A 57,319-nucleotide genomic window follows, 5' to 3' on the forward strand; every position below is an offset into this window, starting at 1 on the left:
CCGGCGCTGCCACTCGTAGCCGCCGGAAGGGAGGGGCAAAGTAAATGGGACAGAAGATCAATCCCCATGGCTTCCGCCTCGGTATCACCACCGACTGGAAGTCGCGTTGGTACGCGGACAAGCAGTACGCGGACTACGTGAAGGAAGACGTCGCGATCCGCAAGCTCCTCGCCACCGGCATGGAGCGGGCCGGCATCTCGAAGGTCGAGATCGAGCGCACCCGTGACCGCGTGCGTGTGGACATCCACACCGCGCGCCCGGGCATCGTGATCGGCCGTCGTGGCGCCGAGGCCGACCGCATTCGCGCCGAGCTGGAGAAGCTCACCAAGAAGCAGGTTCAGCTGAACATCCTCGAGGTCAAGAACCCCGAGTCGGACGCTCAGCTGGTTGCTCAGGGTGTTGCCGAGCAGCTGTCCAACCGTGTGGCGTTCCGTCGCGCGATGCGCAAGGCCATCCAGTCGGCCATGCGTTCGCCGAACGTCAAGGGCATCCGTGTGCAGTGCTCGGGCCGCCTCGGTGGCGCCGAAATGTCGCGCTCGGAGTTCTACCGTGAGGGTCGGGTGCCGCTGCACACGCTGCGCGCCGACATCGATTACGGCCTGTACGAGGCGAAGACCACCTTCGGCCGCATCGGCGTGAAGGTCTGGATCTACAAGGGCGACATCGTCGGCGGCAAGCGCGAGGTCACCGCTGTGGCCCCGTCCGGCCGTGACCGTGACGACCGCCCGCGCCGCGAGCGGCCGAGCCGTCCGCGTCGTAGCGGTGCCCAGGGCACCACCGCGACCAGCACTGAGGCCGGACGCGCCGCGACTGCAGTCGCGGAGGCACCGGCAGAGAATCAGGAGGGCTGACCTATGTTGATGCCCCGCAAGGTCAAGCACCGTAAGCAGCACCACCCCGGCCGTTCCGGCATGGCGAAGGGCGGCACCGCGGTGACGTTCGGTGAGTACGGCATCCAGGCTCTCGAGCCGGCCTACGTCACCAACCGTCAGATCGAGTCGGCTCGTATCGCGATGACCCGCCACATCAAGCGTGGCGGCAAGGTCTGGATCAACATCTACCCGGACCGCCCGCTCACCAAGAAGCCGGCCGAAACCCGCATGGGTTCCGGTAAGGGTTCGCCGGAGTGGTGGATCGCGAACGTCAAGCCCGGACGCGTCATGTTCGAGCTGTCGTACCCGACCGAGGAGATCGCTCGTGAGGCCCTGCGCCGCGCGATGCACAAGCTCCCGATGAAGTGCCGGATCGTGACCAGGGAGGAGCAGTTCTGATGGCTACCGCCAACCCGACTGCAGAGCTCCGCGAGCTCGACAATGAGGCGCTCGTCGCCAAGCTGCGCGAGTCCAAGGAAGAGCTGTTCAACCTGCGCTTCCAGATGGCGACCGGTCAGTTGCAGAACAACCGCCGCCTGCGCGTGGTCCGCCACGAGATCGCGCGCATCTACACGGTCATGCGTGAGCGCGAGCTCGGCTTGGCCTCCGGTCCCGAAGGCAAGGGAGACGCCGCATGAGCGACGTAAAGGGCCCGGCCAAGACGCCGGCCAACCAGGAGGAGCGGGGCCAGCGCAAGACGCGCATCGGCTACGTCGTCTCCGACAAGATGACCAAGACCATCGTGGTCGAGCTGGAAGATCGCGTGAAGCACAAGCTTTACGGCAAGATCATCCGCACCACCTCGAAGGTGAAGGCTCACGACGAGAACGAGATCGCCGGCATCGGCGACCGCGTGCAGCTGATGGAGACCCGTCCGCTGTCCGCCACCAAGCGGTGGCGTCTGGTCGAGGTCCTGGAGAAGGCCAAGTAGCCTGCTCCATGACTTGAACCAAGTCATTGATCACCGGTCCGCTTCCCTGTGGGGAAGCGGACCGGTGTGTTTTCTGGGGAGAGTGCGGGAATCGCTTGCCATTCGGGAAGCGGTTCCTTTCTTTTTGTCCGGGTACTGGCCGGTAATGCCAAACCCTCGACGAGTGTGACCAAACTGAAACCCCATATGTCCAAATGGAATTGGCGTGTCGCCCGGCAGAAGCGTTAGCGTGTACGAGCTATGAGGGATGCTGCGACAACAACTTCCGGGGCTTGGCGGATCGACGACCGGACCGCGGTGACTTTCCGCGACGCGGCCGTGGCCTGGTCCCTGGCCGCCCACGAGGTACTGGCCGAATGTGCTTCCGGCTACGGACATTTCGTCACAGTGAACGAACTGGCCGAGCGTGTTCAGGAGATGTCGGGCATTCGCACCGACGCGCCGACCCGCACCTGGATGGACGCCATCCTGCGCAAGGTCGCGCGCCGCTGCCACAATGCCGGCGAACCGCCGCTGACCGCCCTGTGCGTCAAGCAGAATCACAAGGTCAGCGACAGCTACAAGTACGTGCTCGAGCTGGCGCACCTGCCCGTCCCGGCCGATCTCGAGGTGCACGCTGCCTACGCCCGCTGGCAGTGCTACGCCGCCTACGGCGCGGAGATCCCGACCGACGGTGGCATCCCGCCGCTGATCCCGCGCAATGGCGGCGCGCCGCGCCGGGTCACCGCCGCGGGCCCCGTCCCGGCCGCCAAGCCGGAGCCGGAGGCGCGCAAGGCCGTCTGCGTCAACTGCTTCACCGAGCTGCCCGCCAACGGCGTCTGCTACTACTGCTGACCCGAACCCCTCGCATCCTCGAAAGCCGAAGGCCCGCTCCCCGATTCGGGGGGCGGGCCTTCGGTGTTTCGTGGAGGACCGGCTACTTGGGGCCGAAGAGGTTCTTGGGCGGACGGTTGGAGGCGGCGCGGCGCGCGGCGTCCTTCTCCTTGACCCGGTCGGCTTCCTTGCGGACGGCCACCAGGTTCTCGCGTTCGCGGACCAGCCATTCCGGCGGGTCGGCGAGGAGGGCGGTGATCTCCTCGGCGGTGAGCGCGTCGGACACCCCCGCGCGGCCCAGGCCGGAGTTGGAGATGCCGAGCTTCCGGGCCACCACGTCGCGCGGGAACGGGCCGTTGGCGTACAGGTCGGTCAGCCACTGCGGCGGGTTGGCGCGCAGTTCATCGAGCTGAGCGCGGGTGATGGGTGAGCTCTGGAACTCCTCCGGGGTAGCCGGGAGGTAGATGCCGAGTTTGTTCGCCGCGGTCAGCGGCTTCATGGTCTGGGTGTTCTTGTCCGGGCTCACCGGTCCAGCGTATCGGGCGGGTGGGGAGAACCCGCTGGCCGGTGCAATAACCTGGACCCCATGACAGGTCAGGGCCGGTTGGAGTCCATCGACATCACGCGTCTGCGCTGGTTCGTCGCTGTTGCCGAGGAGTTGCACTTCGCCCGGGCGGCGCGTGGCCTGGGCATTTCCCGGCAGCGTTTGAGCGGCACGGTCATCGAGCTGGAGGAAGAGCTCGAGACCAAGCTGTTCGTGCCCGGCGCGCAGCCGACCCAGCTGAGCGAGGACGGTCATGCGGTGCTCGAGCAGGCCCGGGCGCTCATCGCGGCCGCGCCGCCGGAACCGGTCGCCGCCCCGGAGGCGGTGGATCGCCTGCGCGTCGGTTTCGTCCCGGGCGTGACCGTCACCAAGTGGGAGCGCATCTGGGGTGAGCGTTTCCCCGAGGTCGCCCTCGACCTGATCCCGGTTCCGATGAAGGAGCAGGAGACGGCGCTGCGCACGGACGCGGTCGACATGTGCTTCGTGCGCCTGCCCATCGACCGTGACGGCATGAGCGCGATCCCGCTGTACCGCGAGGTCCCGGTGGTCGTGGTCCCCAAGGACCACCCGGTCGCCCTGTTCGATCAGGTCGCCACCACCGATCTGGCCGACGAGCGCATGCAGGACGCCGCCGACCTGGACGAAGCGGCCATGACCATGGAACTGGTGGCCGCGGTGAGCGGCGCCGCCATCGTCCCGCATTCGATCGCCCGCCTGCACCACCGTAAGGACCTGGTCTACCGCACGGTCACCGATGTGCCCGAGACCGAGATCGCGCTGGCCTGGCCGGCCGACCGCACCACCGAACTGGTGGAGGAGTTCGTGGGCGTGGTGCGCGGCCGCTCCCAGCGCAGCACCCGCTCGCCGTCGGGTAAGCAGCCGGACAAGGCTGGTAAACAACAGTCCTCGGCCAAGCGCAAGCCCGTCCCCGCGAAGCAGCCCGCGGCCGCGGCGAAGTCGAAGCAGGGCGGCGCGAAGAAGCCGGGCAAGCGGCGCCCTCGCTGAATCCCCTTGTGAGGGCCCGTCTCCCGTTCGGGAGGCGGGCCCATTTCGCGTGTGCGGCTCAGGGATCGGGCTGGAGAAAGTTCAGGGTGGTCTCAGGGTTGCTCTATACGTATACGTCTACTTATAGTGACTGAAGACGGCGAACGGCCGTCGGCAATCGCTGAGATCGACTGCGGCGCAGCGGGTATGACGCCCGCGGTGTCGTGTCGTACACGCATGCCCATATATGCATCCACGAATGATTCGGAGCACGTCATGGCCCTCGAAATGGACAAGCCCGCCACCGATCTGGTCCCCGATCCCCTCCCCGAGGGCATGCGTGAGATCACCCTGCGCGTCGGCCCCGGCGGCGGTCGCACGCAGCGCTTCGTCGGCCGCCCGCTGGCGGACGGCCGCAAGGTCACCGGGGAGGGGAGCGAATCGGTCCAGGTCTTCCAGAGTCGCAAGGGCAAGCTGGTCGTCCACCGGCACTTCCTCGACTGGACGGACTTCGCGCGGGCTACCCGGAACGCCGCGGAGGAGCGCAAGGACGAGTACCTGACCGTCCGGAAGGGTTCCGATCAGTCGGAGCTCTCGCTGATGACGGAATGGCTCAAGGGTTTTGGGGGGTGGCGCGAATTCCTTCAGTTGGGTAAGGATGGATACGGCGACTTCACCGTCGACATCGTGGACTCGCCGGGGGAGTTGCGTGATCTTGTTCCGGCGAAGGTCTACCGGATCGTCGCCGATGCGTTGGACAACCCGGCATCCCAGGTCCTCGACATCTGAATAGCGCGGCCGAAACCCCCCGAAAGGACTTCTCCCGCATGTTCTCCGGACTAGGACGCCTTGTCGTCCGATTCCCGTGGCTGGTGATCGGCGCGTGGCTGATCGCGATCGTGGCGGTCGTCGCCACGGCGCCCAAGCTCACCGCCACCACCGAGCAATCAGACTTCCTGCCTTCGCACTACGAATCCGTCCAGGCGATGGAGTTGCAGCAGAAGGCCTTCCCCAACAGCAACACCCCGGCCGCGCTGATCGTCTTCGAGCGCTCCGACGGGGCGCCGCTGACCGACCAGGACGCGGCCACCATCGCCGCGACCGCCACCAAGCTGTCCGAGCGGAACATCAAGGACGTCACCGGCGTCCAGGCGCTGCCCCCGTCGGAGACCAAGGCCATCGGCGTGGTCGCGGTCGGCATGACCAAGCAGACCGACCAGGCGGCCAAGAACCAGACCGACGCGGTCAAGGCGCTGCGTGACGCTCTGAAGGAACAGGTCTCCGGCACCGATCTGAAGGCCGGCGTCACCGGCACCGCGGCTCAGATGCTGGATCAGCAGGATTCCAGTCAGAAGGGTCTGGCCATCATCGGCATCGCGACGGTGGTGCTGATCCTGGTGTTGTTGCTGGTCATCTTCCGCAGCCCGATCATCGCGCTACTTCCGATCATCGTGATCGGCATGGTGTCCGCGCTGGCGAACGGCGTGATCGCCGCGGCCAGTGAGGCATTCGATCTCAAGATCGACAACTCGGTGCAGTCGCTGCTGGTCGTGGTGCTGTTCGGCGTCGGCACCGACTACATCCTGTTCCTGATGTTCCGCTACCGGGAGCGCCTGCGCGCCGGTGAGGACCCGAAGACGGCCATGGTCAGCTCGGTCACCCGGGTCGGCGAGGCCATCACCTCGGCCGCGGCGGCGGTGATCATCGCCTTCGGCGCGCTCACCCTGTCCACCCTGGGCATGTTCCGGTCCATGGGCATCGCCCTGGCCATCGCGGTGGCGGTGGCGCTGCTGGCGGGCCTGACCCTGGTCCCCGCGATCGTCTCGCTGTTGGGCACCAAGGTGTTCTGGCCGTCGAAGGCGTGGCAGACCGAACCCGAGGGCGCGCGGTTCCGGGCGGTCGGCAATGCGCTGGGCAAGCGTCCGGCGGTGTTCGCCGCGGTGTCCGGCGGCGTGCTGCTGGTGCTGGGCGTCTTCGCGCTGGGCTTCAACCCGACCTTCGATCTGAGCTCCGGCTCGACCTCGAACGCGGCCGAATCCACCGTGTACGGCAAGGAATTGCTCAAGGGCATGCCCGCGGGCAGCACCCAGCCGTCGCAGGTCTACCTGCGCGCCGAGCAGGGCACGCTGAACCAGGGCGAGCTCGACACCTTCCGGGCGGCGCTCACCGGTGTGAAGGGTGTGGGCCAGGTGTCGCCGGCGACGCTGTCGAAGGACAGCGCGGTGGCCGAGTTCCAGGTGACCCTCGCCGACAAGCCGGAATCCGATGCCGCGCTGGACACCGTGAAGGGTCCGCTGCGCGACACCGCGCACGGTTCGGCCCCGGCCGGCACCACCGCGGTGGTGGGCGGTATGACCTCGGTGTTCGTCGACTTCCAGCACGCCATGAACCGTGACTACACGGTGGTGTTCCCGGTCGCGGGTATCCTGATCATGATCGTGCTGGCGCTGCTGCTGCGCAGTGTGGTCGCGCCCTGGTATCTGATGGCCTCGGTGTTCCTGGGCTTCGCGGCGACCCTGGGTTCCGCGGTGCTGGTGTTCCAGCGCATCCAGGGCGAGCAGGGTCTGATCTTCCAATTGCCGTTGATCATGTACCTGTTCGTGGTGGCGCTGGGCACCGACTACAACATCCTCATGGTGGCCCGTTTGCGGGAGGAGGCCCGCGAGGGCAACGATCCGCACGCCGCCGCGGCGCTGGCGGTGCGGCACACGGGTCCGACGGTGGCGGCGGCCGGTGTCATTCTGGCGGGCACTTTCGCCTCCATGATGCTGGCGGGCAATTCGGTGCTCTCCCAGATGGGTTTCGCGATCTCGCTGGGTATCACCATCGCGGCGTTCGTCATGGCGATGTTCTTCACCCCCGCGGTGACGGCTCTGGTCGGCCGCTTCGCCTGGTGGCCGGGACACGGCGGGGATGCCGAAAATCCGCCCGTGTGGGATGCCGAATGGTCGGAAACCGATGTGGTGAGCGGACAATCGCGACACTAAGTTTCGAATAGGTATCCGAATAGGCTGGCCCGCTTCTCCTTTCGAGAAGCGGGCCAGTTCGCTGATACCGTCTTCGTCAGTCGATTCCCGGTGGCAGTGGGATCGCCTGGTGAGGGGATAAATGAATGAGTAAGTCCGACAGTGCTGTTCAGGAGGGGGCCTGTACCGGCAATGACCGGTATACGGAGGGCTTCCGGGTATTCGAGCAATGGCAGTTGCAGCGATACCGCAATGAGCGCCATGTGCAGCATCCGGTTCGCAGCCTGCGCCTGGGCTGGCGATACCTGACGCTGAGTCACTATTTCGGTGCGGTGCCACCGATTCGGCTCTGGTGGCGGTCCCGTTTCGGCGGACCGCGCGCTTTGCCCGACTTCACGTGTGTGGGAGCACTGAAGAGCGGAACAACCGATCTGGCAGCCTATTTGATGCAGCATCCGAGCGTGGTGGTGCCGCTGACGAAGGAGATCGGCCACGGTTTCCCGGCCGCCTGGGGGCCGTACCTGCCGACCGAACGGGAGAAGGCGGCGGTCGCCGAGCGCACCGGCCGGGCGCTGGTGGGGCATTTCGATCCGCTGCTGCACGATGTGCCGCTGATCGACAACCTCCGCGAGTCCAGTCCGGGCGCGAAGGTCATCATCATGCTGCGCGATCCGGTGCGGCGGGCGTATTCGCACTACAAGTGGGATCTGTTCCTCAGTGGTGAGAACGGTTTGCGCAGTGGGCGTTACGGCGAGAACTTCGGCGAGTACGTGTCGCTGGCGCTGGGGGCCTTCCCGGGTCCGCCGCCGCCGACCATGCTGCCGACCATGCCGATGCTGGCGGCCGGGATCTATGTGAATTCGGTGCGGCGCTGGCTGGACACCTACGGCCGCGAGAACGTGCACCTGGTCGCGGCGGAGGACTTCTTCGCCGATGTGTCCAGGACGGTGTGCGGCATCCACGAGTTCCTCGGGCTGCCCGCGGTGGAGCCGGAGCTGCACGCGGAGGTGGTGAACCGCAATCCGCTGGAGTATCCGCCCGCCGAGGCCGAGTCGCTGGGCCGGTTGCGGGAGTTCTACCGCCCGTACAACGAGGAGCTGTTCGAGCTGCTGGGGCGCGATCTGGGGTGGAACCACCCGGCCTGAGCTGGTCTGACAGAAACGTGTTTCACTTTTTTCGCGAAAGTGCCTCGGGCTGAACTGGACAACCGATACAGTTCGGTCCGACGCACAGACTCGGTTCGGCGTGGCCCAACCCGCCGAACCGACCCGGGCCGGCTGACCATAATCCTCTGTTCCCAGGTCAGCCGGCCTCCTCTTCTTTCGCCGGAGGGGCCGCCGCTAGCGCACAGTCACGTGCCACACCACCGCGGCGGCCAGCGCGCCCGCGCCGTTCACCGCCCAGTGCAGTGCGATCGGCGCGAGCAGGCTGCCGCTGCGCCGCCGCAGCCAGGTGAAGACCATGCCCGCCCCGGCCGTCGCCAGCACCGCGAGCCCGATCCCGAGGATCTGCCCGGCCGGGCCGCTGCCCAGGAATCCGGTGAGGCCCTTGTTGCCGCTGGTCAATCCCAGTGACGAGGCAATGTGCCAGAGCCCGAACAACATCGACCCGGCGGCGAACACGCCGCGCGCGCCGACCACGCGATCCAAGGTGCCGTGCAGCACGCCGCGGAAGGCGAGCTCCTCCGGAATCGCGGTCTGCAAGGGGATGACGATCATGGACGCGATGAGCGCGCCCGAGACCGCGGCGTAGCGGTCGTTCAGGAAGAACGGCCGAGTGATGGGCAGGGCCGCGCCGATGGCCACGGCGGCCAGCACCACGCCCACCGCCGCCAGCGCCCAGACCGAGCCGCGCCGCCACTGGGAGGGGGAGAGTCCCAGCTCCGCCCAGCCCAGTCCGCGCCGCCGGACCATGGCCACCAGCACCACCGCGGCAATCGGCACCGAGAGGATGCTGGCCCACTGGTTGGTGAAGTGCGCGATGAGGTTGGTGCAGGTCAAGACGACGACAACGACGGCAACGTCCACGTAGGCGTGCAGCTTGTGGCCGGTAAGGGTGGGCGCTTCCGGCAGTGCCACCGCCGCGCCGTTATCGTTTCGAGACATCCCGGCCAGTGTACGAGCGAATTCTTGGAATCCGCTTCGATTGTGGTTAATCGCTCGCCCAGCCCACGGGGTCGTCCCAGGCCCGCAGCGTGCGCGCGGTTTCGAATCGCCGGGGCTCGCGGGTGACGGGGTCGGGGAACTCCAGCGCCGACGCCAGCAACTGCAGCGGCCGCGTGTAGTCGTCGACCGGCTTGTCGGTGAGTTCCGGGTAGAAGTCGTCGCCCAGGATCGGGATCCCGAGACTGTTCATATGGATGCGGATCTGGTGGGTGCGCCCGGTCCGCGGTCGCACCCGGTAGCGGCCCAGCCCGTTGCGGTGGTCGAGGAGTTCGATCAGCGTCTCGGCGTTCGGCTCGCCCTCCGTCTCGTAGGCCTTGAGCACCTGGCGTTCCTTGACGATGCGGCTGATGACCGTGCGCGGCAGCTCCAGCTCGGGATCGAAGCGCGCGATGGCCTCGTACTCCTTGTGGACCAGGCGCTTGTGGAACATGGTCTGATACGCCCCGCGCCGAGCCGGATTGATGATGAAGAGCACGAGTCCGGCGGTCACCCGGTCCAGCCGGTGCGCGGGCACCAGATCCGGCAGGTCCAGTTCGCGGCGCAGCTTCACCAGGGCGGTCTGCAGGATGTGCTGGCCGCGGGGGATGGTCGAGAGGAAGTGCGGCTTGTCCACGATCAGGATGTCGTCGTCGCGATGAACGATGCCGATCGGGAAGGGGACCTCGGTCTCCTCGGGCAGATCGCGGTGGAACCACACCGCGCCGCCGGGCACGTAGGGGCTGTCGAGGGCGATGGGTCCCGCCAGGTCGACGATGCCGCCCTCGCGCAGCAGTTCGTCGATGCGTTCGGGCCGGACCCGGGGCAGCCGTTCCACGAGGTGGTCGCGGATGGTCGCCCAGTCGCCCTCCTCGGGTAGCCGCAACCGGGCCGGATCCAATCCGTGCCGCTTCGGTAGCGGTGGTTGCTGCCTGCGTCTCACCTGGGAAACCCTAGCCCCCGGGTATGTCCGGATTGCGGGGTACGGTGGGCCGACGCCTGGAATGTCCGGGTCAGCGCAGTGATCGGGGGTCTCGTGTATCCGAACGACCAACAGCCTCAGGGTGTGCCGGGCCAGCCCGGTCAACCGCAGCCGGGCCAGTACGGCTATCCGCAGCCCGGGCAGCCGGAATACGGGCAGCAGCAGCCCTTCTATGGTCAGCCCGACTACGGCCAGCCTCAGCCCGCGTACGGTCAGCCGGATTACGGTCAGCCCGGCTATCAGCCGATGCCTCCCGGCTATCCGGTGGCGCCGCCGCCCGCGCAGGGCACCAATGGCTTCGCCATCGCCGCGCTGATCTTCGGTCTGCTCGGTACCTGTCTGCTCGCCGTCCCGTTCGGCGTGATCGCGCTGAATCAGACCAAGCAGCGCAATCAGGCCGGGCGGGGTCTGGCCATCGCCGGTCTGATCGCCTCGGGTCTGTGGGTCGTGTTCGCCGTGGTCATCGTGGCGATCGCCGCGGTGACCGATTCGAATACCACGGCGGCGCAGGACAATACGACCCGTACCTCGGCCCTGTCGGATTCGCCGACCTCCATCTCCATCGACGAGGTGAAGACCGGTGACTGCGTGCAGACGGTGGAGGAGAACAACCACATCCGCAAGGTGACCGTGCTGCCCTGCGATTCCCCGCACGACGGCGAGGTGATCACCCAGGTGCACCTGCCGGGTTCGTGGCCGGGTTCGGGTGACGCGTCCTTCGACAAGGCGAGCGAGGCCTGCCAGGTGCAGCTGGACAAGCTGCTGGCCTCGAGCCCGGTGGTCGAGCAGCTGGAGTCGTTCATCCTGTATCCGGCGAACGAGACGCAATGGAACAAGTCGAACGGCCGCGCGACCTGCATGGTGCACAACGCGGACGGTTCGAAGCTGACCACGAAGGTGCCGCGCTGACCCTCGGTGTGGTCGTCAAGCAAAAGTTAGCCTAACCTATCTTCTCGCCGGTGTTCGTGGGAGCGCCGGACGGATGAAGGTGGAAGGCGGACTGATGACGGTCGAGTCACCGCCCGCGGTCGAGGCGGGCCCCGAGCCGAGCGGGCCCGACGTGAAGGCCGAGGCGAAAGCGCGGCGGCAGGCGGAAGCCGCCGCCCGCAAGGAGATCCTCGCGCCGGTGCGCGGGCCGCTCACGGCCGCCGGACTGATCGTGGCCGTGGCCGCCGTCTGCTCGGTGGTCCCGTTCCTGCTGATCGTCTCGGCCTGCCGGGAGCTGCTGCGGGAGGTCCCCGACACCGATCGGGTGTGGCGGCTGCTGCTGATCGCGGTGCTGGTCCTGGTGGCCCGCGCGATCCTGCAGGCGGTCGCGTTGACCTGGTCGCACGCCGTCGACGCGCGCTATCAGCTGACCCTGCGCCGGCTGCTGGCCGACAAGCTGACCCGAGTGCCGTTGGGCTGGTTCGGCGCCCGCGCCTCCGCCGACGTGAAGAAGTACCTGCAGGACGACGTCGAGGCGCTGCACTACCTGGTGGCGCACGCGCGCCTGGACTTCATCGGTTCGGTGACCGCGCCGCTGGTGACCCTGGTGTACCTGGCCACGGTCGACTGGCGGCTGACCCTGGTCCTGCTGATCCCGCTGATCGTGTACGCCCTGTGCATGCGCGCCATGCTGGACGAGCCCGGCCGGGAGCGGCTGCTCGCCTACAACGCCGCCGAACAGCGCACCCGCGCCGCCACCGTCGAATTCGTGGACGGCATCCAGGTGGTGCGGGCCTTCGGGCGGGCGGGCAAGGCGCACAGCGAGTTCCGCGCGGCCGTCGAGGAGCAGACCGACCGGCTGCGGCGGCTGAAGCTGCCCGTCATGACGGTGCAGTCGATCTCGGACACCGTGGTCTCCCCGGTGTTCGTCATGCTGCTGGTCGTGGTGGCCGGGCTCGCGGGTGTCGGCCTGGACTGGCTGGAGCCCCTCGACCTGTTGCCGTTCCTGCTGGTCGGACTGGGCCTGGGCAGTTCGCTGCTGGGCCTGGGCTACGGCACGCAGGCGCTGCGCACGGCCGGTGACGCCGCGCTGCGTCTGCACGAACTCATGCAGACCCCGGAATTGGCTTCCGGCGCCGGGGAATCCGCGGCGCCGGACGCGCCCGCGGGCCTGATCCGTTTCGAGGGCGTGAGCTTCGGCTACCGCGCCGATCATCAGGTGCTGCGCGGCGTCGACCTCGAGCTGGCGCCCGGCACCATGACCGCCCTGGTGGGCCCGAGCGGCTCCGGCAAGTCGACGCTGGCCAAGCTGCTGCCGCGCTTCTACGACGTGGACAGCGGCCGGATCACCATCGGCGGCAGGGACATTCGCGACATCCCGAGCGCGGAGCTGTATCGCACGGTCGGCTTCGTCTTCCAGGACGTGCGGCTGATCCGCGGCACCATCGCCGACAATCTGCGCCTGGCCCGCCCCGAGGCCGACCCCGCCGAGCTGGAACGCGCGGCCCGGGCCGCCCGCATCCACGACCGCATCACCGCGCTGCCCCGCGGCTACGACTCCGAGATCGGCGTGGACGTCGTGCTGTCCGGCGGTGAGGCGCAGCGGCTTTCGATCGCCCGCACGCTGCTGGCCGACACCCCGATCCTGGTGCTGGACGAGGCCACCGCCTTCGCCGACCCCGAATCCGAGGCCGCGGTCCAGGACGCGCTGGCCGAGCTGGTGGCCGGCCGCACGGTCCTGGTGATCGCGCACCGCCTACACACCATCACCGGTGTGGACCGAATCCTGGTGCTGGAGAACGGAACCCTGGTTGAACAGGGCGATCACGCGAGCCTGCACGCCGCCGGCGGCCTGTACCAGCGGCTCTGGGAGATCAACGCGGCGGCCCTGGCCGATGTCGCGGCCACCGACCGTCCCGCCGCTCCGGTTCGCGCCGATGTCGAGGAGGCCCTCCGATGATCCGCAAGGTGCTCGGCCTGGTGCCGGGCGAATTCGCCGCGCTGACACCGCGATTGCTGCTGGCCATCGTGGCCCAGGCGCTGTCGCAGGCGGCCGCGTACGTGCTGCTGGTGCCCGTGCTGAAGGCCCTGTTCGCCCAGGATCTGGGCCGGGCCTGGTGGTGGACGCTGTGGCTGGCGCTGGCCGTGGCCGGGGTCGTGGTGTTCGGCTATCTGCAGTCGGTGCTGGGCCTGCGGGTCGGTGTCGGTATGCAGCACGGCCTGCAGACCCGGCTCGGCGATCATCTGAACGCATTGCCGCTGGGCTGGTTCGACGACCGGCACGCGGGTGAGCTGTCGCGGGTGATGGTCGAGAACGTCCGCGAGGTGCAGGGCCTGATCGCCTATCTGCTGGCGAAGATGCTGACTGGCGTGCTGGTTCCGCTGGGCGTCGCGCTGGGCATGCTGTTCGTGGACTGGCGGATCTCGCTGGCCATGCTGGTGACCGCGCCGGTGCTGTTCCTGGTGAACCTGTGGGCCAACCGTTCCTATGTGACGGCCGACGAGCGCATGCACGAGGCCGCGACCGAGGCGAACGGCCGGGTGCTGGAATTCGCTCAGGCGCAGCCGATGCTGCGTTCGCTGGGCGCGGTCGGCGCGGGCAACCGGGCGCTGGACGCGGCCCTGGCGCGCCAGCGCACCGCCGCCAACGGCATGCTCGTCGCGGCGGTGCCCGGTCTGATCGGGTTCGCGCTGGTGGTGCAGGCCGTCTTCCTGGTGCTGGTGTACCTGGTGGTGGGCCGGGCCACCGACGGCGCGATCTCGGCCGCCGCGGCGATCGCCCTGATCGCGGTGAGCGCGCGTTTCATCGAGCCGCTGACCCAGGCCGCCCAGCTGGGTGGCGCGTTGCGCACGGCCGCGGCCGCCGCCGATCGGGTGAGCGCGCTGCTGGCGGAACCGGGACTGGCGCAGCCGGATTCGCCGGTCGAGCACGCTGCCGCGCGGGTGGAGTTCGACGGCGTCACCTTCGGTTACGGCCCGGGCAAGACGGTTCTGGAGGACATCTCGTTCACCGCCGCTCCCGGCACCACAACCGCCATCGTCGGTCCCAGTGGCGCGGGCAAGTCCACGCTGCTGCGTCTGGCGGCCCGGTTCCACGACGCGGATTCGGGCTGGGTCTCGGTCGGCGGCCACGATGTCCGTGACCAGCCCGCCGAGTCGCTGCTGAGCCGGCTGGCGCTGGTCTTCCAGAGCGTCTACCTCTTCGATCGCTCTGTGCTGGAGAACATTCGTGCGGGTCGTCCGGACGCCTCCGACGACGAGGTCCTGGCGGCCGCGCGCACCGCGCGCGTGGACGAGATCGCCGAGCGGCTGCCCGACGGCTGGCAGACCGCGGTCGGGGAGGGCGGTTCGGCGCTGTCCGGCGGTGAGCGCCAGCGGGTTTCGATCGCGCGCGCCCTGGTCAAGGACGCCCCGATCGTGCTGTTGGACGAGGCGACCAGTGCGCTGGACCCGCACAACGAGGCGGCCGTGGTGCGCGGTGTGCACGAACTCACCCGGGGCCGCACGGTACTCGTGGTGGCGCACCGGCTGGCGACCATCGCGCACGCCGATCAGATCCTGTTCATGGAGGCCGGTCGCATCGTCGAACGCGGCACCCACGCGGAGCTGATCGCCCTCGACGGCCGCTATGCCGCCTTCTGGAGCGAGCGCACCCGGGCGTCGGGCTGGCGTCTGGCTCCGGTCTCCGCCTAGCGGAACGGCCCCGGATCCTTTGGGATCCGGGGCCGTTCGTGCGGACGAACCATCCGATCGTCAGAGGCCGCAGGGCATCGCGGCGGTGGCGAGGAGGCGGGACGTACGGGGCACGTGTTCTGTCCGATCTTTTCGTCTCAGCGCTTCGCAACCGCTGTCGAGCAAGATAAGGTAAGGCTATGCAAACCTAAGTGGTGGGCGGGTTGTGCGAGGCAGGCAACAGTTGAGCAACTGGGACGGAGAACCGGTGGAAACACTTCTGGTGGTCGGAGCGGGGCCGAAAGCCCTGGCGGTAGCGGCCAAGTCGCGGGTGCTGCGGGACCTGGGCCTGCCCGCGCCGCGGGTGACGGTCGTCGAAGCCCAGACGGTGGGCGGCAATTGGCTGCCGACCGGCGGCTGGACCGACGGACGGCACCGTCTGGGCACCAGCCCGGAAAAGGATGTCGGCTTCCCGTACCACTCCACCTGGGCCCGCGGCCGCAACCGCGAAATCGACGAGGCCATGCGGGCGTTCAGCTGGACCGCCTTCCTGGTCGAGCACGGCACCTACGCCGAGTGGATCGACCGCGGCCGTCCCAGCCCGCAGCATCACGTGTGGGCCAAGTACTTGCAGTGGGTGGCCAAGCGTTGCGACATGGACCTGGTCCAGGGCTCGGTGACGGGCATCGCCGCCGCGGCCGACGGCTGGCTGGTCTCGGTCACCGACGCCGCCGGTGGCGTCGACGAGATCGATTGCGACGCCGTCATGATCACCGGTCCCGGCCGCAGCGACCGCGCCCTGGCCGAGCACCCGAAGGTGCTCAGCATCTCCGAGTTCTGGGAGCTGGCGGGCCGCCGCGAGCTGCCGCCGTCCTCGCGCGTCGCGGTGATCGGCGGCGGCGAGACCGCGGGTTCGGCGCTGGACGAGCTGGTCAACCACGACATGCTGACGGTCTCGGTGATCTCGCCCAAGGCCACGCTGTACACCCGCGGGGAAAGCTATTTCGAGAACTCGCTCTACAGCGATCCGACCAAGTGGGCCGGGCTGGGCATGGCCGAGCGCCGGGATGTCATCCGCCGCACCGATCGCGGCGTGTTCTCGGTGCGCGTGCAGGAGAGCCTGCTGGGCGACAACCGGGTGCATCACCTGCAGGGCCGCGTCGTGAGCATGACCGAGCAGGACGACCGGGTGGCCCTGACCCTGCGCAACGATCTACGCCCGGATCAGGTGCACACCTTCGATCTGGTGGTGGACGCCACGGGCGGGCAGCCGCTGTGGTTCCTGGATCTGTTCGATTCCGCCGCAACCGATCTGCTGGAGCTGGCCGTCGGCGGTCCGCTCGAGCATGGGCGGCTGGAGGCGGCCATCGGCTACGACCTGGCGGTGTCGGGGCTGGACGCCAAGCTGTATCTGCCGAATATGGCCGCCATGGCGCAAGGTCCGGGTTTCCCGAATCTCAGCTGCCTGGGCGAGCTGTCGGACCGGATCCTGCAGCCGGTGGTGAATCCCGGTCCGCGCTACCGGATCTCGGGCAGGTCCGCCGCTGTCCGCGGCAGCGTGTAGAGCGAGATCCGACGGTCCGGTCGAATGTCGAAGTCGCCGAGGTGCTGCCACCCGATCTTCTCCAACGCCTTCCGCATGGGGGCGTTGCGGTGATCGGGTTCGCACAGCAGCCGGCGGCATTCGGGTTGGGCCGCCAGGACCGCCTCGCCGAGCTGCCGCATCCAGTCCGACATGACGCCGCGGCCCAGGAGATTGGTGTCCGCGGTGGCGATGTGGAAGCCCATGTCGTGGGCGTCGGCGTCGTAGAGGCGGGCGATCTCGTCCTTGGCGGGCCGGTACAACTCCACATAGGCGACCTCGCGATTGCCCAGGTCGGGCCGATCGAGCGCGGTGAAGTCGTATTCGAGAACGCAGGGGCGGGAGAAGGTTCCGGCCAGCTGGGTCGCGCAGTCGAGGCGACGGCGGTCGGCGTCCCAGGCCTGTTCCCAGGTCTCGAGCAGGTGCGGCCGGTGCATCCATTCGGTGATGGTCTCCGGGTCGCCGGATTCGACATCCACCAGGCGCAGCGTGAACGGCGCGGGGAACTCGGGCACCACGGGTGCGGGGGCGCGGCGGATGTGGTCCGGAAGGTCCGTGAGTTCGCGCGCGAGGACGTAGGTCGTCCGGTTCATCGCTGTGGCGCTCCGTTCGTCGGTTAGCTTGATCACCCTGGTTGGTAAGGCTAGCCTATACTAACTAGGCGGTGTTACGGTTGCCCGGACATTGCAAGGGGGACAAGCAGAACCGGCGGCTGATGCGGTCGGGTGGGTCGTAGGAGAGATGCGGACATGGCACGGGAACTCGGCTGGATCAGGCAATTTCAGGCCCCGAGTGCGGAATCCGCGCCACCGCTGCTGATCTTCCCGCATGCGGGTGCGGGCGCCTCCGCGTACCGGGTCTTCGCCAAGAAGATGGCCGCTGACTTCGATGTCGTGGTGTTCCAGTACCCGGGCCGCCAGGACCGCGCCCGCGAGGCCGCGGCGGAGACGCTGCCGGACATGGCCGCCGGAGCCTTCGAGGCCTTCCGGGACTCCACGCACGACTCGGGTGCGCCGCTGACCATCTTCGGCCACAGCATGGGCGCGATCGTCGCCTTCGAATTCGCCCGACTGGCCGAGGCCGCCGGGTTGACCGTGCAGTTGCTGGCCGCCTCCTCGGCCGCCGCCCCCGCGCGCATCGCCGACCTGCCGAACCACCCCACCGACGACGAGGCGCTGCTCGACCACATGTCGGCGCTCAACGGCACCGGCGCGGAGGTGCTGGGCAGCCGCGACGTGCTGCGCATGGCGCTGCCGGTGATGAAGGCCGACTACCGCGCCTTCGACGCCTACTCCTGCCCGGCCGAGGTCGCCGTGGACGCCCCCATTCACGTGCTCGGCGGCGACGAGGACGAATTCGTCGCGCCGCGCGACCTGTTCGCGTGGGAGGGCCACTCGCGCGCGGGCATCCGGGTCACCATGTTCGCGGGCGGGCACTTCTATCTGGACCAGCACGTGGACGGCGTCGCCGAACTGCTCGTCGCGGAGAAGAGCGTCGTCGCGTGACCGGTGTGGACTCCGGCGATCCGATCGTGATCGTCGGCATGGGTATCGAGGCGCCCGGTGGCGTGGACACCCTCGCGGAATTCTGGTCGGCGCTGGCCGCGGGCCGGGAACTGCTGGGACCGTTCCCGCGGGACCGGGACTGGCCGCTGGCGGAATTGCTGGGCCTGGGCGCCCGGGACGGCTGGGGCGCGGTCCCCGACGCGGGCGGCTTCCTCACCGGCGCGACCGAGTTCGATCCACTGTTCTTCGGCATCACCCCGCGCGAGGCGGTCGCCATGGACCCGCAGCAGCGGGCCGGCATGCGGGTGGCCTGGCGGGCGCTCGAGCAGGCCGGGATCAATCCCGCCGCGGTGGAGGGCGATTCGGCGGGCTGCTGGATGGGCGTCTCCGTGATGGAGTACGGGCCCCGGGTGGCCTCGGTCAACGAGCACAGCGGCTACCGGGTCACCGGGACCGCGCTGGGCGCGGTGGCCGGGCGCATCTCGCACGGGCTGGGCCTGACCGGGCCCTCGATCAGCGTCGACACCGCGTGCGCGTCCGCGCTCACCGCCGTGCACCAGGCCGCCGCCGCCATCCGGGCGGGCGAGTGCGAATGGGCGCTCGCGGGCGGCGTGTGCGTCATGGGTTCGCCGGGCGCGTTCTACGAGTTCTCCAAGAACAACGCCCTGGCCTCCGACGGCCACTGCCGCTCCTACGCCGCCGACGCCACCGGAACACTCTGGGGTGAGGGCGCGGGAGTCGTTGTGCTGGAACGGGAATCACGGGCGAGGGCGCTCGGACACCGGGTGTACGGACGGCTGCTGGGCTCGCGCGTCAACCACAACGGCAAGGGCGCGCCGATCGCGGTGCCCAGCGCGGCCGCGCAGGAACGGCTGATCCGCGACACCCTGGCGGTGTCCGGCATCACCGCCGGGCAGGTCGGGCTCATCGAGGGCCACGGCACCGGGACCCCGGTCGGCGACCCGCTCGAATTGGCCGCTCTCGCAGCGACTTACGGCGTCGAGCGCGCCGACACCCCGCGTCTGGGCTCGGTGAAGTCCAATGCCGGTCACGCGCAGGCGGCCTCGGGTCTGCTGGCCCTGATCAAGGTGCTGCTGGCCGGGATGCACGGGCAGATCCCGCCCACCCTGCACGCCGAGCGCCCGACCGGCGAAATCGATTGGGACGCCACCAGTCTGCGGCTCGCCACCGAGCTCGAGCCGTGGTCCGCCGTGGACGGTGTGCGCTACGCGGCCGTGTCCTCGTTCGGTGTCGCGGGTACCAACGCGCACGCCCTGGTCGCCCTGCCCGAGCTGGAGGAAAGCGATGTGTAGCCACCGGCTGCCCGATGGCAGCATCCCCGTTCTGCTCTCGTCCGACACCGCCGACGGCGTGCGCGCCGAGGCCGCGGGCATCCTGGAGTTCCTGGAGTCGCGGCCCGCTGTCACCCCGGATCGGGTGGCGGACATGCTGTTCCGCACCCGGACCGCCCGCCGGTACCGGGCGCTGGCCATGGTCACCGGACGTGAGGAACTGCTCGACGCGCTGCGCGCCGTCGCCGCCGGGACCGCGCACGCCGCGGTGGTGGCCGGCGAGGGTCCCGCCACCGCGCGCCGGATCGGTTTCGTGTTCCCCGGCCAGGGCAGTCAACGCCCGGGCATGGGCAAGCTGTACTACGAGCTGTCCCCGGCCTATCGGGCGGCGGTCGACGAATGCTCGGGCCTGCATGCCGAACGCTTCGGCCACGACCAGCCGCTGCACTACCTGCTCGGCTCCGAGGGGCAGTACCAGGACACGGTGTGGGAAGTGCAGCCCGCCTTGATGTTCCACATGGCCGGTCTGGCCGCCATGTGGCGGGCCGCGGGCGTCGAGCCCGCCGCGACCGTCGGGCACAGCCAGGGTGAGCTGGCCGCGGGCGCGGTCTCGCGGGTGATGTCGGTGCGTGACGCCGTGCTGGTGGTCACCCACCGCGCACGCCTGGTCGAGCGGCTGTCCCCGCGCGGCTTCTCCATGGCGGTGCTGGCCATGGACCGCGAGGACTGCGAGGCGCTGCTGGCGCGGAACTCCGGCTGGGCCGAGCTGTCGGTGGTGAACGCCCCGCACATCATGGCCATCTCCGGTGACCGCGAGACCATCACCGACATGGTTGCCGCGGCCACCGCCCAGGGCCAGTTCGCTCGCGAGATCGGTGTCGCCTACCCGGCCCACACCTCGATCGTGGCCGAGCTGCGCGAGGAGTTCGAGGGCTTCCTCGGCGGCGAGATGAGCAGCGCGACCTTCCTCGACACTCGAATCCAGTGCTATGGAGCGACCTTGGGCGCGCCCATCACCGCCGACCTGATCCAGGAACAGTACTGGTACTGGAACCTGCGCAACCGCGTCCGCTTCGACCGCGCCGTGGTGGCGGCGGCCCGTGACGGCATCGACACCCTCATCGAGGTCGTCGAGCATCCGGTGCTGCAGCTGGCCCTCCAGGAGAACCTCACCCTGGTCCCGCCGGACCCGGCCCGCGGCCCGCGCGATTTCAAGGTCCTCGGCACCTCGCTGCGCACCGCGACCTCGCTGCGCGAATTCACCCGCAACCTGGCGACCGTCGCGGTCCACGACCTCGGCTACGACTGGAATGCCCTGCGCACCGACGCGGCCCCGGCGCTCCCGCTGCTCGACTTCCCGCACACGGTCATGAACCCCAAGCGCCTGTGGGCGAACCCGGGCTACGCCCCCGACAAGGTGACCGCCCCGGCTCCGGCCGTGCCGAAACCCCAACGCCTGGTGGAACACTGGACGCCGTGGGAGCGCCGCTCCCTGACCGCCCCGCGCCGCCTGGCCTTCGTCGACCCGAGCGGCCGTTGCGCCGATCGGCTTACCGCGTTGCTGACCGCCGCCGACCGCTACGGCGCGACCGCTACCGTGCTGACCCCGGCCGGGCTCGCCTCCGGCGGCACCGAGGCCCTCGCGGCTGATTCCTTCGACAGCGTGGTGGTCCTGTGGCCCGCGCTGAGCGAGGACTCCAGCGCTGACGCCATCGCCGAGCTGAGCGGGTTCTTCGCCGGGCGCGCCTGGTTGCCCGCGCTGGACGCGCTGCGCCCGGGCGGTGACTGCTGGCTGGTGACGGTCGGCGGCGAGCACGTGGTGCCCGAAGACCAGCTGCCGCAGCTGTTCCACAGCGCGGTGGCCTCCGGATTCCGGTGTGTCGGTGTGGAGAAGCCCGGCGTGCTGTTCCGGCACCTGGATCTCGCGGCCGATGCCGGGACCGCGGAGTCGAATCGGATGGTGGCGGCGCTGCATACGGCCGGTGAGCCGGAGGTCGCGCTGCGCGGCGGGAAGGTCTTCGCCAAGCGCCTGGTCGCCGACGAGTCCGAGCCGGGCGCGGCCGCCGATCTCGATCACGTGCTGATCGTGGGCGGCACCGGCAAGCTCGGCCTGCTGTTCGCGGAGCATTTCGCCCGGCAGGGCGCGGGCCGGGTCACCCTGGTCAGCCGGTCCGGCGAATCCGGCGCGGCCGCCGCGGATTTGGCGCGGGTGCGGGCCGTCGGAGCCACCGAGATCGTGGTCGAGGCCTGTGATGTGAATGCCGCCGAGGATGTTGCGCGCCTGGTGTCGAGCCTGGGGGAGCGGCCGGTGAGCCTGCTCGTCCACGCCGCCGTCAACTATGTGGACGCGGGCATCGAGGAGATCACCGCCGACATGGTGGCCACCGCCGCCGCGTCGAAGGTGCTGGGCCTGGAAGCCGTGCTGGACGCGGTGCCGTTGAGCGCGACCGGCCGGGTGCTGCTGTGCTCGTCCATGGCCGCGACCCTCGGTGGGCGCGGGCAGATCCTGTACGCGGTCACCAACCGGATGCTCGATGTGCTCGCCCGCCGGGTGCGGGAGCGCGGCATCGACTGCTCGTCGCTGGAGTGGGGCCTGTGGAGTGTCGCGGGTCCGCTGGACGAGGCGGGCATGGCGCGGGTCGAGGGCGCCGGGGTCTTCCCGATGCATCCCGCCGACGCGATCGCCGCCGGATTCACCGGGCAGCCGACCGACGCCATCGTCATCTCCGCGGACTGGCCGTTCCTGCGCGATGTCATGGGCGCGTTCGGTCAGGCGTCGGTGCTGTCGGAAGTGCCGGAGCCGGAACCGATCCCGGCGATCGTCGCCGCGGCGCCGGAAGCGCCCGTCGCGGCCGAGGTCGCGCCGGCGCCCGTCGCTCTCGCGGCGCCCGCGCCGGTCGTCGCCGACCGCCCGCTGGCGGATCAGGTGCTCGCCGAGCTCGAACGCGTCATGGGCATCGACACCGGCGACAGCATCGACCGTTCGGTGCCGCTGGTCGCCCTGGGCCTGGATTCCTTGCAGGCCTTGGACTTCCGCAAGCGCGTGCAGGCGTCGCTGGACCGGGATCTGCCGGTCGCCGCGATTCTCGGCGGCGCGTCACTCGACGATGTCGTGCTGCTCATGGCAGCGAACACCAACTAAAGGGCTAGGGGCCAGATTTCATGTCAGACACCGATGCCACCGTGGCCGGAAACTCCGTCGCCGACCGGCGCCGGGAACTGTTGCGGCGCAAGCTGGCCGAGCAGGGCCTGGCCGTCGACACCGCCGCCCCGGTGCGCCGCACCGCGGCGGGGGAGCGGCGGGCGCTGTCGGCCGGTCAGCGCCGCATGTGGTTCCTGCAGACCCGCGATCCCGAGGACACCACGCTGAACATCTGCGTGGCGTACCGGTTGACCGGCGCGCTGGACGAGGAGCGGCTGCGGCAGGCGGTGGCGTCGGTGTTCGCCCGGCACGACGTGCTGCGCACCACCTTCGGTGTGGACGAGAACGGCGAACCCTTCCAGGTGTTCACCGACGAGATCACCGTGCCCTGGCAGTCGCACGATCTGACCGACCTGGCCGAGTCCGCCCGCCCGGTGCGGGTGGAGGTGCTGGCCCGCCGCGAGTTCGGCCGCCCCTTCGATCTGGCGACCGAACTGCCGCTGCGGATCACGCTGGCGCGCACCGGAACCCAGGAGTGGGTGCTGCTGCTGTCGGCGCACCACGGCTGCTGGGACGACGACGCCTGGGGCGTGTTCTTCGCCGACTTGAACGCCGCCTACAACGGCGCCGCGCAGACCGCCCCGCCCGCGCAGTTCGTCGACCTCGAGGTCCTCGACGCCCCCGCCGACGACGAGGCGGACATCGCCTACTGGCGGAACACCCTGCGCCCCTTGCCCGAACCGCTCGAGCTACCCGGCGCGGCCGTGGCCGCACCCTCCAAGCGCGCCGACCGCTGCACCGTGGCGCTGCCCGCCGACCTGCTCGACCGGGTGGACGCCTTCGCCCGTGAGCACGCGGCCAGCCCTTTCATGGTGCTGCTCGCCGGGTACGCCGCGCTGATCCAGCGCTACACCGCCGCCGAGGACTTCCTGGTGTCCATCCCTGTCACCAACCGTCGCTCGGCCGCCGCCGAACAGCTCATCGGCTACTTCGGCAACACCCTGCTGCTGCGCGAGACCTTCGCCCGCACCGAGACCTTCGCCGGTCTGGTCGAGTCCACCAAGCGCACCTGCCTGGACGCCTTCGCGCATCAGGCCGTCGGCATCGACCGGGTCGTCCGCGAGGTGAACCCGGAGCGGGTCGCCGGCCGCGACGGCATGGATCAGCTGGTGCGCCTGGGCTTCAGCGTCCGCAAGAGCGCCGACGGTTTCGCGCTGCGCGAGGTCTCCTCGGTGCAGCTGGACGAGCTGGGCGCGCCGACCGCGCAGGTGCCGCTGGCCCTGGCCGTCGTCACCGAGAGCGCGCACGGCGCGGTGCTCGAGGCCGAATACCAGGTGGACGTGCTGTCCGAGCCGCTGGTGCGGCGCATGCTGGAACACTTCGTGCGCCTGCTGGATCGGGCGCTGAGCGCGCCCGCCGCCCGCCTCGCCGACCTCGACATGCTGGGCGGCGACGACCGCACCGCGATCCTGGAGCAGTCGCGCGGTGCGCAGGTGCCCTCGGACGACACCACCATGGTCGACCTGTTCGAGGCCGCCGTCGCCGCCGGACCCGAGACCCTCGCCCTGGTCTCGGACGACACCGAACTCACCTACGCCGCCCTGAACCGCCGCGCGAACCGCCTGGCGCACTGGCTGATTCGCGAGGGCCTGGGCGGCGAGGACATCGTCGCCCTGCGCATGAGCAATTCGGTCGAGTTCATCGTGGCCGTCTACGCCGTGCTCAAGGCGGGCGCGGCCTACCTGCCCATCGACCCCGCCTACCCGGACGATCGCATCGACTACCTGGTCGCCGACGCCGCCCCGCGGCTGGTGCTGGGCCGGGTCGAGCTCGACGCCGCGGAGGAGGCCGCCGCCGGGCTGCCCGACACCGACCCCTCCGACGCCGACCGGGTCCGCCCGCTGCTGCCGGCCAACCTGGCCTACGTCATCTACACCTCGGGGTCGACGGGCAAGCCCAAGGGCGTCCCGGTCTCGCACGCCGCGATCGCCGAGCACGTGGTCAGCTTCACCGCCCAATGGGGCATGACGTCGGAAGACGTGCTGCTGCAGTCGTCCTCGGTGTCCTTCGACGCCTCGCTGCTCGACATCTTCGTCACCCTCGCGCTGGGCGCGCGCCTGATCGTGCCCAAGCCGGAGGCGTTCCGCGACATCCGCTACGTCGCCGACCTGATCACCCGCCGCGGCGTCACCGTGCTGCACATGGTGCCGTCCATGCTCAGCACCTTCCTGCTGCTGCCCGAGGTGAGCGAGTGGCGGGCGCTGCGTCACGTCCCGGTCGGCGGCGAGGCGCTGCCGGGCGAGGTGGCCGACAAGTTCGCGACCGTCTTCGACGCCGAACTGCGCAACCACTACGGCCCGACCGAGGCCGTCGTGTGCGCCACCCATCAGCCGGTGTCGGGCCCGCAGGGCACCGGGATCGTGCCGATCGGCGTCCCCAATCAGAACGTGCACGCCTACCTGCTCGACGAGGCCCTGCAGCTGGTGCCCGCCGGTGTGGTCGGCGAGATCTACCTGGGCGGTGCGCAATTGGCGCGCGGGTACCTGGGCCGCCCGGCCCTCACCGCGAGCCGTTTCGTCGCCGACCCGTTCACCCCGGGCGCGCGCCTGTACCGCTCCGGAGACCTGGCCCGCCGCAACGAGTTCGGCGAGATCGACTTCGTCGGCCGCGCCGACGAGCAGGTGAAGGTGCGCGGCTTCCGGATCGAACTCGGAGAGGTGGAGTCCGCGCTGGCCGCGCACCCGACCGTCGGCCACTGCGTGGTCGTGGTGACCGAGGATCCGGCCGTCGGCGCCCAGCTGGCCGCCTACCTGGTGCCCGCCGCCGGCGCGACCGTGGACGTGGAGCAGGTCCGCGCCCAGGCCGCCGCCGCGCTGCCGGAGTACATGGTGCCCAGTGCTTTCGCCGTGATCGACGAGATCCCGCTGACCGTCAACGGCAAGCTGGACAAGCGCGCCCTGCCCGCCCCGGCCCCGGCCGTGGAGCGCGCGCACCGCGCACCCGCCACCGCCACCGAACGCCGCCTGTGCGGGATCTACTCGCACCTGTTCGGCGTCCCGGTCGTCGGCGCGGACGATTCGTTCTTCGAACTGGGCGGCCACTCGCTGCTGGCGGCCCGCCTGGTCGCGCAGATCCGCGCGGAGTTCGGTGTCGAGCTGGATGTGCGGATCGTGTTCGACACCCCGACCCCGGCCGGTCTCGCGGCCGGTCTGGTCGCCCGGTTCCGGGACGAGTTCGGCATCGACCTGGACGCCATGGACGACGAGGACGAGACCGCCGAGCCGGTCGAAACCGTGGTCCCCGCACCGGTTTCCGGTCGCCCCGCCGTCACCGAACGGGAGCGCCCGGAGCGGTTGCCGCTGTCGTACTCGCAGCTGGCCATGTGGTTCCAATACCGCATGGAGGGCCCCAGCGCGGTCGGCAACCTGCCCTTCGCCGTGCGTTTCGACGGCGGCCTCGACATTCCCGCGCTGCGCGCCGCGCTCACCGACGTGGTGGCCCGGCACGAGGCGCTGCGCACCGGATTCGGTGAGCAGGACGGCATTCCGTACCAGGAGATCCGGGCGGCCGGGGAGGTCACGCTCGACGTGACCGGCGTCGACCCCGAACTGCTGGCGGACGAGCTCGCCGAGATCGGCCGCTACGCCTTCACCGTCGAATCCGAGCCGCTGCTACGCGCCCGGCTGCTGGTGCTCGACCCGAGCACCCAGGTGCTGTCGCTGCTGGTGCACCACATCGTGGCCGACCACGCCTCGCTGGGCATCCTGCTCGACGACCTGATCGCCGCCTACCGCGCCCGCGTCGAGGGCGGCCGAGCCCCGGAGTGGACCCCGCTCGCCGTGCAGTACGCGGATTACGTGCTGTGGCAGCACGACGTCTTCGGGACGGGAACGGATTCCGCGGCGCGCGACTACGGCCGGGCGCAGCTCGAGCACTGGCGCGGCGCGCTCGCCGACGTCCCGGACCAGATCGACGTCGCCCCCGACCGGGCCCGGCCCGCGGTGCTCGGCAAGCGTGGCGAGGTCGCCACCTTCGCCGCCCCCGCGGCCCTGCGCACCGGGCTCGCTGCCCTCGCCGAGTCCTGCGGCGCAACGGAATTCATGGTCTACCAGGCCGCTGTCGCGACCCTGCTGCACAAGCTGGGCGGCGGCTCCGACATCGCCCTCGGCACCCCGGTGGCCAGCCGTGTCGACCCGGCCACCGCGCCGCTGGTCGGCCTGTTCGCCAATATGGCGGTGCTGCGCAACGACCTGTCCGGCACGCCGACCCTGCGCGACACCGTGCGCCGGGGCCGCGAGGTGGTGCTGGACGCCCACGCGCACCAGGAACTTCCGATCGAACGCCTGGTGGAGGCGCTGAACCCGGCGCGTTCCCGCTCCCGCAATCCGCTGTTCCAGAGCATGCTGCACTTCCGCGGCGCGGACTGGGCCCCGGCGACGGTGACCGTGGCCGGCGCCACCACCGCCACCGTGCTGCCCGTCGACTTCGACGTGTCGTTCCTGGATCTCAATATCTCGGTGAACGTCACCGGCGACGGCGGACTGGCCGTGCGCGTGGTCGCCAACGCCGACCTGTACGAGCCGGAGACCGTGCGGCTCATCGGGTCCGCGCTGGTCACCACCCTGGAGGCGTACGCGACCGCGCCCGACCGCACCGTGGTCGAGCTCGAGGTGCTGCCGATCGCCGACCTGGACCGGCTGCTCGCGCCGCCCGCGCCCGCCGCGCGGACCCTCGCGGTGGCCACCGGCGACCACTCCGCCACCGAGCGCGCCCTCATCGACCTGCTGGAGGAGCTGCTCGAGATCGACGATGTCGAGGCCGACGACAACTTCTTCGCCCTCGGCGGCGACAGCGTCATCTCCATCCAGTGGTCGGCCCGCGCCACCGCGCTCGGCCTGGCGCTCACCCCGCAGCTGGTGTTCGAGCACCTCACCATCGCCGAACTGGCCGCCGCGGTCGACGCCGCCGAACCCGTTGCCGCGCAAGGGGAGTCGATTCCACCGGAGGAATCCGCACCCATGAGCGCCTCCGGCCTCGACGCCGACGCCCTCGCCGCCCTGACCGCCTCCTGGGGAGCACGATGACCACCGCCGCCGGAACCCCGAGCGCCGCCGCCCCGCCGCGGATCGAGGACGTCCTCGCGCTGAGCCCGCTACAGGAGGGCTTGTTCTCGCTGTCGCGGCTCGCCGGCGACGGAATCGACCTGTACACCATGCAATTCGTGGTGGACATCGACGGCCCGCTCGACACCGGCCTGCTGCGCCGCAGCGCCCAGGCCATGCTGGACCGCCACCCCAACCTGCGCGCCGCGTTCTGGGACGAGAACGTGCCGCGGCCGGTGCAGATCGTGCCCGCCCACGCCGAGATGCCGTGGACCGAACAGGACGCGCGGCCCGAGGAATTCGACGACCTCGCCGCCGCCGAACGGCGGGTCCCGTTCGACCTGAGCCGCGGCCCCGCCCTGCGCGTGCTGCTGCTCACCGTGCCCGAGACCGGCGCGCGGCGCATGATCCTCACCGCCCACCACATCCTGATGGACGGCTGGGCGGTGGCGATCTACTTCACCGAACTGCTGGCCGTCTACCAGGCGGGCGGATCCGTTGCCGCACTGCCGAAACCGCGCCCCTACCGCGACTACATCGCCTGGCTCGGCGCGCAGGACACCGCGGCCGTCACCCAGCGGTGGACCGACTACCTGGCCGAGCTGACCGGCCCGCTGCTGCTGGCGGGCGGCGCGCCGATCGCCGCCGACGCGGTGCCGGAGAAGACCCGGCTGCTGCTGTCGGCCGCCGACACCGAGGCCGTCCGGTCCTGGGCGGGCGCCCACGGCCTGACCCTCAACACCGCGGTGCAGTTCGCCTGGACGGTCCTGCTCGGCCGCCTCACAGACCGCCGCGACGTCGTCTACGGCACCACCATTTCCGGTCGCCCCGAACAGCTTCCGGGCGTGGAGGGCATGGTCGGGCTGTTCATCAACACCGTGCCCGTCACCCACCGCCTGGACCGCGAGCTGTCGGTGGTCGAGCAGTGCGCGCGCCTACAGCGCGAATGCGCGGCCATGCGCGACATCGGCCACGTGAGCCTGTCGTCGGTGCAGCGCGCCGCCGGGCACGGCACCCTCTTCGACACCCTGTTCGTGTTCGAGAACGCGCCCATCGACGACGCCATCCGCACCGTCACCGCCCCCGACGGGGCCCGATTCCGGCCGGTCGAGATGGAATCCCTCGCGCACTACCCGCTCACCGTGGTCGCCCACATGAGCGGCGACGAACTGCTGGTCCAGTTCGAGGCCATGCCCGCCGCCCTGCCGTACCTGCCCGCCGAGGGCCTCGGCGAGCGGCTGCTGGCCGTGCTGCGTCAGCTGCCCGGAATCGGCGCGGCCGCACCGGATGCGCTCAGCGTGCTCACCGACGCCGAGCGCGCCGCGTTCGCCGCCGCCGAGACCCCGGGCGTGGACCCGGCCGAGCCCGCCGATTCGGTGTGGGAGCTGTTCGAGCGGCAGGTCGCCGCGACCCCGGAAGCCATTGCGCTCCAGGACAGTTCCGGACTCCGGCTGACCTACCGGGAGCTACGGGAGCTGGCCGCCCGGCAGGCGGTTGAGTTCGCCGGGCGCGGCGTCGGCGCGGAAAGCGTTGTCGCGCTGGTCATGCCGCGCTCGCCGCGATCGATCATCGCGCTGCTGGCCGCGTTCGCCGCGGGTGGCGCGTATGTGCCGGTGGACACCACCCTGCCCGCGTCCCGCATCGAGTCGATCCTGCGGCAGGCGAACCCGGCGCTGGTGGTCACCGATGCCGCCACCCGCGCTGACCTCGATCCCGAGGGCACACTGCTGGCCGGTTCCGTGCTGGTGCTGGACGATTCCCCTGTCGCGCAGGGACTTTCGGGCGAGCATGTCGCGACCCCGCCGGTCGTCCGCCATTCGGATCAGCTCGCGTACCTCATCTTCACCTCCGGCTCGACCGGTGAACCCAAGGGCGTCGCCGGAACCCAGGCCGCGCTCATGGCCTACTTCGCCGATCACCGCGACCGCGTCTACGGCCCCGCCATGGCGCGGCTGGGCCGCCCGCTGCGCATCGCGCACGCCTGGTCGCTGAGCTTCGACGCCTCCTGGCAGCCCATGGTCGGCCTGCTGGCCGGGCAGGCCATCCACCTGTTCGACGCCGTGGAGATGCGCGACGCGCACCGGTTGTGCGCGGGCATGATCGCCAGCGACATCGACATGATCGACACCACGCCGTCGATGTTCGCGCAGCTCAATGCCGCCGGACTCGTCGACCGCGAACTGCCGGTGCTGGCACTGGGCGGCGAGGCCATCGACGCCGCCCTGTGGGCGCGACTACGCGAGCTGGCCCTCAGCGCCAGCAGCGGACGCGGCGGGACCGCGGTGTACAACTGCTACGGCCCGACCGAGACCACCGTCGAGGCCGTGGTCGCCCCCATCGCCGAGTTCGAGACCCCGACCATCGGCACCCCGAACGCCGGAATGTCGGGCTATGTCCTGGATTCCATGCTGCGCCCGGTCCCCGGTGGCGTCGTCGGTGAGCTGTACCTGTCGGGTCCGCAGCTGGCCCGCGGCTACATCGGCCGCGTGGCGACGACTTCGGACCGGTTCGTGGCCGACCCGTTCCGGCCCGGCCGCCGCATGTATCGCACCGGCGACCTGGTCCGGCACCTGCCGCACGGCGGCCTCGGCTACCTGGGCCGCGCCGACGCGCAGGTCAAGGTGCGCGGCTACCGCATCGAGATCGGCGAGATCGAGACCGCGCTGCGCCGGCTGCCCGGCGTGGACACCGCGGCCGTCACCGTGGTCCGCCGGGCGGGCGGGGCGAGTCTGGTGGGCTTCGTGGTCGGCCGGGCGGATCGGGTCGTGGACCCGGTGCGCACCCGCGCCGCGCTCTCGGAGAGCCTGCCCGCCTACATGATTCCGGCCCGGGTGCTCGCGTTGCCGCAGCTGCCGGTCAACGCCAACGGCAAGCTCGACGGCCCGGCCCTGACCCGGCTGGCCGAGGCCGCCCTGGCCGACACCGGCTCCGACACCGCGCCGCGCACCGCCACCGAGAAGGAACTGGCCGAACTGCTGGCCGAGCTCTTCGACGGCCGCGCGCCCGCCGTGGACGACGACTTCTTCGCCCTCGGCGTGGACAGCATCGTCGCCATCTCCCTGGTCAACAAGGCCCGCCGTCGCGGTCTCACCCTGACCCCGCGCATGGTCCTGGCCACCCCCACCATCCGGGAACTGGCCGCCGCCCTCGACGCGGCCGAGACCGCCGCCGCCGAGAAGGTCGCGGATTACGGTGCGGTGCGCCCGCTTCCGGTGGTGTCGTGGATGTACGAGTACGGCAACTACCGCCGCTTCACCCAGACCGCGCTGCTGCGCCTGCCCACCGGCATCGACCGGCAGGGCATCGAGGCCGCGCTCCAGGGCGTGCTGGACGGCTACGACACGCTGCGCTCCAGCCTCACCGACACCGAGGACGGCACATGCCTGGTCACCGCGCCGCCCGGCACGGTGCGGGCGGCCGACATCCTCACCCAGATCACCGATCCCGCCGACACGGCCGAGGCCGTGCACAGCGTGGCCCGGGTCCTGATGGACGAGATCGACCCGCGCACCGGCGATATGGTGCGCGCGGCCTGGTTCTCCGGCACCGATCAGGGTGACGTCCTGCTGCTCACCATCCACCACCTGGCCGTCGACGTGGTGTCGTGGCACCTGCTGATCGCCGCCCTCGGTGAGGGCGCCGCGCTGCCGGAGTCCACCTCGTACCGGGAGTTCTCCCGGCGCATGGCCGAGCGCGCCGAGTCGGCGGAAATCCTGTCCCAGAGCGCGTATTGGCGCGATCAGCTGGATGCCCCCGACCCGGCCATCGGCCGCCGCATCCCGTACCCGGACACCGACACCTGGTCGTCGCTGCGGGTCGCCACGGCCGTCACCCCGGTCCCCGTGACCGAGCGGGTGCTGGCCTCCCTCACCCGCGACGAAGGCGTGCGCGAATTCCTGCTCACCGCCCTCACCGTCACCCTGGCGAGCTGGCGGCGCGAGCGCGCCCAGGATCCCGCGCACGGCGCGCTCATCGCGCTCGAGGGGCACGGTCGCGCCGACGACCTGCTCGGCACCGACACCAGCAACACCCTCGGCTGGTTCACCACCGTGTTCCCGGTCCGCCTGGGCGCGGGCGCGACGGTGGACATCGAACGCGCCGAACAGGATCCGGCGGCGGCGCGCGCTCTGCTGGACGCGGTGACCGCGCAGCTGTCCGCCATCCCGAACGGCGGCCTGGACTACGGCCTGCTGCGCTACACCACCGGCGTGCCGGAGCTGGCCACCGCGCGGCACCCGCAGGTCGAGTTCAACTACCTGGGCCGCGTGGACCTCAGCGGCCAAGCCGCCGACTCGTGGTCGCTGCTCACCGGCCCGCTCAACGAGTCGCTGCCGCTGGATCCGGAACCGGAGCTGCCGCTGCGCTACGCCCTCGATGTCATCGCGGGCATCGGCTCGACCCCGGAAGGCCCGCAGCTGACCACGAATTGGCGCTGGAGCGAGACCCTGTTCACCGAGGCGGAAGCCACCCGCCTCACCGAACTGTGGCAGCGCAGCCTGGCCGCGCTGGCGGCCGCCGCCCAGCGGTAGACGAGACGAAACCGGCCGCCGACCTCGAAAAGGTCGGCGGCCGTTCGTATCCGAGAAGGAATCAGGCGGCGGCGGATTCGCCACGGTGACCGTGGTGCGGCATGGAGAGCCTCGCCTCGATGGCCGACAGCGCCGCGGGAGCGGCGGATCCCTCCAGATCGAGCAGCAGCCAGCCGTCGGGCGTCCAGCCGCCGTGGATATCGGTCCGCGCCAGGCGTCCGCCCGGCACGAACGGGTCGTTGACGAATCCTTCGGCAGCGCCGTCCAATTCCAGCGCCAGCGCCGAACCGCCCAGGTACACACGGCCGGACCGGCCAGGCGGCACCAACCGCAGCGCATCGTCGAGCACCAGCAGCCGAGCGCCCGGAATCGGCCGCACCCGCCCCGAACCGTCCAGGGGTCCGCGCGCCGCCACGCCCGCGTATTCCGGTGTGGTGTAGGCGAATCCGGTGCAGGAGCCCGGAGCCAGTTCGTGCAGCAGCGCCGACAGCGCAGCCGGGCAGTCGTTCCCGAACACGTCCCAGCGGCGCACGGTGGGCAGCGCGGGGGAGGGGAGGAAGGCGAGGTTGGCCAGGGTGTCGGCGTCGGCCACCACGTGGGTGGCCGCGCTCAGCGCGATGAGTTCGGCGAGGGCGCCCGCGTCGGCGCGCTGCGGGGCCGTGGCCAGGACCAGTGTCGCCCCGTCGGCCAGTGCGGCCAGCAGTTCGACCGCGGCGTCGGTGGTGTCCCAGCGGGTGGCCAGCAGTCGCGAATCCGGCGAGCCGTAGGCGCGGTCGATCTGACAGGAGCGCTGATCGGCGGCCACCGCGCGGCGGTCGTCGGCGGCCGCGGCCACCGCGACCGGCTTCAGTCCGGTGCCGGTGGGGCCCAGTTCGGCCAGCACCGTGCCGAATTCGGCGGCGCTGGCGATATCGCAGAGGATGCGGGCCAGATCGTCGAGGGTGGGTCCGGCCGTGCCGGTCACGCCGCCGTCGAGCCGTTCGTAGAGTTCGGCATAGGTGAGGATGTGCCCGCCGCAGCGGACGGCCGTGCGCAGTGACGGCACGCGGCGTCCGCAGTCGATGAGCATGGATACCGAGGGGACGTCGTACAGTTCGACCCCATTGGCCCATTCGTCCGCGAGCCGGTGACGCTCGACGGCGGACAGTGAATCCGGCACCGCACGCTCCATCGTTCCAAACCCCCGGTACTAACTTATGCAACCCTAACCTAATCCATGAAGGGCACGATCGGCCACCCCTTCGGGGATCGAATCGGCGACAACGGTCTGCAACTCGGGAGAAAATTAGGCTAGGCTCACCTACCGCTTGGCCGTTTCGGCCGGGCGCGCTCGGTCGATCCGGTCGGGCAGAGCAGAAGGAGAGCACGATGAAGTCGCGGTCGTTCACCGCAAGGGCCGCCCTCGCGGCGGTCGCAGGCCTGCTCGCGCTCGGGCTCACGGCCTGCGGATCCAGTTCCGACGACACCGCCTCCGGCGGCGGCGCCCCGGTCACCATCACCCACGCGCACGGCCAGACCACGGTCGAGGGCACCCCGACCCGCATCGTCGCCCTGGGCAACCAGTGGCTCGACACCGCACAGGCGCTCGGCGTCACCCCGGTCGGCTACATCGACAACATCGCCGTGCTCAGCAAGGGCGCCCCGCCCTGGGAGCCGGCCGCGCTGTCGCAGTCCAAGGCCCTCTCGACCACCGGAAGTCTGGCCGAACAGGTCGCCGCGCTGAACCCGGACCTGATCCTGGCCGACCCCTTCATCGCCGACGCCAAGACCTACGGCGACCTGTCCAAGGTCGCGCCCACCCTGCCCGGCCTCACCAAGGAAGCCGTGACCCCCTGGGCCGACCAGGTGCACGCGCTGGGCCAGGTGCTGCACAAGACCGCCGCCGCCGACAAGGTGGTCGCCGACCTCAACGGCCGCATCGACGGCATCGCGCAGCGCAATCCGGGATTGAAGGGCAAGACCTTCATCAGCTCCTGGCTGGCCGGGCCGTCGCAGCTGATGGTCCTCACCGACCCGAAGGATGGATCCAGCCGCCTGTTCACCCAGCTCGGCATGACCATCCCGCAGCGCCTGGTGGAGCAGGGCGGCAACGGCGGCCGCCTGGCCCTGTCGCCGGAGCGCCTCGACGAACTGAACTCCGACCTGCTGCTGGCCGGCTACTCGCCGGGCCTGGACGAGAAGTACCGCGCCCTGCCGGGGTACAACGACCTGCCCTCCGTGAAGAAGAACTCCATCGTCTTCCTCACCGTCCAGGAGATCAGCGCCATCAACCAGCCCACCCCGCTGGCCCTGCCCTACCTGCTCGACAAGCTCGAGCCGGCCCTGGCCAACGCCGCCAAATGACCCGCGCCGACCACCGCTACGCCCTGCGCCCCGGCGTCACCTGCCTGACGATGCCGGGCGGCGCGGTCCTGCTGAACCCGCCCCGCAACGAGAAGCTGACGGGCCTGACCGCACCCCAGAGCCAGGCCCTGAAGACCCTCAACCGCGGCCCGGCGACGCTCACCCAGCTGGAGCCCGAATCCGATTCGGTGACACCGCTGCTCGACCGTCTGACCGGTCAGGGCTGGCTGGAGGTCACCGTTCGTGACGGCGATCGGGACCTCTACACCCTGCGCCCCTTCGCCACCCCGCCCGCCCGTCCGGCGGGCGCGGCGGCGGCCCCCCTCTCGAAATTCACGGTGATCCACCGTGATTCGGAGGGCCTGGTGCTGGAACACCCCACCTCCTGGTGCGACGTGCGCGTGCACGACCCGCGCCTGCTCGCCTTGGCGGGCGGTGCGAGCCCGTCCGAACTCGGCCTGCCCGAGCATCTTTCGGCCCGCATCGCCGCGGACCTGGTCTGGGGCGGCTTCACCGCCGACCCGTCCACCGAGTCCGGCGACTTCACCACCCGCAGCTGGAGCGCCCCCGACCTGTGGTTCCACCGGCGCAGCACGCTGGGCTCCCGCACGGTCACCTGGGACAACTTCGGCCCGACGGCGTGGGCGAAGGACGAGTTCCCGCAGCTCCCCGCGCACCGTCCGGCCTACCCGGGCGATCCGATCGCGCTCCCGGCCCCCGATCTGGCCGCGCTGCGCGCCTCGGACCCGTCCCTGACGGCCGTGATCGAGGACCGCCGCTCCCACCGCGCCTTCGACGACAGCAACCCCATCACCCTGGCCCAGCTGGCGGAACTGCTCTACCGGACCGCCCGCACCCGCTCGGTGGAACGGACTCCGGACGGCGGCGAACTCGCTTCCCGCCCTTACCCTTCGGGTGGCGGCGTCCACGAACTGGAGCTCTACCCGGTGGTCCGCAATGTCGAGGGCCTGCCCCCCGCCATGTACCACTACGACTCCTTCGACCACGTCCTGCGCCCGGTGGCCCCCGCCGATTCCCCCGAGGTCGAGCGTCTGCTCCGCACCACGACGGCGACCCTGGCCAACGCGTCCGAACCCCAGCTGCTGCTGTTGATCTCGGCGCGCGCGGGCCGGGTCATGTGGTCCTACGAGTCGGTCGCCTACGCCAATATGCTCAAACACGTGGGCGTCCTCATGCAGACCCTCTATCTGGCGGCCACCGCCATGGGTCTGGGCGCGGTGGCCCAGGGCTTCTCCGACACCGCCGCGTTCACCGCCGCCACCGGCGTCTCCGAGCTGGAGGAATGCAACGTGGGCAGCGTCATCCTGGGCACCCCCGCCGCCTGAACCGGTTGTCGGACCCGCCTGGGAGGATCGATCGCATGACGGTGACCGGGGATGATGTTCGGGCGGTGGCGCTTTCGCTGGCGCGCACCTCCGAGCAGTTCGAATGGCAGATGCCGACCTTCCGGGTCGCGGGGAAACTGTTCCTGACCCTGCCCGAGAACGAGACCTCGATGGCCGTCCGGTGCCCCATCGCCGACCGCGACGAACTCGTGCAGGCCGAGCCCGACAAGTTCTGGATCGCCCCGCATGAGGCGGGCAACGCCTGGGTCCGGGTTCGCCTGGCCGCCTTGGACGATCGCGACGAGCTGGACGCCATCGTCACCGACTCGTGGCGGCAGGCCGCACCCCGGGAGTTGACGGACCCGGCCTGAGCGGCCGGGTCCACGCCGGTCAGAAGGTGACGCGCTGGTCCTCGGGCATGAAGAGCTTGTCGCCGGAGGTGACGCCGAACGTGCTGTAGAACTCCGGCAGGTTGCGGACCACCTGATTGCACCGGAATTCGTCGGGGGAGTGGGTGTCGGAGAGACCCTCGGCGGTGAGCTCGGGGGTCTGCTTCGCCCGCCAGCCCCGGGCCCAGGACAGGAACATGGTGCGGTAGTCCGGGTTGGCGTTGCCCGCGCGCTGCTCGGCGAGCCGGTAGGCGGCCAGCGCGATCTGGAGTCCGCGCAGGTCGGCCAGGTTCTCGCCGAGCGTGAGTTTGCCGTTCACCTTGTTCTCGGGCGTCACCCCTTCGGGCACCAGGCCGTCGTACTGGGCGACCACCTTGGCCGCGCGGGCTTCGAAGGCGGCCTTGTCCTCCGGCGTCCACCAGTCCCGCAGATTGCCGTCGCCGTCGTACTTGCGGCCCTGATCGTCGAACCCGTGCCCGATCTCGTGGCCGATGGTCGCGCCGACCGCGCCGAAGTTCACCGCCAGCTGCGCGTCCTTGTCGAAGTACGGCGGCTGCAGATACGCGGCGGGGAAGACGATCTCGTTATTGGTCGCCGAGTAGTACGCGTTGACGGTCTGCGGGCTCATGCCCCATTCGGACTTGTCGACCGGCGTGCCGAGCCGGTCCCAGTCCTTCTTGTTGTTGAAAGCGTTGATGGCGAGCAGGGATTGGATGAGCTTGCCGCGGGTGATGGTCAGCTTCGAGTAGTCGTCCCACTTGTCCGGGTACCCGATCTTGACCCGCATCTTGTCCAGCTTGGCCAGCGCCGCGTCCCGGGTGGGCTGGGTCATCCAGGCCGAGTTGCGGAAGTTCTCGCGGTAGGCGGCCAGCAGGTCGTCCACCATCCGCTTGACCTCGTCCTTGGCGGAGGGCGGGAAGTGCTTGTCCACGTACAGCTTTCCCAGCGATTCGGGCAGCTGCGACGTGGCCAGGTTGACGCCGTACTTCCAGCGTTCCTGCCGCTCCTGCTGCCCGCGCATGACCCGCCCGGCGAACTGGAAGTAGGCGTCGTTGATCGCGATCGGCAGGTAGGGCGCGTAGGCGCGGACCACCGACAGCTTCAGATAGTCGCGCCAGATCGCGATATCGGTGTCGGCCCAGATCTGCCCGGCCGCGGTGATGTAGGACGGCTGCGCGACAACCACTTCCGCGAACAGGTCCTTGGGCCTGTCGGTGCATCCGGCCAGCCACGGCTCGAAGTCGAAGCCGCGGCCGAGTTCGGTCAGCTGCTGCCAGGTCATGCGGTTGTAGGAGGCGTCGGCGTCGCGGCGCCGCACCCGATCCCAGAAGACGGCCGCGATGCGGGTCTCCAGGTCGAGGATCCGCTGCGCCATGCCGCTCGGATCGGCGAACCCGGCGCCCTTGGCGATCGCTTCCAGATAGACCCGGTACCCCTTCAGCTTCTCGGCGTACTGCGGCTTGCTGTAGTAGTCCTCCTCCAGCCCGATCCCGGACTGCCCGATCCCGGGGATGTAGGCGTTGGAGTTCTTGCGGTCGATGCTGACGCCGATCCCGATCAGCCCGCCGATGGGCAACGCGCCCATCACCTTCGCCAGGTCGGGCTTGGTCGCGGCCTTGTCGACCTGGTCGAACAGCTCCTGCAGCGGCGACATCCCGAGCTTCTCGACGGTGTCCCAGTCGACGCGCGCGTCGTAGAGGTCGCGGATCTTCTGCGCGTCCGAACCCGGTTCCGGGTCCTTGATCCCGTCGATGATCTCCCGCAGCTGGTTCAGCGTGCGCTCGTTGGCCTCGCTGATCGCACCGAAGGCGGGCTTGTCCGGCGGCAGCTGGTACTCCCGCAGCCACTTGCCATTGACGTACCGGTACAGGTCGTCCTGCACCCGGACCGCCTCGTCGGCTCCCGAAAGATCCGGTCCCGTCAGCGTTTTCGCCGCCGAACCCTTGCTGCAGGAGGCCAAGGCGGCCGCGGCCGGAACCAGCCCGAGGGCGATCAGGAATGCGCGACGATCCAAGCGCGCCGAACCCGACGAAGTCACAGGCACTACCTCTCGTGAAGCTGCATTACCGACGCGAGGCTACCGGGGAAGGCGGCCCCGCGCGGGCTGTCGCGAGCCTCCCGATCGCGCGGGCTGATCGCTCAGAGGGTGACGCGCTGGTCCGGCGGCAGGTACGCCTTGTCGCCTTCCTTCACGTCGTAGGTCGCGTAGAACTCGCCGAGATTGCGCACCACCTGGTTGCACCGGAATTCCGCGGGCGAGTGCGGATCATCGGCGAGCTGCTGTTCCAGCGCTTGGTCAGTCATCTTGGTCCGCCAGGTGCGGCCCCAGGATTCGAACATCGGCTTGTAGTCGGGCGTCGCGGTCCCGGCGCGCTGCTGCACCATGCGGTACGCGGCCAGCGAGATCTCCAGTCCGCGCAGGTCGGCCAGGTTCTCGCCGACGGTGAGCGCCCCGTTCACATGCTGATCGGCGGGCAGACCCTCGGGCACCAGCGTGTTGTACTGCGCGATGAGCTGCTCGGTCTTGGCCTGGAAGGCGGCCTTGTCCTGCGGGGTCCACCAGTCCTTCAGGTTGCCGTCCCCGTCGAACTTCGCGCCCTGATCGTCGAAGCCGTGCCCGATCTCGTGACCGATGACCGCGCCGCCCGCGCCGTAGTTCACCGCGGGCGCGGCGTTCGGGTCGAAGAACGGCGGCTGCAGGAACGCCGCGGGGAAGACGATCTCGTTGGCGCTGGGGTTGTAGTAGGCGTTCACCGTCTGCGGCGGCATGCTCCACTCCGACTTGTCCACAGGCGTCCCCAGCCGGTCGAACATGCGGTTGGCGTCGAAGGCCGCGGAGGCGCGCAGGGATTCGATCAACCGGCCGCGGGTGATGGTGAGCTTGCCGTAGTCCTCCCACTTGTCCGGGTAGCCGATCTTGGCGTCGATCTTCTCCAGCTTGGCGATGGCCGCCGCCCGGGTGGGCGGCGACATCCAGGTCGAATTCTTGAAGTTGTCCCGATAGGCCGCGCGCACATCGCCGACCATCTCCAGCGCCCGCTTCTTGGCCTCGGGCGGGAAGTGCTTGTCCACGTACAGTTTTCCGAGCGCCTCGCCGACCGCCCCGTTCACCGTGGACACCGCGGACTTCCACAGGTCGGGCCGCTGCTGCAGGCCCGCCATCTCCCGGCCGAAGAAGTCGAAGTTCGGGTCGGCGATGGCCTTGGGCAGATAGGTGGCGAAGCCGCGCACCAGCCCCAGCTTCAGATATTCACGCCAGGCGGGGATGTCGACCTGGGCCCACAGTTGCGCCGCGCCCGTGATGAACGACGGCTCGCCCACATTGACCTTGCCGAACAGGTCCTTGGGCCGGTCGGTGGTGCCCGCCAGCCAAGGGTCCCAATCGAATTGCGGCCCCAGCGCGGTCAGGTCGGCCCACGTCTTCAGGTTGTAGGTGGCGTCGGTGTCGCGCAGTTTCACATTGTCCCAATGGAATCCGGCGATCCGCTGCTCCAGGTCGACCACCCGGTCGGCCAGGGCGGTGGGGTCGGCGAACCCGGCGCCGGCCGCGATGCGCTGCATGTAGGTCCGGTACTTGGCGAGCTTGTCGGCGTTCTCGGGCTTGCGGTAGTACTGCTCGTCCAGCCCGAGACCCGCCTGCGAGACCCCGGCCAGATAGGCGTTGGAGTCCTTCGGGTCGGGTCCCACTCCGATCCCGATCAGTCCGACGCCGGGCAGCGAGCCCATCACCTTGGCGAGGTCGGCCTTGGTCGCGGCCCGGTCGATCTGCTCGAACAGATCGTTGAGCGGCGTGATGCCGAGCTGCTCGATGACATCCTTGTCCATGCGGCCGTCGTAGAGATCGCGGATCCGCTGCGCGTCGGATCCGCCCTTCGGGTCGCTGATCCCCTCGATGATCTCCTTGAGCTGCTGCTCCACCCGTTCCTGCACCTCGTCGAAGGTGCCGAAGGACGACTTGTCCGGCGGCAGCTGGTACTCACGCAGCCATTTCCCGTTGATGAACCGGTACAGGTCGTCCTGCGGCCGGATCGTCGGATCCGATCCGGCCAGGTCGGGACCGATCAGCGAGGTCGGTTTCGTGGCTGGGGCATCGTTCTTGTCGCAGGAGGCCAGCACGGCCGCGGCGGGCACCAGCCCCAGCGCGATCAGGAAGCCACGGCGGTCGAGAGCCGGACGCTCGGAAGTCAACGCGAATCTCCTCTACCGGATAATCGGATTGCTCGTACGTTGCTCGAGCCGACGCTAGTGGACCCGGCTGAGGAACCCCTGAATCCGCGCCGAACCCCCTGATTTGGGTACGACCTGGGCCTTCGCTAAACTGTTCCGGTTGCCTGCGGGAGCTATGCCCGCACTTCGGCCGCGAACCCACAGTGGTTGTTCTCCCAGTTTGGTGAAAAACCGCTGGCAGGCGCGCGTTGAGGGGCAACTGACCATGCCCGTCGGGTCGGCAATCCGGCGTGCATTTCGTCCAGGTCTAGGAGGAGCTGAAGTGATTCAGCAAGAGTCGCGACTGCGCGTCGCCGACAACACGGGTGCCAAGGAGATCCTCTGCATCCGCGTTCTCGGTGGTTCGTCGCGTCGCTATGCCGGCATCGGTGACATCATCGTCGCCACTGTCAAGGACGCCATCCCCGGCGGCAACGTCAAGAAGGGCGAGGTCGTCAAGGCCGTCGTCGTGCGCACCGTCAAGGAGCGTCGTCGCCCGGATGGCTCGTACATCAAGTTCGACGAGAACGCCGCGGTGCTCATCAAGGCGGACAACGATCCGCGTGGCACCCGCATCTTCGGCCCGGTCGGCCGTGAGCTGCGTGAGAAGCGCTTCATGAAGATCGTCTCGCTGGCCCCGGAGGTGCTGTAACCATGAAGGTGCACAAGGGCGACACGGTCATCGTGATCTCGGGCAAGGACAAGGGCGCCAAGGGCAAGGTCATCCAGGCCTTCCCGGCGACCGGCAAGGTCCTCGTCGAGGGCGTGAACCGCATCAAGAAGCACGTCGCGGATTCCGCGAACCAGCGTGGCGCCAGCTCGGGCGGCATCGTCACCCAGGAAGCGCCGATCCAGGCCTCCAACGTGATGGTCGTCGACTCCGACGGCAAGCCGACCCGCGTGGGCTACCGCACCGATGAGAACGGCAAGCGGGTCCGCATCTCCCGTCGCAACGGGAAGGACATCTGAGATGACTTCTACCGAGAACAAGGTTCAGCCCCGCCTGAAGACCCGCTACCGCGAGGAAATCAAGCCGGCCCTGAACAACGAGTTCAACTACGCCAACGTGATGCAGATCCCGGGCGTTGTGAAGGTCGTCGTGAACATGGGTGTCGGTGACGCCGCCCGTGACGCGAAGCTGATCAACGGTGCGGTCGCCGACCTCACCCTGATCACCGGCCAGAAGCCCGAGATCCGCAAGGCCACCAAGTCCATCGCGCAGTTCAAGCTGCGTGAGGGCATGCCGATCGGCGCGAAGGTCACCCTGCGCGGCGACCGCATGTGGGAGTTCCTGGACCGTCTGATCTCGATCGCTCTTCCGCGTATCCGCGACTTCCGCGGTCTCTCGCCGAAGCAGTTCGACGGCCACGGCAACTACACCTTCGGTCTCTCCGAGCAGTCGATGTTCCACGAGATCGACGTCGACAAGATCGACCGTCCGCGTGGTATGGACATCACCGTGGTGACCACCGCGACCAACAACGAAGAAGGCCGCGCCCTGCTGAAGGCCCTCGGCTTCCCGTTCAAGGAGAACTGATCCATGGCTAAGAAGGCTCTGATCAACAAGGCCAACGCCAAGCCGAAGTTCGCGGTGCGCGCCTACACCCGCTGCCAGCGCTGCGGTCGTCCGCACGCTGTGTACCGCAAGTTCGGCCTGTGCCGCGTGTGCCTGCGCGAGATGGCCCACCGCGGCGAGCTCCCGGGCGTCCACAAGTCGTCCTGGTGAGCCGAAGCTCCTCGTGAGCTGACAACTCCACACCCGAAGGCCCCCACCGAGATTCGTCCCGGTGGGGGCCTTCGGCATTGTCGTCAATGCCGATTTCTCGCAGCTGCTCCTCGACCCCGACCAGTTGGCCCTTACTCACTTTCCGGTTTCACGGCTGGGCGGTGACCCACGCCGTTACGGCGTCGAGGAACTCCGGGCCGCCTGTCACGTATCCGCCGATGGTCGCGCCGATCAGCGCACCCACGGGAATGGTGAGGCCCCACAACAGGAACACGCACGCCCCGAGAAGGCCGCCCACAATGGCGCCGGCGGCGACGCCGGGCAGGTTTTTGTCGATCTGTTCCTTCAGGCGGTCGTAGGAGCTGATGTTCTTCAGTTGCGCAGTGTCTTCCGCCGTCGGGGTCGGTGTCAGCGTCAAGGTGCGGCCGTCCGCAGCGATGTGCTGCACGAGCGGAATCGAACGCCCGTCGACGGCGAACCGTTGCGGCATTTCGGTCATCACCGCTCCATTGCCGGACTCGAGCACCACCGCGCCGTTTCGCGCCATCTCGAACTTGCCATTCTGAACGGTGGTCGTGATGACCTTGTCGACTGGCGAAATGGTGATCTGGTACCCGATTTCATGATCCACACCGGAAATGACGTCCGCCGCAGCCGGCTGCTCGGCGACGGCCGGCTCCGCATGGGCGGTTGCCGCGGTAATACCCACGGCCGAGATGGCCATGAAGACGACGGCGGTGATCTTCTCGAACTTCACTCTTCGAATCCCTCCACTCAGCTGCCCCTGATGGGGCGGACCGCACCAGACCTTAGGCATCGAATTCACCGGTGTGCGGTACGCCACACAGAGTGGGGCACCCTAATCGCCAGCGGTGTCCGGAAATACTGAACTGCCCGGATTTGGTTGTTGCCGCGCCTGGCCGCACTAAATGTGACGATTTATCCGAAAAGGGCGGTTGCGGGCAGGGTTTCGGATGTGGGTGGTACCGGTTTCGGCGCGACTTTTCGCCTGGCCGGCCATCCAGTGATCGGACGCTACACTCGGTTCGCCAACCCACCGCGAAATACGTGGCCGAGACGCGGAATTCCGCGGGTTTCCCGGAATTGCCCAGATTTGCGGTTGACCCGGACTGATTTACGCGCGGCTGGGTGGTTGGCGGTGGCTCCCGGTGCGATTCGATCTCGACTTGCTGAAAGGTCTTGTCCTCGTGGGTGTTGGAGATCCGTACGCGATCACGTCCCCTGAGCGTCGCCCCCGAAGTTCGCTGAATGATGTGTGGGGTGTTGTCGCGACGGTGATCGTCGCCGTACTCGCGGTCACGGTGGCCCCTGCTTCGGGTGTCGCGGGCGCTGAACCGGGAGATCCGTTGGCGCGCTTTCATCAGCAACATCTCGACTGGCGTACCTGCGAGGATGCGGCCCTGACGGCGGAGGGCGCGGCCTGCACGGATGTCACCGTGCCACTCGATTACGGCAGGCCGGACGGGCCGAGCATCACCATTGTCGTCTCGCGGATCCCGGCCCGCGACGTGGCACACCGTCGCGGTGTGCTGCTGACCAACTCGGGCGGACCGGGCACGCCGGGGCTCGATGCGTTCGATCTCGTCGGTGATGTTCTCGAACCGGATGTGCTGAGCCACTACGACCTGATCGGATTCGACCCGCGGGGAGTCGCCCGTTCCGGGCGGCACCAGCGGTGCGGATGGCCGGTCGCCAGCTCGATCCGCTCGGCCGGTGTCGGGTTCCCCGGATTCGTCGCCGAAACAGTCCTGCAGGCACAGCTGGCCGCCGATTGCCTGGTGGGCGATCGGGATTGGATGCGGCAGCTCAGCACTCGCAACACCGCCCGCGACATGGACGTGATCCGTGCCGCGTTGAGTGAGGACCGCATCAGCTATTACGGCGTGTCATATGGGACCTACCTGGGTGCGGTCTACGCCCAGCTGTTCCCCGATCGATCCGATCGCATGGTGCTCGACAGTGTCATCGATCCGCGGCGCTACTGGCTGGGGTTGCAGCAGGACTGGGGGCCTGCGGTGGAAGCGGCCTTCGACGACTGGGCCGACTGGGTCGCCGCGCGTGACCAGCAGTACCACCTCGGCGACTCGGCGACCGCGGTACGGCGTGGAGTCGAGGACCTGATCGACCGTGCGTCACTGTCGCCGATCGTGGTCGAGGGCTTCGGTTTCGACGATCATCTCCTGCCGAACCTGCTGTGGACGATGTTGCGGGACGCGCGATTGAACGAGGCTCTGGCGTCATCGGTACGGGCCGTCGCCGACGCGGCCGACGGACGCACGCCGCAGGTGCCCCCACAGCTGCACCAGCAGATCGAGGCCGAGAAGCAGGGGGAAGATTCGGTCATGGTGCAGATCTGGTGTGCGGACGCACCGATGCCCGCCGACCCCGCCTGGTACTGGAACGCGATCCAGGCGGCGCGTCCGAGTCAGCCGATCTTCGCCGCACTGGCCAACAATATTCAACCCTGCGCATTCTGGTCGCCGCCCCCGGAACCGCCCACCGTGGTCGACAATCCCGTGCCCGCACTGATCCTGCAGGCCACCGGCGACAACCGGACGCCCTACCCCCATGCCGTAGCACTCCACCAGCAGATGTCGGGGTCGCGCTTGATCACCTTGACCGACACCAGGATCCACATGGTGCTGCGCCCGGGTCTGAGCACCTGCATCCTCGACACCACCAACCGCTACTTCGGCGATGGAAGCTTCCCGGCGGAAGACCGCACCTGCGCGCCCACCACACCACTCGAGTAGGCACGTATATCCGGGCCATACAGCACGATTCGCGGCCGAGTGCGGTGATGCCTCCAGGCCTTCGGCGCATTGTCATCGCCGACGAGGCTTCAGCTGCCGCCGCTGGGAAGATGCCCGCCGAACCCGCCGCGCAATACCCGTCCGCCGCCCGTCGGGACGCCGCGGTCGAGGACCCGGCCCAAGGCGGGCCGGATGAAGCTGCCCAGCGTCAGACCCACGACCGCGCCGACGGCCGGGTAGATCAGCGACGAGGAATGAGGCAGCCAGAAGCGTGAATACGTGTCCGCGTCGGTGTCGCAGAGGTCATCGTCGACTCGGACATTGGTTTCCGGATCCAGGCAGATCGCCACATCGGTCGGTTCGGTGTCGGCGGAGGTGGTGGTCGCGGCTGGTGTGGTGGTCGTCGGGACCGGTGTCGTGGTCGTCGGCCGCAGGGTGGTGAGGGCGGTCGGCGGCAGGGACGTGGTCGGGGCCGCACGCTCCGAGGGGGCGGCGACGCACCCACTCGATACCAGCGCGGCCGCCACCGTCGCCGGGAGCAGATATGACACCCGCAGTGAGCGCTTGCGCGGTCTATCGGTTGGCGTCCCCATCATTCCGGGCATGAGCCGGTCCTTCCCCCATCGTCAGACCGGGGAGCCTAGCAGCGCGGGGCGGGAGCTCATCGATTCCGGGGACGCCGGCGCCCCGATGACCGATTGCGCGGCCGATTCGAATCGGCGTCGGCGCAGTTGGTTTCGGTCCGGGACTGGACCGCGAGCCGCACCGAGGTTCGTCTCGGTGGGGCTCGCGGCGTTCAGGTCTCCGTTGACCCGCACGATTCGGGAACGACCTGGCCCTCCCCTCCAATGGCGGCCAGGGCGCCACCGAGGGTCAATCCTGTCAATCGGCCGATCCGGGGAGCAAGATCGGGAGCTGTCCCAACCTGGTGGTAGCGTCGGGCGCTCTACCCCCAATTCGGGGGAGCTCAATCTCGCACGGCCGCAAAGGGTTCACACATGCAGTTCGACAACGGGGTCGACGTCGAAATGCCGACGCTGGCGGCATTCGTGAAGCGCCTGCGTTTGCGCCGTGGCTGGACCCAGCGTGAGTTCGCGCAGCACGCCCACCTCGGTATCGGCACCGTGCAGAAACTCGAGCAGGGCGACAAGGTCAGTGTGGGGGACCGCGCGTTGTCGGCGCTGGCCGACGCGGTGTGCGACAACGAGCACGAGCGTGAGCATCTGCGCGCCCTGGGCGGCCGTCCCGGTTTCGCGCTCGGCGAGGCCGCCTCCGCCGCCGACATGTCGGCGCTGCTCGACCAGCTCACCTCGATTCCCGCTGCGTGGGTGGTGAATTGGGGCGTGGAAGCCGCGAACGACCGGTACCGCCGCCTGATGCCCGGTATCGCCGAGGCGCCCAGCATCGCCCACTGGCTGTTCGGCGACCCTCGTTCCCGGCTGGTGTTCCCGGACTGGCAGACCGAAGCCGCGTACATGGTGGGCATCCTGCGCCACTATTACGTCGCCGCGCCGGCCCTCGGTGCCACCGAGAACACCACCGTCACCGCCGATATCGTCCGGGAGCTGTCCGGCCGTCACCCGGATTTCCGCCGCTTCTGGGCCACCGGCGACGTCTACGTCCGCCGCCCCGACAGCGATCGCCGCGTCTGGTCCCCGGCCACCGCCACCATGACGGCGTGGCGCGAATCCCTGATCCCCGCCGCCTCGGGCTGGCTGGCCATGTGCTTTCCCACCACCCCCGCGACCTGATCCTCGAAGATTCCCGATCCACGCCCGTCGCCGACCTACACTCGAGGTCGCTCGAGCGGAAGGACGGACACGCATGTCGGTCGAAGTTGTTGGGGACGTTCGCAAATGGCTCGAGGAGGCCCGTTTCTGGACGGTCGGCACACTGAACGAGGACGGCTCACCCCAGCTCACCCCTATGTGGATCGGCCTCGAAACCGTCGACGGCACAGAGCACATCGTGATGAACACATCGGTAGGCCGCATCAAGGAACAGAACCTCCGCCGCGACCCCCGCCTCTCCCTCTCCAGCTTCGACCCGGACCAGCCCTACGACCGCATCGAAATCCGCGGCCGCGCAGTGGGATTCATCGAAGGCCAGGAAGCCGTCCACATCATGGACCGCCTGGCCCAGAAATACCTCGACGCCGAAACCTTCCCCTGGCTGATCGACGGCGAACAACGAGTAGCGGTCCTCATCCACCCCGACCGCATCCACCGCACCGTCGGCGTCGAACCCTTCCGCCCAGGCATCCTCCCCGACGGCCGGGTCCTGTAGGTTTTCTCGTATAGGGCATCGGTCCAGTTCCAGTGCCCCATGACGGGGCGAGGGGGAATTCGATGGCCGAAGACCTGGATCTGTTGGCGGAGAAGATCAAACAGGTCGATGATGCGATCCTTCAGGTGCGAGGACGCGCTCAGGCTTCGGAGGGACTGGTCATCGTCGAATCGGACGCCTATGGGGCGATCACCGATCTGCGAATCTCCCCGTACGCCATGAGCGCTGACGCGGACCGGCTAGCCGGGGTCATCGTGCAGTGCCACCGCACCGCCCGGCAGCGCGCCGAGGCAGAAGCCGCTCGGGTCCACGCGCAGCTCGAGCGGCAGGCCCGTCGGGCGGCCGCACCTGCCACCCCCGGCCCGGCCGCGCAGGACTGGGAAGAGCCTGCGCCCCTTCGCATCACGTTCGGAATCTGAGCCGTGCAGTTCGATACCGCCAAGATCCGCCAGCTCGCGACCGACCAGCGTACAGCGGGGGAAACCATCGCGAAGCTCGCGGAGGGCGGCGGGGAGGGCCGGAGCGGCGTCGCCATCAACGACCGCGAATCGGCGCGGACCAAGATGCCGCACTGCGACCTGGCGACCCGGACCGAGGAATCGCTGAAGGCCATGGATCGCGTTCTCGCCCTGCACGCCAAGCGGCTCCGTGAATTCGCCGACGCGACGGACGGGGCGGCGAACGCGATCGACAAGACGGAAGAGATCAACGTCGAGGCGTTCAAGGCGATCAAATGACTGACGACTCTGAAAAGCTCAAGATCTCCGAGGTCCTGGCCTGGGACCTGTCGGCGCTCAGCCTGGTGGTGGCGAAGGTGCAGCAGGCCTCGACCACCATCGAACGGGAGAGCACCGATGCCGACGGCAAGGTGCAGAAGTCCGAAGACTACTTCGGGGACCAAGCCGGTGTGGCCGTGCGCGGGGTATCCGCGAAGTTCAAAACCGATGGCACCACGACGGCCGACTCGTACAAGGCCATGGCCAGGGCCATCGACGACGCGAACCACGAGCTCGCGGTCAAAATCGCCACGCTGCGGTCGGTGGTCGAAGAGGTCAAGGAATCGAAGTGGGATTTCTTCTACCAGGACACCACCGGTGATGTGCGGTCCCGAAAATCCAACTGGGAGACCGCGACCAGCACCTCGCCGTACGGCGCCGCCGCGGTCGCGCTGAAGACGGCGGCCCAGATGTCGTTGAGTGGTGATCTCACGCAGGCGTTCTACGACGTCAAGGAGATCGACAAGCTCGCCGCGCAGGCTGTGGCGCGCTGCCTCGAGACGCTGACCGACTCGGTGAAAACCGCCGTGGTCGCGATGCCTGCGGACGCGGACCTGGCTCGAATCCTGAAGGAATACCAGACGGACGATTCGGAAAAGGGCACCAAGCTGTGGCCGGACAACACCCTCCTGAACATCCTCCGGCTGAAGTATCCGGATCTGGAACCCATCGAGATGACCGCCGAGGAATACGACGCACTGGATGAGCTCGCCAATCCTCTCAAGGGCGGGAACCCGGCCAATGCGCTGAAATTCTTCGAGATCAAGAATGACGCGGAAGCCCTGGGTGGCGCGAACAACCCGAGCGCGAACAAATACACCCAGCAGAATGAGGCCTCAGCTGCCGACGGCCAAGCGGACGCCTTACGTCACTCGTACTGGAACGCGCGCATGAGCCAAGAGTTCGGTGAGGACTGGACGAAGAAGTACGCGACAGCGCACGAGAAGACCGCAGGTAATCCGCCGGCCCGTGAGGCGATGGATCTCTACAACAACCAGCGAGGACGGACCATCGCGCACGAAAACCCCGGTGCTTCGCCAGACGAGCTGAGGGCGAAGATCATCGAGTCGATCGATCGCGGCGAGATGGTCGTCATAGCCAAGTCTCCCGATGGTGGAGTTCCTCAACTTGCGAGGAGCAATATTCCGGTTACGGACACTGCCATCATCGCCGGGGCGGACATTCCATTGCCCGGTGGAAAGTAGGATCGAATGATGAAGATCGTGCGTCTCGCGTTGATCGTGCTCATGCTGCCGGTTGTCGGCGCATGCTCGCTGGCCTCGCGGGATTCGGGTCGGCAGGCTTGTGCGGGAGAGTTCGATCTCCATGCACTGGGAGAGCCACTCGGTTCCAGTACTGCGCTCGACGCGCAGATGCGACATGCGCTGTACGAGAAGAAGCCGGTGCGGTTGGAAGAACTCACTCGAGCCGCCGGATGGGGTGATGGCTGGGATCTCATGGCACAGGTGGGTTCGAACACCCAAGACGCTGTCCTGAACGAGTTCACGCAAACACCGGGATATTGCTGGGACGGTCTTCCCGGCGTGAAAATGCCTGTCCCGGAGGGATTCTATCTCTTCTTCAACAACCATGTCCCGGTCCAGAAGGTCACCTGGCATGCTGACGCCATGCCCATCCAGCTGATGCGGTCTGCAATTTCGCTGACTCCTCAGTCCGAGTTGGTCATCAGAGGTAATGAGTTCGTTCCGGCATGACCCAGGTATCGTCCCGCCGCCTCGCCGTGCTGTTCATCTCCGCGGCGCTGACGGTGTCGGCCGTGATCGGTCTCGGTATCTCCGCTGTCTGCTGGAAACTTGCTCACCAGGTGGAGCCCATTCCGGAGGAGAAGATCGAATCCTGGGGAGAGTACTGGCCTCTCGTGACGTCGTTCTACCAAATGCTCCCGTCGAAACCGAGCGGCACGGGCTGGGCCGGGGCGCATTGTGCGGCAGTGGGTTCCATCACCGTGCGGCCAGGTGACCCGGTCCCGGTCCGGCAGATCATCTGCGACGATGACAACGACCTCACGACCGTCTTCACCGAATACGCGAACCCCGCGGACCTGAAGACCTACGTCGACGCTCACACGGTTCGTGTCCGCGAGCGCGAATCCCCGGGCGGCTCAATGGCTCTCCTGCGCCCGACCGATCCATCGGCCACCTTCGTCATGGCCTCCCACCCGAGTGCGGAACCCAACGGCCAGACCATGCTGGTCGAGGCCTCCTCGCCAGGGAAGACATTCGACGATCTGTACCTCAGCTGGTGGTTGTGGGCCCAGATCAAATGAGCGGTCTTTCGGATGGGCTGCGCGCCACGACGATTGGCCGTCGCCGCACCTGCGCGCTAGCGTGACGGTTCGTCGGAAATGACGGATTCTAATCGGGGGTGGGTTCCGGATGCGCTGGGTAATGGCCGTGGCGGCGGTGTGGTTGGCTCTGACCACGACCGGATGCGGGCTGATCGATGGTTCGGCGAACAATGTCTCGCAGGGCGACTGTCTGAAGAAGTCCGGTGACGAAGGCTTCGACAAGGTGTCGTGCTCGTCCTCGGACGCCGGCTTCGTGGTGCTCGACCGGGTGGGTAGCGACAAACCGCACAACCGGTGTGTGGATGTGCCGGGAACTGAGTACGTATATACGGACAAGGGGAGTGGCTCGATCTGCGTCGGGATCAAGGGCGCTGATCCGGCTCGGGCGGCGAACGCGGCGCAGAAGGGTGATTGCCTCACCGACACCAAGGGCGGTGCTGTGCAGAAGGCGCCGTGCACCGACGCGACCGCCGTCTATCGCGTCCTGGCCCGTCCCGACGGCTCGGAGTTCATGACGGATTCGGCCTGTAAGAACGTGGCGGGCACGCAGACCACCTACAGCTACCTGCTCAAGGCCAAGAAGGGCATCGGGGCGTTCGGGACCGGCATCGTATTCTGTTTGATCGCAAAGGATTCCGACGCGACCCGCACGATCGACAACGCCAAGGTCGGCGACTGCCTGAAGAAGGCCGGCGCCAACGACGTCGAGATCACCGGCTGCACCGCGTCGGACGCGAAGTACAAGATCCTCAGCTCGGTTCTCGACAAATCCCTCTGCGACCGCGTCGCGGGCTCCATCGCGAGCTACTCCTATCAACAGGCCGGCGAGATCATGCCGAAGGTCTACTGCCTCGGGTCGCCGCGTTGATGTGACGCGGACCTCGATTTGGTCGCTGATCAGGGGTTGTCTACACTAGACCGGTTGCTCGGGCACAGCTGTGTCCGCACGCGCTCTCGCGTGCGGCGTTGCTCCGGGCGCAAGCGATTGATCCGGTCGGGCACTCCCGGCTGGACCGCCCCGAATTGTCGTAGGCCCACGACCGCCGATCTCAGACGGTGCTGAATGGGAACCGCGGCGAGAAAGGTACCGGTCAAACACATGACCATGACTGATCCCATCGCAGACTTCTTGACTCGTCTGCGCAACGCCAACTCGGCGTACCACGATCAGGTGAAGGCGCCGCACTCGAAGCTCAAGGTGAACATCGCCGAGATCCTCAAGCGCGAGGGCTACATCGCCGACTTCCGCGTCGAAGACGCCCCCGTCGGCAAGAACCTGATCGTCGACCTGAAGTACGGCCCGAGCCGCGAGCGCTCCCTGCAGGGTGTGCGCCGCGTGTCGAAGCCGGGCCTCCGGGTTTACGCGAAGTCCACCAACCTGCCCAAGGTGCTCGGCGGCCTCGGCGTGGCGATTATCTCCACGTCCTCCGGTCTGCTCACTGACCGTCAGGCCAAGCAGCAGGGCGTGGGCGGCGAAGTCCTCGCCTACGTCTGGTAAGGGAGGTAGGAACAATGTCGCGTATCGGTAAGAAGCCGATCCCGGTTCCCGCCGGCGTCGAGGTGACCATCGACGGCCAGAACGTGTCGGTCAAGGGTTCCAAGGGCACCCTGTCCCACGTTGTCGCCGAGCCGATCACCGTCGTCAAGGCGGAGTCCGGTGAGCTCGAGGTCGTTCGTCCGAACGACGAGCGTCAGAACCGCTCGCTGCACGGCCTGACCCGCACCCTGATCAGCAACATGATCGAGGGCGTCACCAAGGGTTACGAGAAGAAGATGGAAATCTTCGGCGTCGGTTACCGCGTGGCGGCCAAGGGCTCGAACCTCGAGTTCGCCCTGGGTTACTCGCACCCGGTTCCGGTCGACGCCCCCGAGGGCATCACCTTCGCGGTGGAGTCCCCGACCAAGTTCTCGGTGTCCGGCATCGACAAGCAGAAGGTCGGCCAGATCGCCGCGGTGATCCACGGCCTGCGTAAGCCCGATCCGTACAAGGGCAAGGGCATCCGCTACGCCGGCGAGGTCGTTCGCCGCAAGGTCGGAAAGACGGGTAAGTAAGCCATGGCACAAACCGAAAAGCAGAAGGCCGCTCGTAAGCCGATCGGCAAGGACGCCTCGACCTCGCGCCGCCTGTCGAAGACGCGTCGTCACTTCCGTCTGCGCAAGAAGGTCGTCGGCACCACCGAGCGTCCGCGCCTGGTGGTCAACCGCTCCGCGCGCCACCTGCACGCCCAGCTGATCGACGATTCGGCCGGCAAGACCATTGCCGCCGCGTCGACCATCGAGGCCGATGTGCGTGCGCTCGAGGGTGACAAGTCCGCCAAGGGCGCCAAGGTCGGCGAGCTCATCGCCGCCCGCGCCAAGGCTGCCGGCGTCGAGGCGGTCGTGTTCGACCGTGGTGGTCACGACTACCACGGCCGTATCGCGGCTCTCGCCGACGCCGCCCGTGAAGGTGGGCTGAAGTTCTGATGATCAACACTGCGAACGAAGGGAACGTCTGATGCCGGGACGTCAGCGGCGTGACGGCGGAAGCAACGGTCCCGCCGGACAGAACAGTGGCAGCGACAACCGCGATCAGCGTGGTGGCGGTCGCGGCCGTCGCGACGACAATCGTCGGGACAATGCCGCCGAGAAGAACCAGCTCGAGCGCGTCGTCGCGATCAACCGCGTCTCCAAGGTCGTGAAGGGTGGTCGTCGCTTCAGCTTCACCGCCCTCGTGATCGTCGGTGACGGCAACGGTCTCGTCGGCGTCGGCTACGGCAAGGCCAAGGAAGTTCCCGCGGCCATCCAGAAGGGTGTCGAAGAGGCTCGCAAGAACTTCTTCCGCGTTCCGATGATCGGCTCCACGGTCACCCACCCGGTTCAGGGTGAGGCGGCTGCCGGTGTCGTCATGCTGCGTCCGGCTTCGCCCGGTACCGGTGTGATCGCCGGTGGCGCGTGCCGTGCCGTTCTGGAGTGCGCCGGCATCCATGATGTTCTGGCCAAGTCGCTCGGTAGCGACAACGCCATCAACGTCGTGCACGCCACGGTTGCGGCTCTGAAGATGCTGCAGCGTCCCGAAGAGGTCGCGGCCCGTCGTGGCCTGCCGATCGAGGACGTGGCCCCGGCCGGCATGCTGCGTGCGCGCGCGGGACAGGGAGTCTGATATGGCACAGCTGAAAGTGACCCAGGTCAAGTCCAGCATCGGCGCCAAGGCGAATCAGCGCGAGTCGCTGCGCACCCTCGGGCTGCGCAAGATCCGCCAGTCCGTGACGCGTGAGGACAACGCGCAGAACCGCGGCCTGATCAACGTCGTGCGCCACCTCGTGGAAGTTGAGGAGGTCTAAGCATGACCATCAAGTTGCATCACCTGCGTCCTGCCCCGGGTGCCAAGACCGAGAAGACCCGTGTGGGTCGCGGTGAGGGCTCCAAGGGTAAGACCGCGGGCCGCGGTACCAAGGGTACGAAGGCTCGCAAGAACGTCCCCGTCCGCTTCGAGGGCGGTCAGATGCCGATTCACATGCGTCTGCCCAAGCTCAAGGGCTTCACCAACCCGTTCCGCACCGAGTACCAGGTCGTGAACGTCGGTGACATCGCCCGCGTGTTCCCTCAGGGCGGAACCATCGGCAAGGCCGAGCTGGTCGCCAACGGCCTCGTTCGCAAGAACGAGCTCGTGAAGGTGCTCGGCGAGGGCGAAATCACTGTGGCCGTGCAGGTTTCGGCCGACAAGTTCTCCGGCTCCGCCAAGGAGAAGATCGCCGCAGCGGGTGGCACTGCCACCGAGCTGGCCTGACGGTAACCTGAAGTAGCAATGGCACCGGGCGAGTCGCGGGCTCGCCCGGTGTCGCTGTTAAAGTTCAAGTGTTGTCTGCCAACACCGTCATGGATCTCGGCGTACTCTGCGCTGATTCCGTGGCCTGACCTATGTCGTTAGCCAGGAGGATCTGTGCTTTCCGCCTTCGTGTCGGCTTTCCGGACCCCGGACTTACGGCGGAAGATTCTCTTCACGCTGGGACTGATCGCGCTCTACCGGCTCGGTGCGTCACTGCCCTCGCCGGGCGTCAGTTACAAGAACGTTCAAGAGTGCGTCAATCTGGTCAACGGCGGTGACTCCGCCGGTATCTACCAGCTGATCAACCTCTTCTCCGGCGGCGCGCTGCTGCAGCTGTCCGTGTTCGCGATCGGCATCATGCCGTACATCACGGCCAGCATCATCATCCAGCTGTTGACCGTCGTGATCCCGCGGTTCGAGGAACTGCGAAAAGAGGGTCAAGCGGGTCAGAACAAGATGACCCAGTACACGCGCTATCTGTCCGTGGCGCTGGCGATCCTGCAGTCGACCGGTCTGGTCGCGCTCGCCTCCCGCGGTCAGCTGCTGCGTGGCTGCCCCAAGGACATTCTCGACGACACCTCTATCTTCGGCATGATCATCATCGTGCTGGTCATGACCGCGGGCGCGGCCCTGGTCATGTGGTTCGGCGAGCAGATCACCGAGCGCGGCATCGGTAACGGTATGTCGCTGTTGATCTTCGCGGGTATCGCCGCCCGTATCCCCTCCGAGGGCAAGATGATCTGGGACAGCCGCGGTGTGGGCATCTTCGCCCTGGTCTGCGCGGCCGCCCTGGTGGTCATCGTCGGCGTCATCTTCGTCGAGCAGGGCCAGCGCCGGATTCCGGTGCAGTACGCCAAGCGCGTGGTCGGCCGGAAGATGTACGGCGGCTCCTCGACCTATCTGCCGCTGAAGGTCAACCAGGCGGGTGTCATCCCGGTGATCTTCGCGTCGTCGCTGCTGTACCTGCCGAACCTGCTGGCGCAGCTGACCCAGAAGAGCACGGGCAATCCGGCCAAGTGGCAGGAGCTGATCCAGAAGTATCTGGTCAACCCGAGCAACCCGGTCTATGTGGCGATCTACTTCGCCCTGATCGTGTTCTTCACCTACTTCTACGTCGCGATCACCTTCAACCCGGAGGAGCGCGCGGACGAGATGAAGAAGTTCGGCGGCTTCATCCCGGGCTACCGGCCGGGCAAGCCGACCGCCGATTACCTGAACTATGTCCTGAGCCGGATCACCCTCCCCGGCTCCATCTACCTCGGTGCTGTCGCTGTTCTGCCGAACTTGCTCCTCGGCATCGGAGCCTCCGGCGGCGTGACGAATCTGCCGTTCGGTGGTACCGCGGTGCTGATCATTGTGAGCGTCGGCCTCGATACCGTGAAACAAATCGAGAGCCAGTTGATGAACCGAAACTACGAAGGGTTCCTGAAGTGAGACTCGTACTGCTCGGACCGCCCGGCGCCGGTAAAGGCACCCAGGCCGAACTGTTGTCGGAAAAGCTCGGTGTTCCGCACATCTCCACTGGAGCCCTGTTTCGCACGAACATCGACCAGCAGACCGCGCTGGGCAAGGAAGCCCAGGGGTACATCGACGCCGGCAACCTGGTGCCGTCGGACGTGACCAACCGCATGGTCGAGGCCCGGATCGCCGAGCCGGACGCCGTCAACGGCTTCATCCTGGACGGCTACCCGCGCACCGTGGATCAGGCCGAGGCGCTGGAGAAGATGCTGAAGGGCATGGGCAAGGAGCTCGACGCCGTGCTGTCCTTCGTGGTCGACGAGGACGTGGTGGTCGAGCGCATGCTGGCCCGTGGCCGCGGCGACGACACCGAAGAGGTCATCCGCAACCGCATGCGCGTCTACCGCGAGGAGACCGAGCCGCTGCTGGTGCACTACGACGGCCAGGTCGTGTCGGTCGAGGGCGTCGGCGAGATCACCGAGGTCAACGAGAACGCGCTCAAGGCCCTGGGTCGCTGAATGGTCTTCGGCCGTAAGAGCAAGCGGGTGGTGCCTTTCCGCACCGCCGGTGAACTGGATGCCATGGCGGCGGCCGGCGCTATCGTCGGCCGCGCGCTGGTGGCGGTGCGCGACGCCGCCAAGCCCGGGGTTTCGACCCTGGAGCTGGACGAGGTGGCCGAGCAGGTCATCCGTGAGGCCAATGCGATCCCGTCGTTCAAGGGCTACCACGGCTTCCCGGGCTCGATCTGCTCGTCGGTGAACGACCGTGTGGTGCACGGCATCCCGTCCAAGGGCGACATCCTGTCCGAGGGCGATCTGGTCTCCATCGACTGCGGCGCCATCCTCGACGGCTGGCACGGCGATTCGGCGTGGACCTTCGGCGTCGGCACCATCATCGAGGCGGACCGCCTGCTCAGCGAGGCGACCAAGCTCTCGATGGAGGCCGGCATCGCCGCCATGATCCCCGGCAACCGGCTCTCGGACGTCTCGCACGCCATCGAGCAGGGCACCTACGCCGCGGAGAAGCTGCACGGCCGCAAGTACGGCATCGTCTCCGGCTACGGCGGCCACGCCATCGGCCGTGAGATGCACATGGACCCGTTCCTGCCGAACGAGGGCGCTCCCGGCAAGGGCCCCGAGCTGCGTGTCGGCTCGGTCCTGGCCATCGAGCCCATGCTCACCCTCGGCACCACGGAAACCCATGAGCTGGACGATCATTGGACCGTCGTCACCGATGACGGCTCCCGCGCCGCTCACTGGGAGCACACGGTCGCGGTGACCGAGAACGGTCCCCGCATCCTCACGCTGCGCCCGGAGTAACCCTCCGCCGCAATCCGCTTCCGCACCCGCCTCGGCCTCGCCGAGGCGGGTGCGGTCGTTTGCGCGGGTTACGATCGAGGTCGCAGTGGTCCAGGGGAGGGGATTGTCTTGACGGGTGTCGATGTGTCCGGCCCGACCACCGGAATCGCTCCGGCCCCGGGGGGTTCGCGGATCGCGGTGATCGACTTCGGTTCGGCGGCGTTGACCGTCGCGCTGCTGACGGCCTCGGCGGATGGCTCGGCACGGGTGGTCGACTCTCGGGAGCTCCCACCGGTTTCCGCCGGGGATCTGACGGAGTCGGGCCTGCCGCCGGTGGTGAGTGCCGCGGTCGATGTCCTGCGCGGCGCCGGTATCACCTCGCCGGACGACATCCATGCGCTGTATCTCGCGGGGTATGCCGCACATAATCCGGTGGTACAGCAGGCATTTCGGCCACTGTGCGCCGATCAGCGTGTGAAACAGTTAGTGCCGCAGCCGGTTCCGTTCGTGGGTCCTGGGCCGACGAGTCCGGTGGGTCGGCCGAACTCGAGATCGAATCTCCCGTTGATCATTTTCGCGGTCCTGGTGGTCATCGTGGTGACGGTCGGAGTCGTGGTCGC

At 68.5% G+C, this 57,319-nt stretch carries 54 protein-coding genes (2 of these 54 only partly in view); 45 read left to right on the plus strand and 9 right to left on the minus strand.

Translation table 11 applies throughout. The features are described from left to right. The 6 genes from rplV to ACQP06_RS04225 all read left to right on the plus strand — a co-directional run. On the plus strand, nt 1–44 hold the 3' end of the coding sequence (gene rplV, locus ACQP06_RS04200; protein ID WP_213558069.1) for a 50S ribosomal protein L22. It extends 358 nt beyond the left edge of the window; 44 of the gene's 402 nt are visible here — the last part of the coding sequence; the start codon falls outside the window, past its left edge; its stop codon occupies nt 42–44. Further along, on the plus strand, nt 45–851 hold the full coding sequence (gene rpsC, locus ACQP06_RS04205; protein ID WP_033091021.1) for a 30S ribosomal protein S3: 807 nt from the start codon (nt 45–47) through the stop codon (nt 849–851). Nucleotides 852–854: 3 nt separating this feature from the next. Next, nucleotides 855–1,271 carry a 50S ribosomal protein L16 gene (rplP, locus tag ACQP06_RS04210; protein WP_213558068.1) on the plus strand — a complete coding sequence of 139 codons (417 nt, stop codon included), beginning with the start codon at nt 855–857 and terminating at the stop codon, nt 1,269–1,271. Beyond that, on the plus strand, nt 1,271–1,510 hold the full coding sequence (gene rpmC / locus ACQP06_RS04215) for a 50S ribosomal protein L29 (protein WP_040804215.1): 240 nt from the start codon (nt 1,271–1,273) through the stop codon (nt 1,508–1,510). Before rplP ends, rpmC begins: the two co-directional genes overlap by 1 nt. After that, nucleotides 1,507–1,803 carry a 30S ribosomal protein S17 gene (rpsQ, locus tag ACQP06_RS04220; protein ID WP_213558067.1) on the plus strand — a complete coding sequence of 99 codons (297 nt, stop codon included), beginning with the start codon at nt 1,507–1,509 and terminating at the stop codon, nt 1,801–1,803. The genes rpmC and rpsQ overlap by 4 nt, the downstream gene beginning before the upstream one ends. Before the next feature lie 240 nt (nt 1,804–2,043). Next, nucleotides 2,044–2,637 (plus strand): hypothetical protein, encoded by a 594-nt coding sequence (locus ACQP06_RS04225; protein WP_433670611.1) that lies wholly within the window; start codon nt 2,044–2,046, stop codon nt 2,635–2,637. A gap of 82 nt (nt 2,638–2,719) precedes the next feature. On the opposite strand, the gene ACQP06_RS04230 is transcribed toward ACQP06_RS04225, so the two are convergent. Then, nucleotides 2,720–3,142 carry a DUF5997 family protein gene (locus ACQP06_RS04230; RefSeq protein WP_357089166.1) on the minus strand — a complete coding sequence of 141 codons (423 nt, stop codon included), beginning with the start codon at nt 3,140–3,142 and terminating at the stop codon, nt 2,720–2,722. 60 nt (nt 3,143–3,202) lie between these two features. Here ACQP06_RS04230 and ACQP06_RS04235 point away from each other — a divergent pair, with 60 nt between their 5' ends. From ACQP06_RS04235 to ACQP06_RS04250, 4 genes are all read left to right on the plus strand, one after another. Then, nucleotides 3,203–4,165: a LysR family transcriptional regulator gene (locus tag ACQP06_RS04235; RefSeq protein WP_433670612.1), complete on the plus strand. Its 963-nt coding sequence runs from the start codon at nt 3,203–3,205 to the stop codon at nt 4,163–4,165. Nucleotides 4,166–4,420: 255 nt separating this feature from the next. After that, nucleotides 4,421–4,933, plus strand: a complete 513-nt coding sequence (locus tag ACQP06_RS04240; RefSeq protein WP_433670614.1) for an EXLDI protein — start codon at nt 4,421–4,423, stop codon at nt 4,931–4,933. Between the two features lie 38 nt (nt 4,934–4,971). Then, nucleotides 4,972–7,131, plus strand: coding sequence for an MMPL family transporter (locus ACQP06_RS04245; protein WP_433670616.1), 2,160 nt, complete (start codon nt 4,972–4,974; stop codon nt 7,129–7,131). Between the two features lie 125 nt (nt 7,132–7,256). After that, the gene (locus tag ACQP06_RS04250) at nt 7,257–8,255 is read left to right on the plus strand and encodes a sulfotransferase domain-containing protein (protein ID WP_433670617.1); all 999 of its coding nucleotides are present in this window, start codon (nt 7,257–7,259) and stop codon (nt 8,253–8,255) included. 195 nt (nt 8,256–8,450) lie between these two features. On the opposite strand, the gene ACQP06_RS04255 is transcribed toward ACQP06_RS04250, so the two are convergent. Continuing rightward, a complete protein-coding gene (locus tag ACQP06_RS04255; protein WP_433670618.1) occupies nt 8,451–9,215 on the minus strand; it encodes a lysostaphin resistance A-like protein in 765 nt (254 codons plus the stop codon). Between the two features lie 46 nt (nt 9,216–9,261). Next, nucleotides 9,262–10,194: a pseudouridine synthase gene (locus ACQP06_RS04260; RefSeq protein ID WP_433670619.1), complete on the minus strand. Its 933-nt coding sequence runs from the start codon at nt 10,192–10,194 to the stop codon at nt 9,262–9,264. Between the two features lie 123 nt (nt 10,195–10,317). Between ACQP06_RS04260 and ACQP06_RS04265 the strand changes: the two genes are divergently transcribed. The 4 genes from ACQP06_RS04265 (at nt 10,318) to ACQP06_RS04280 (ending at nt 16,396) form a co-directional block, all read left to right on the plus strand. After that, entirely contained in the window at nt 10,318–11,142 is an 825-nt protein-coding gene (locus tag ACQP06_RS04265; protein ID WP_433670620.1) for a DUF4190 domain-containing protein, read from the plus strand. Nucleotides 11,143–11,236: 94 nt separating this feature from the next. Further along, entirely contained in the window at nt 11,237–13,120 is a 1,884-nt protein-coding gene (locus ACQP06_RS04270) for an ABC transporter ATP-binding protein (RefSeq protein WP_433670621.1), read from the plus strand. Continuing rightward, on the plus strand, nt 13,117–14,853 hold the full coding sequence (locus tag ACQP06_RS04275) for an ABC transporter ATP-binding protein (RefSeq protein ID WP_433670623.1): 1,737 nt from the start codon (nt 13,117–13,119) through the stop codon (nt 14,851–14,853). Before ACQP06_RS04270 ends, ACQP06_RS04275 begins: the two co-directional genes overlap by 4 nt. Before the next feature lie 247 nt (nt 14,854–15,100). Then, on the plus strand, nt 15,101–16,396 hold the full coding sequence (locus ACQP06_RS04280; RefSeq protein WP_433670624.1) for a SidA/IucD/PvdA family monooxygenase: 1,296 nt from the start codon (nt 15,101–15,103) through the stop codon (nt 16,394–16,396). On the opposite strand, the gene ACQP06_RS04285 is transcribed toward ACQP06_RS04280, so the two are convergent. Continuing rightward, nucleotides 16,351–17,007, minus strand: a complete 657-nt coding sequence (locus ACQP06_RS04285) for a GNAT family N-acetyltransferase (RefSeq protein ID WP_433670626.1) — start codon at nt 17,005–17,007, stop codon at nt 16,351–16,353. The two genes, ACQP06_RS04280 and ACQP06_RS04285, sit on opposite strands and share 46 nt — an antisense overlap. A 156-nt stretch (nt 17,008–17,163) precedes the next feature. On the opposite strand from ACQP06_RS04285, the gene ACQP06_RS04290 reads away from it, so the two are divergent. From ACQP06_RS04290 to ACQP06_RS04310, 5 genes are read left to right on the plus strand one after another with little or no spacing between them, the layout of a single operon-like run. Next, a complete protein-coding gene (locus ACQP06_RS04290; protein ID WP_433670627.1) occupies nt 17,164–17,919 on the plus strand; it encodes a thioesterase II family protein in 756 nt (251 codons plus the stop codon). A 5-nt stretch (nt 17,920–17,924) separates the two neighbouring features. Then, nucleotides 17,925–19,232, plus strand: coding sequence for a polyketide synthase (locus tag ACQP06_RS04295; protein ID WP_433673236.1), 1,308 nt, complete (start codon nt 17,925–17,927; stop codon nt 19,230–19,232). Then, nucleotides 19,225–22,353, plus strand: coding sequence for a nocobactin polyketide synthase NbtC (gene nbtC, locus ACQP06_RS04300; protein ID WP_433670628.1), 3,129 nt, complete (start codon nt 19,225–19,227; stop codon nt 22,351–22,353). The genes ACQP06_RS04295 and nbtC overlap by 8 nt, the downstream gene beginning before the upstream one ends. Before the next feature lie 20 nt (nt 22,354–22,373). Then, nucleotides 22,374–27,437 carry an amino acid adenylation domain-containing protein gene (locus ACQP06_RS04305; protein WP_433670629.1) on the plus strand — a complete coding sequence of 1,688 codons (5,064 nt, stop codon included), beginning with the start codon at nt 22,374–22,376 and terminating at the stop codon, nt 27,435–27,437. Next, complete coding sequence (locus tag ACQP06_RS04310) at nt 27,434–31,984, plus strand: amino acid adenylation domain-containing protein (protein ID WP_433670630.1); 4,551 nt, start codon at nt 27,434–27,436, stop codon at nt 31,982–31,984. The genes ACQP06_RS04305 and ACQP06_RS04310 overlap by 4 nt, the downstream gene beginning before the upstream one ends. A gap of 61 nt (nt 31,985–32,045) precedes the next feature. Here the strand turns inward: ACQP06_RS04310 and ACQP06_RS04315 are convergent, their stop codons facing one another. Further along, nucleotides 32,046–33,143, minus strand: coding sequence for an AMP-binding protein (locus ACQP06_RS04315; RefSeq protein ID WP_433670632.1), 1,098 nt, complete (start codon nt 33,141–33,143; stop codon nt 32,046–32,048). A 209-nt stretch (nt 33,144–33,352) separates the two neighbouring features. Between ACQP06_RS04315 and ACQP06_RS04320 the strand changes: the two genes are divergently transcribed. Genes ACQP06_RS04320 through ACQP06_RS04330 form a run of 3 tightly spaced genes read left to right on the plus strand, consistent with a single transcriptional unit; the run spans nt 33,353 to nt 36,044 of the window. Next, entirely contained in the window at nt 33,353–34,327 is a 975-nt protein-coding gene (locus ACQP06_RS04320; protein ID WP_433670633.1) for an ABC transporter substrate-binding protein, read from the plus strand. Beyond that, nucleotides 34,324–35,673, plus strand: coding sequence for a SagB family peptide dehydrogenase (locus ACQP06_RS04325; protein ID WP_433670635.1), 1,350 nt, complete (start codon nt 34,324–34,326; stop codon nt 35,671–35,673). Before ACQP06_RS04320 ends, ACQP06_RS04325 begins: the two co-directional genes overlap by 4 nt. A gap of 35 nt (nt 35,674–35,708) precedes the next feature. Then, a complete protein-coding gene (locus tag ACQP06_RS04330) occupies nt 35,709–36,044 on the plus strand; it encodes an MmcQ/YjbR family DNA-binding protein (RefSeq protein ID WP_433670636.1) in 336 nt (111 codons plus the stop codon). Between the two features lie 19 nt (nt 36,045–36,063). Here ACQP06_RS04330 and ACQP06_RS04335 read toward each other — a convergent pair whose 3' ends face one another. Further along, on the minus strand, nt 36,064–38,100 hold the full coding sequence (locus ACQP06_RS04335; RefSeq protein WP_433670637.1) for a M13 family metallopeptidase: 2,037 nt from the start codon (nt 38,098–38,100) through the stop codon (nt 36,064–36,066). Nucleotides 38,101–38,201: 101 nt separating this feature from the next. Further along, nucleotides 38,202–40,250 carry a M13 family metallopeptidase gene (locus ACQP06_RS04340; protein WP_433670638.1) on the minus strand — a complete coding sequence of 683 codons (2,049 nt, stop codon included), beginning with the start codon at nt 40,248–40,250 and terminating at the stop codon, nt 38,202–38,204. Nucleotides 40,251–40,551: 301 nt separating this feature from the next. Between ACQP06_RS04340 and rplN the strand changes: the two genes are divergently transcribed. From rplN to ACQP06_RS04360, 4 genes are read left to right on the plus strand one after another with little or no spacing between them, the layout of a single operon-like run. After that, nucleotides 40,552–40,920, plus strand: coding sequence for a 50S ribosomal protein L14 (rplN, locus tag ACQP06_RS04345; protein WP_033090674.1), 369 nt, complete (start codon nt 40,552–40,554; stop codon nt 40,918–40,920). A 2-nt stretch (nt 40,921–40,922) separates the two neighbouring features. Further along, nucleotides 40,923–41,237 (plus strand): 50S ribosomal protein L24, encoded by a 315-nt coding sequence (gene rplX, locus ACQP06_RS04350; protein WP_357089127.1) that lies wholly within the window; start codon nt 40,923–40,925, stop codon nt 41,235–41,237. 1 nt (nt 41,238) lies between these two features. Further along, on the plus strand, nt 41,239–41,805 hold the full coding sequence (rplE, locus tag ACQP06_RS04355; protein WP_040855261.1) for a 50S ribosomal protein L5: 567 nt from the start codon (nt 41,239–41,241) through the stop codon (nt 41,803–41,805). A 3-nt stretch (nt 41,806–41,808) separates the two neighbouring features. Further along, nucleotides 41,809–41,994, plus strand: a complete 186-nt coding sequence (locus ACQP06_RS04360; RefSeq protein WP_029923637.1) for a type Z 30S ribosomal protein S14 — start codon at nt 41,809–41,811, stop codon at nt 41,992–41,994. A gap of 148 nt (nt 41,995–42,142) precedes the next feature. On the opposite strand, the gene ACQP06_RS04365 is transcribed toward ACQP06_RS04360, so the two are convergent. Then, the gene (locus ACQP06_RS04365) at nt 42,143–42,751 is read right to left on the minus strand and encodes a hypothetical protein (protein ID WP_433670639.1); all 609 of its coding nucleotides are present in this window, start codon (nt 42,749–42,751) and stop codon (nt 42,143–42,145) included. 610 nt (nt 42,752–43,361) lie between these two features. Here ACQP06_RS04365 and ACQP06_RS04370 point away from each other — a divergent pair. After that, complete coding sequence (locus tag ACQP06_RS04370; RefSeq protein WP_433670640.1) at nt 43,362–44,768, plus strand: alpha/beta fold hydrolase; 1,407 nt, start codon at nt 43,362–43,364, stop codon at nt 44,766–44,768. Between the two features lie 89 nt (nt 44,769–44,857). Here the strand turns inward: ACQP06_RS04370 and ACQP06_RS04375 are convergent, their stop codons facing one another. Next, nucleotides 44,858–45,373, minus strand: a complete 516-nt coding sequence (locus ACQP06_RS04375; RefSeq protein ID WP_433670641.1) for a hypothetical protein — start codon at nt 45,371–45,373, stop codon at nt 44,858–44,860. 393 nt (nt 45,374–45,766) lie between these two features. On the opposite strand from ACQP06_RS04375, the gene ACQP06_RS04380 reads away from it, so the two are divergent. The 18 genes from ACQP06_RS04380 to ACQP06_RS04465 all read left to right on the plus strand — a co-directional run. Continuing rightward, on the plus strand, nt 45,767–46,519 hold the full coding sequence (locus ACQP06_RS04380; RefSeq protein WP_433670643.1) for a helix-turn-helix transcriptional regulator: 753 nt from the start codon (nt 45,767–45,769) through the stop codon (nt 46,517–46,519). Nucleotides 46,520–46,592: 73 nt separating this feature from the next. After that, nucleotides 46,593–47,054, plus strand: coding sequence for a PPOX class F420-dependent oxidoreductase (locus ACQP06_RS04385; protein WP_433670644.1), 462 nt, complete (start codon nt 46,593–46,595; stop codon nt 47,052–47,054). 62 nt (nt 47,055–47,116) lie between these two features. After that, the gene (locus tag ACQP06_RS04390; protein WP_433670646.1) at nt 47,117–47,473 is read left to right on the plus strand and encodes a YbaB/EbfC family nucleoid-associated protein; all 357 of its coding nucleotides are present in this window, start codon (nt 47,117–47,119) and stop codon (nt 47,471–47,473) included. A 3-nt stretch (nt 47,474–47,476) separates the two neighbouring features. Continuing rightward, on the plus strand, nt 47,477–47,791 hold the full coding sequence (locus tag ACQP06_RS04395) for a hypothetical protein (RefSeq protein WP_433670647.1): 315 nt from the start codon (nt 47,477–47,479) through the stop codon (nt 47,789–47,791). Then, complete coding sequence (locus ACQP06_RS04400; RefSeq protein WP_433670648.1) at nt 47,788–49,035, plus strand: DUF6973 domain-containing protein; 1,248 nt, start codon at nt 47,788–47,790, stop codon at nt 49,033–49,035. The genes ACQP06_RS04395 and ACQP06_RS04400 overlap by 4 nt, the downstream gene beginning before the upstream one ends. A gap of 9 nt (nt 49,036–49,044) precedes the next feature. After that, a complete protein-coding gene (locus ACQP06_RS04405) occupies nt 49,045–49,545 on the plus strand; it encodes a hypothetical protein (protein ID WP_433670649.1) in 501 nt (166 codons plus the stop codon). A gap of 26 nt (nt 49,546–49,571) precedes the next feature. Further along, a complete protein-coding gene (locus ACQP06_RS04410; protein ID WP_433670650.1) occupies nt 49,572–50,117 on the plus strand; it encodes a hypothetical protein in 546 nt (181 codons plus the stop codon). Between the two features lie 121 nt (nt 50,118–50,238). Beyond that, complete coding sequence (locus ACQP06_RS04415) at nt 50,239–51,006, plus strand: LppU/SCO3897 family protein (RefSeq protein ID WP_433670651.1); 768 nt, start codon at nt 50,239–50,241, stop codon at nt 51,004–51,006. 231 nt (nt 51,007–51,237) lie between these two features. After that, nucleotides 51,238–51,636 carry a 30S ribosomal protein S8 gene (gene rpsH, locus ACQP06_RS04420; protein ID WP_213558035.1) on the plus strand — a complete coding sequence of 133 codons (399 nt, stop codon included), beginning with the start codon at nt 51,238–51,240 and terminating at the stop codon, nt 51,634–51,636. A gap of 14 nt (nt 51,637–51,650) precedes the next feature. Further along, nucleotides 51,651–52,190 carry a 50S ribosomal protein L6 gene (rplF, locus tag ACQP06_RS04425; protein WP_357089111.1) on the plus strand — a complete coding sequence of 180 codons (540 nt, stop codon included), beginning with the start codon at nt 51,651–51,653 and terminating at the stop codon, nt 52,188–52,190. Between the two features lie 3 nt (nt 52,191–52,193). After that, nucleotides 52,194–52,601: a 50S ribosomal protein L18 gene (rplR, locus tag ACQP06_RS04430; protein WP_357089108.1), complete on the plus strand. Its 408-nt coding sequence runs from the start codon at nt 52,194–52,196 to the stop codon at nt 52,599–52,601. Between the two features lie 31 nt (nt 52,602–52,632). Then, entirely contained in the window at nt 52,633–53,277 is a 645-nt protein-coding gene (gene rpsE, locus ACQP06_RS04435; protein ID WP_379277994.1) for a 30S ribosomal protein S5, read from the plus strand. A gap of 1 nt (nt 53,278) precedes the next feature. Then, nucleotides 53,279–53,458 carry a 50S ribosomal protein L30 gene (gene rpmD, locus ACQP06_RS04440; RefSeq protein WP_040804320.1) on the plus strand — a complete coding sequence of 60 codons (180 nt, stop codon included), beginning with the start codon at nt 53,279–53,281 and terminating at the stop codon, nt 53,456–53,458. A 2-nt stretch (nt 53,459–53,460) separates the two neighbouring features. Then, complete coding sequence (gene rplO, locus ACQP06_RS04445) at nt 53,461–53,904, plus strand: 50S ribosomal protein L15 (protein ID WP_357089102.1); 444 nt, start codon at nt 53,461–53,463, stop codon at nt 53,902–53,904. Nucleotides 53,905–54,057: 153 nt separating this feature from the next. Next, the gene (secY, locus tag ACQP06_RS04450; RefSeq protein WP_357089100.1) at nt 54,058–55,377 is read left to right on the plus strand and encodes a preprotein translocase subunit SecY; all 1,320 of its coding nucleotides are present in this window, start codon (nt 54,058–54,060) and stop codon (nt 55,375–55,377) included. Then, nucleotides 55,374–55,919: an adenylate kinase gene (locus ACQP06_RS04455; protein ID WP_433670652.1), complete on the plus strand. Its 546-nt coding sequence runs from the start codon at nt 55,374–55,376 to the stop codon at nt 55,917–55,919. The genes secY and ACQP06_RS04455 overlap by 4 nt, the downstream gene beginning before the upstream one ends. Then, complete coding sequence (map, locus tag ACQP06_RS04460; protein ID WP_357089095.1) at nt 55,920–56,720, plus strand: type I methionyl aminopeptidase; 801 nt, start codon at nt 55,920–55,922, stop codon at nt 56,718–56,720. Nucleotides 56,721–56,828: 108 nt separating this feature from the next. Next, nucleotides 56,829–57,319: the 5' end (the start) of a YncE family protein gene (locus ACQP06_RS04465; RefSeq protein ID WP_433670653.1), read on the plus strand. The gene runs 1,012 nt beyond the window's last position; only the first 491 of its 1,503 coding nucleotides appear in the window; the start codon lies at nt 56,829–56,831; its stop codon lies off the right edge, out of view.

This window comes from Nocardia sp. CA-136227, from assembly GCF_050955695.1.
In the GTDB taxonomy this organism is placed as follows: Bacteria; Actinomycetota; Actinomycetes; order Mycobacteriales; family Mycobacteriaceae; genus Nocardia.

Bases quoted from the DNA above. Each gene is read 5' to 3' on its own strand.
- ACQP06_RS04275 (WP_433670623.1), top strand. From the start codon at position 13,117: ATGATCCGCAAGGTGCTCGGCCTGGTGCCGGGCGAATTCGCCGCGCTG.
- rpsQ (WP_213558067.1), top strand. From the start codon at position 1,507: ATGAGCGACGTAAAGGGCCCGGCCAAGACGCCGGCCAACCAGGAGGAG.
- ACQP06_RS04305 (WP_433670629.1), top strand. From the start codon at position 22,374: ATGTCAGACACCGATGCCACCGTGGCCGGAAACTCCGTCGCCGACCGG.
- ACQP06_RS04385 (WP_433670644.1), top strand. From the start codon at position 46,593: ATGTCGGTCGAAGTTGTTGGGGACGTTCGCAAATGGCTCGAGGAGGCC.
- ACQP06_RS04285 (WP_433670626.1), bottom strand. From the start codon at position 17,007: ATGAACCGGACGACCTACGTCCTCGCGCGCGAACTCACGGACCTTCCG.
- ACQP06_RS04390 (WP_433670646.1), top strand. From the start codon at position 47,117: ATGGCCGAAGACCTGGATCTGTTGGCGGAGAAGATCAAACAGGTCGAT.
- rpsC (WP_033091021.1), top strand. From the start codon at position 45: ATGGGACAGAAGATCAATCCCCATGGCTTCCGCCTCGGTATCACCACC.
- ACQP06_RS04415 (WP_433670651.1), top strand. From the start codon at position 50,239: ATGGCCGTGGCGGCGGTGTGGTTGGCTCTGACCACGACCGGATGCGGG.
- ACQP06_RS04400 (WP_433670648.1), top strand. From the start codon at position 47,788: ATGACTGACGACTCTGAAAAGCTCAAGATCTCCGAGGTCCTGGCCTGG.
- map (WP_357089095.1), top strand. From the start codon at position 55,920: ATGGTCTTCGGCCGTAAGAGCAAGCGGGTGGTGCCTTTCCGCACCGCC.
- rplX (WP_357089127.1), top strand. From the start codon at position 40,923: ATGAAGGTGCACAAGGGCGACACGGTCATCGTGATCTCGGGCAAGGAC.
- rplE (WP_040855261.1), top strand. From the start codon at position 41,239: ATGACTTCTACCGAGAACAAGGTTCAGCCCCGCCTGAAGACCCGCTAC.
- ACQP06_RS04225 (WP_433670611.1), top strand. From the start codon at position 2,044: ATGAGGGATGCTGCGACAACAACTTCCGGGGCTTGGCGGATCGACGAC.
- ACQP06_RS04250 (WP_433670617.1), top strand. From the start codon at position 7,257: ATGAGTAAGTCCGACAGTGCTGTTCAGGAGGGGGCCTGTACCGGCAAT.
- ACQP06_RS04325 (WP_433670635.1), top strand. From the start codon at position 34,324: ATGACCCGCGCCGACCACCGCTACGCCCTGCGCCCCGGCGTCACCTGC.
- ACQP06_RS04310 (WP_433670630.1), top strand. From the start codon at position 27,434: ATGACCACCGCCGCCGGAACCCCGAGCGCCGCCGCCCCGCCGCGGATC.
- ACQP06_RS04240 (WP_433670614.1), top strand. From the start codon at position 4,421: ATGGCCCTCGAAATGGACAAGCCCGCCACCGATCTGGTCCCCGATCCC.
- ACQP06_RS04375 (WP_433670641.1), bottom strand. From the start codon at position 45,373: ATGCCCGGAATGATGGGGACGCCAACCGATAGACCGCGCAAGCGCTCA.
- ACQP06_RS04380 (WP_433670643.1), top strand. From the start codon at position 45,767: ATGCAGTTCGACAACGGGGTCGACGTCGAAATGCCGACGCTGGCGGCA.
- rplR (WP_357089108.1), top strand. From the start codon at position 52,194: ATGGCACAAACCGAAAAGCAGAAGGCCGCTCGTAAGCCGATCGGCAAG.
- rplF (WP_357089111.1), top strand. From the start codon at position 51,651: ATGTCGCGTATCGGTAAGAAGCCGATCCCGGTTCCCGCCGGCGTCGAG.
- ACQP06_RS04245 (WP_433670616.1), top strand. From the start codon at position 4,972: ATGTTCTCCGGACTAGGACGCCTTGTCGTCCGATTCCCGTGGCTGGTG.
- rpmD (WP_040804320.1), top strand. From the start codon at position 53,279: ATGGCACAGCTGAAAGTGACCCAGGTCAAGTCCAGCATCGGCGCCAAG.
- ACQP06_RS04360 (WP_029923637.1), top strand. From the start codon at position 41,809: ATGGCTAAGAAGGCTCTGATCAACAAGGCCAACGCCAAGCCGAAGTTC.
- ACQP06_RS04255 (WP_433670618.1), bottom strand. From the start codon at position 9,215: ATGTCTCGAAACGATAACGGCGCGGCGGTGGCACTGCCGGAAGCGCCC.
- ACQP06_RS04330 (WP_433670636.1), top strand. From the start codon at position 35,709: ATGACGGTGACCGGGGATGATGTTCGGGCGGTGGCGCTTTCGCTGGCG.
- rplP (WP_213558068.1), top strand. From the start codon at position 855: ATGTTGATGCCCCGCAAGGTCAAGCACCGTAAGCAGCACCACCCCGGC.
- ACQP06_RS04235 (WP_433670612.1), top strand. From the start codon at position 3,203: ATGACAGGTCAGGGCCGGTTGGAGTCCATCGACATCACGCGTCTGCGC.
- ACQP06_RS04405 (WP_433670649.1), top strand. From the start codon at position 49,045: ATGAAGATCGTGCGTCTCGCGTTGATCGTGCTCATGCTGCCGGTTGTC.
- nbtC (WP_433670628.1), top strand. From the start codon at position 19,225: ATGTGTAGCCACCGGCTGCCCGATGGCAGCATCCCCGTTCTGCTCTCG.
- ACQP06_RS04270 (WP_433670621.1), top strand. From the start codon at position 11,237: ATGACGGTCGAGTCACCGCCCGCGGTCGAGGCGGGCCCCGAGCCGAGC.
- ACQP06_RS04320 (WP_433670633.1), top strand. From the start codon at position 33,353: ATGAAGTCGCGGTCGTTCACCGCAAGGGCCGCCCTCGCGGCGGTCGCA.
- rpsH (WP_213558035.1), top strand. From the start codon at position 51,238: ATGACCATGACTGATCCCATCGCAGACTTCTTGACTCGTCTGCGCAAC.
- ACQP06_RS04290 (WP_433670627.1), top strand. From the start codon at position 17,164: ATGGCACGGGAACTCGGCTGGATCAGGCAATTTCAGGCCCCGAGTGCG.
- rplO (WP_357089102.1), top strand. From the start codon at position 53,461: ATGACCATCAAGTTGCATCACCTGCGTCCTGCCCCGGGTGCCAAGACC.
- rpsE (WP_379277994.1), top strand. From the start codon at position 52,633: ATGCCGGGACGTCAGCGGCGTGACGGCGGAAGCAACGGTCCCGCCGGA.
- rpmC (WP_040804215.1), top strand. From the start codon at position 1,271: ATGGCTACCGCCAACCCGACTGCAGAGCTCCGCGAGCTCGACAATGAG.